Genomic DNA, 57,671 nt, shown 5'->3' with positions numbered 1-57,671 from the left:
ACTCCGCCCGGATAACGCGCCTGGGTTAGCTCATGCAATAAGGTAATTCCCTTGCCGTCCGGCAAGTAGTTATCGAGCAGAATCAAACCGGGCTTAAAACGCTCAATCATCATCCTCGCCTGCGCAAGATTACCCGCCAGCCAAATCTGGCTGAAGCCGGGTATATGGCGGATATATTCAGCATGCATTTCCGCCAGTAGCGTTTCATCCTCAACGATCAATAGCGTTAATGGTTCCGTCATTGTTTTTTTTCACTTTCGGAAGAAATAAAGAAAATAAGGTGCCGCAGGGGGAGTTATCTTCGAGCGTAATCACCCCGTCACAGCGCCTCACATAACTTGCAATAAGATACAAACCGATGCCATGTTCACCTGGTTCATCGGTACGGGTGCTCACACCCTGTTCAAATATTTTTTCACGCAATGCTTCCGGCACACCGCATCCCTGATCGGCAACTTCGATGATCACGTCATCCCCTTCATCGCTCAAATAGAGTTCGACGACCTTGTTGCCTTGCTGGGTGCGCAAGCTCGCTTCAAATGCATTATCAAGCAGATTGCCAACAATTGCTGCAAACTCTGTGCTATCCAGCCCCTCGGGGAGTTGATGCAGTTGGCTGCCCGGAACAATAGTCATGGTGAGACCCAGTTCCCGCGCGCGCTGCACCTTGCCAAACAACAGACCGGCTACCTGACGATCGGCAAACGCGCCGCGCAGGCTGTCAATCAGTTGCTGTTGCGCCTGGGATTCTCCCTGCACCATGGCCAGAACCTTGTCATACTCTTTCATTTGCAGCAGACCATTGATGGTCGACATCCAGTTCAGGTGCTCATGACGCAGCGTTCTCAGGCTCTCTACATACTGTTTGATCTGCGTTAACTGCGCATTAAGAGTAGCAATTTCATCTTTACTACGAAAACTGATGATTGCCCCAAGCAGTTCGTCACCGGAGCGAATCGCCTCACGGTTGGCGATAACGCTCAGTCCATTAAAGTTGACCATCGCATCCTGTCGTTTTTCCGCAATCTGTTGGGTGAAAAAGTCCGCTGGCTGAACCACCTCACTCACCGGTTTTCCAAGCCACTTTCTCCCAGGTGAAGACAGCCCCAGCATTTTCCTCGCACTGCGATTTATTGCGGTGATATATCCATCAGGATCCACGGCAATCAATCCTTCATATACCGAGCTAAACAACGCTTCCTGCTGACGTACCACCCGCGCAATTTGTTTCGGTTCCATACCCAACATCTGCCGACGAATATGGGCAGCGAAAAACCAGGAGAGCAGCATAAGTACCAGCAACAGCAGGATAAACACGCCGGCCATCGGAAGTAAGAAGTCCGATCGCCAGCTATCGATTTTGCTGATCAGATAACCAATTGAGACTACGCCAATGATTTTGCCATCGTCATCAAAGATGGGCGTTTTAGCGCGCATTGCCATCCCGATGGACCCTTTACCGGTAATAAAGTAGCTCTCCCCTTTTTCCAGCGCGCCGGGTTTGGTGAACTGCATCGGATAGCCAATCTTTTCCGGGTTCGGATGATATAGACGAATGGAGTTGGTATCCCCGATAACCACATAGTCGAAGTCAGTTCCGCTCTGCAGTTTGTCGGCAATCGTCGCCAGCCGCTTGTAATCACGATGCTTAACCGCCGTGATGATACTGTCGTTAGAGGCGATGATTTTGGCCTGATTCATTGCCATATCGCGGACATGCGTTGCCAGATAATCTTCAAAGCTGGCGGTAAAGTATTGTGCCAGGGCGGCAATGATAAAAACAGAAACGACCAGAATAAGCAGAAAGATACGTAAAGGAAACGCCAGACTGCGGAAAAAAGGAAACCGTGTTTTATTTTTCTGTTCTGTCATCACATTTTTCCTCACCGACGTTAACTAAAACTAATTTCTCATTGTAGTTGTAATTAAAATGTTCTATTTACACGTTATGGTATAAAACATGATCGTTGCAGACTCCCCACCTTAAATCAATTAAACAAATTAAAACCACACCTTATTTTAGGGTTAAATTAATTAAAAAACTTAAAACCATAAAACACATTAAAACCTTCTAACTTATTGTGAAATAAATCAAAAATTACCTCCAAAATACCCCTTACGATGTATGCAGCAGGGAAAAAAAGAAATACTCCGTAATAAAAAACCATTCCCTTCAATTGCAAACAAAACGTTATCAGGTTGCTAAACAGAGCAACAAAAACAGAAACCCAGTAACAAATATAGCATCGGGGCTCTATTCACTATGTTCGGTAATAATATATTCACGCAAGTTAAACGCTCAGAAAATAAAAAGATGGCGGCTATCGCGCAATTTCTGAAAGAGAATGATTTGAGCGTAGATACGACCGTCGAAGTATTTATCACCGTCACCCGTGACGACCGTCTGATTGCCTGCGGTGGTATCGCTGGGAATATTATTAAGTGTGTCGCAATCTGTGAATCTGTCCGCGGCGAGGGTTTAGCGCTAACGCTGGCGACCGAGTTAATCAACCTTGCCTATGAACGCCATTGTACGCACCTCTTCATCTATACCAAAACCGAGTACGAATCGCTGTTTAAACAGTGCGGTTTTTCTACGCTCACCAGCGTTCCCGGCATTATGGTATTGATGGAAAACAGCACCACACGTCTGAAACGCTACGCCGAATCACTGGCAAAACAGCGTCATGATGGGAAAAAAATTGGCTGTATCGTCATGAACGCCAACCCCTTCACCAACGGACACCGTTTTCTGATCCAACAGGCAGCCGCGCAATGTGACTGGCTGCATCTGTTTTTGGTGAAAGAAGATACCTCACGTTTTCCGTATGAAGACCGCCTGGATCTGGTGCTTAAAGGAACAAAAGACATTCCACGTTTAACCGTGCATCGCGGTTCGGAGTACATCATTTCCCGCGCCACGTTCCCGTGTTACTTCATCAAAGAGCAGAGCGTTATTAACCACTGCTACACCGAAATAGACCTGAAAATCTTCCGCCAGTATCTGGCTCCGGCTCTCGGCGTCACGCACCGCTTCGTCGGTACTGAGCCGTATTGCACTGTCACCTCCCAGTATAACAACGATATGCGTTACTGGCTGGAGACCCCAACGCTTCCCGCCCCGCCGATTGAACTGGTGGAAATTGAGCGGCTGTGTTTCCAGGAGATGCCGATTTCCGCCTCCTGGGTGCGCAAGCTGCTGGTTAAAAAAGATCTCACGGCTATCGCATCCCTGGTCCCTGACGCCACGCTGCAGTATCTGCAAAGCATGGTTGAACGAGCCTCATCGGGTGCGGCAGTCCGCCAAAATACCCCCGCATTAGCAACAGGTGAAAAATGAAAATAAACCAGGCAGCCGTCGCAGGCACACTCGAGTCCGGTGATGTGATGATTCGCATCGCCCCACTCGATTCGCAGGATATTGACCTGCAGGTTAACAGTAGCGTCGAAAAGCAGTTCGGTGATGCCATACGGGCCACCATTCTGGACGTTCTGTCCCGCTACAACGTACGCGGCGTGCAATTGAATGTTGATGATAAAGGCGCACTGGACTGCATTTTACGTGCGCGACTGGAAGCACTACTGGCCCGCGCTGGCGGTATTCCGGCACTGCCATGGGAGGATTGCCAGTGATTTCCGAATCTTTGCAACAACGTAAAACCCGTACTCGCCGCAGCATGTTGTTCGTACCGGGCGCCAATGCCGCCATGGTCAGCAACTCGTTCATCTACCCGGCAGATGCGCTGATGTTCGACCTGGAAGACTCTGTCGCGTTGCGTGAAAAAGATACCGCTCGCCGCATGGTGTACCACGCGCTGCAGCATCCGCTGTATCACGACGTTGAAACCATCGTGCGTGTAAACGCACTCGACTCCGAATGGGGAATCAACGACCTTGAAGCTGTGGTACGCTGCGGTGCTGACATCGTACGTTTACCGAAGACCGATACCGCGCAGGATGTCATCGACATCGAAAGCGAAATTCTGCGTATCGAAAACGCCTGTGGCCGTGAGCCAGGCAGCACCGGTCTGTTAGCCGCCATCGAATCGCCGTTAGGCATTACCCGCGCGGTAGAAATTGCCCATGCTTCCGAACGTCTGATCGGTATTGCCCTGGGTGCGGAAGACTATGTACGTAACCTGCGCACTGAGCGCTCACCGGAAGGTACTGAACTGCTGTTTGCCCGCTGCTCTATTTTGCAGGCTGCACGTTCTGCCGGTATTCAGGCGTTCGACACCGTGTATTCCGATGCCAACAACGAAGCGGGTTTCCTGCACGAAGCCGCACACATCAAGCAGTTGGGTTTTGACGGCAAATCGCTCATCAACCCGCGCCAGATCGAACTCCTGCATAACCTGTACGCCCCAACGCGCAAAGAGCTGGCTCACGCCCGTCTGGTTGTGGAAGCCGCTGAAGCCGCTGCTCGCGAAGGTCGTGGCGTAGTTTCCCTGAACGGCAAAATGGTCGACAGCCCGGTTATCGAGCGCGCCCTTCTGGTTATCTCCCGTGCAGAACTTTCCGGCATTCGCGAAGAATAAGGCAAAAAAATGACGCAGAAAATCGAACAGTCTCAACGCCAGGATCGCGTGGCGACCTGGAGCCGTCATGCAGAAAGTGAGCTTTCCGCTTATCAGAGCACCGCAAAAGTAGAATTGCAGGCGCAAAAACCGCGCGACAAAAAGCTGTGCACTAACCTGGAAGACGCTATTCGTCGTTCAGGTTTACAGGATGGTATGACTATCTCTTTCCACCACGCTTTTCGTGGTGGCGATCTGACGATTAACCTGGTGATGGACGCCATCGCCAATATGGGCTTTAAAAATCTGACGCTGGCCTCCAGCTCTCTGAGCGACTGCCATGCTCCGCTGGTTGAGCACATCCGTCAGGGCGTGGTTAGCCGCATTTATACCTCCGGTCTGCGTGGCCCGCTGGCGGAAGAAATCTCACGTGGCCTGTTGGCCGAACCGGTACAAATTCACTCCCACGGTGGCCGTGTGCACCTGGTGCAAAGTGGCGAGCTCAGCATTGATGTGGCGTTCCTCGGCGTGCCGTCCTGCGACCAGTTTGGCAACGCCAACGGTTATACCGGTAAAGCGTGCTGCGGCTCACTGGGCTATGCCCGCGTAGACGCCGAAAACGCGAAACAGGTTGTCCTGCTGACTGAACAGCTGCTGACCTATCCGCATAACCCGGCCAGCATTACGCAGGATCAGGTAGATCTGATCGTGCAGATCGATCAGGTCGGCGATGCGGACAAAATTGGTGCCGATGCGACCCGCATGACCACCAACCCGCGTGAACTGTTAATCGCCCGTAGCGCGGCTGAGGTCATTGCTAATTCCGGCTACTTCAACGAAGGCTTCTCACTGCAGACAGGAACCGGCGGCGCCTCTCTGGCCGTTACGCGTTTCCTGGAAGACAAAATGCGCAGCCGCGATATCCGTGCCGACTTCGCGCTGGGCGGCATTACCGCTACCATCGTTGACCTGCACGAAAAAGGCCTGATTCGCAAACTGCTGGACGTTCAGAGTTTTGACCGTAACGCCGCAGAATCGCTGGCCCGCAATCCAAACCACATTGAGATCAGTGCCAACCAGTATGCCAACTGGGGCTCAAAAGGCGCATCCGTCGATCGTCTGGACGTCGTGGTGCTCAGCGCGCTGGAAGTTGATACCAGCTTCAACGTCAACGTACTGACCGGTTCTGACGGCGTACTGCGCGGCGCATCCGGTGGTCACTGCGATACCGCGGTTGCCGCTGCGCTGTCTATCATCGTCGCGCCGCTGGTTCGCGGACGCATCCCGACCCTGGTTGATAACGTGCTGACCTGCGTAACCCCAGGCTCCAGCGTTGACATTCTGGTCACTGACCACGGTATCGCCGTCAACCCTGCACGTCCGGAACTGGCAGAACGTCTGAAAGAAGCCGGTATGAAAGTGGTGTCCATTGAATGGCTGCGCGAACGTGCACAGCAGCTCACCGGTCAGCCACGCGCTATCGAATTCACTGACCGCGTGATTGCCGTTGTGCGTTACCGCGATGGTTCAGTGATTGACGTTGTGCATCAGGTGAAGGAATAAACCATGCACCTGCTCCCTGAATACGCCACCCAACACGCGGTTTCCATTCCCGAGCTGCTAGCCAGCCGCGATGAGAGACAGGCAAGGCAACAGGAGTGGCTGACACGCCACTCTGCGCCGCTGGTCTCGTTTACCGTCGTCGCACCGGGACCGATTAAAGACAGCGAATTAACCCGTCGTATCTTTAATCACGGCGTAACCGCCTTGCTCGCGTTGGCGGAACAATCCACCTGGATTGTCAGGGAGCAAACAGCGCTGGTTTCTGCCAGCGGTCCAGAAGGTCTTTTGTCTATTGAGGCTCCAGCCCACGACCTCAAGCTCGCCACAATTGAACTTGAGCATTCACACCCGCTGGGACGGCTATGGGACATCGATGTCCTGACCCCTGAAGGGGAAATTCTGTCCCGGCGTCATTTCGCACTCCCTGCCCGCCGCTGTCTGCTGTGCGAGCAAAGTGCTGCCGACTGTGCGCGGGGTAAAACCCACGCGCTTTCCGACTTACTCACTCAGATGGAGGCACTGCTGCATGATGCCGATTCCCGCAACATCAACCAATAACGCAGTCCTTCCTCTGGATCTGCCTGATGCTTACGCAACGCTTGCGTGGCGCGCCATGTTGACTGAAGTCAACCTGTCGCCCAAACCCGGTCTGGTAGATCGTATTAACAACGGCGCGCATAAAGATATGGCGCTGGAAGATTTTCATCGCAGCGCTGAAGCGATTCAGTCATGGCTGCCACGTTTTATTGAATATGGGGCGTTTAGCGCACAGCTGTCGCCTGAAGATGTATTGAAAGGACTGCGCCCGCTGGGCATGGTCTGCGAAGCCGATATGTTCCGCGCCACCGCCGGGGTGAACACCCATAAAGGGAGCATCTTTTCACTGGGACTGCTGTGCGCCGCCATTGGCCGCCTGCACCAGCTCCAACTCACTGTTACCGCTGAAACCATTTGCTCTACGGCAGCAACATTTTGCCGTGGCCTGACCGAGCGCGAACTGCGCCAGAAAAATCAACAACTCACGGCTGGCCAACGTCTTTATCAGCAATTGGGATTAACCGGCGCACGGGGCGAAGCCGAAGCGGGATATCCGCTAGTCATCCAGCATGCCCTGCCGCACTACCGCGCACTGCTGACTCAGGGCCGCGACCCTGAACTGGCGTTACTCGACACATTATTGCTGCTGATGTCTATCAACGGCGACACCAACGTGGCTTCACGTGGCGGCGCAGAAGGTCTGCGTTGGCTACAGCAGCAGGCCACCGCCCTGATGCAGCAAGGGGGGATTCGTACCCCTGCCGATCTCGAATATCTACACCAGTTCGACCAACAGTGCATTGAACGCAACCTCAGTCCCGGAGGCTGCGCCGATCTGCTGATCGTCACCTGGTTCTTAGCTCAGATTTCACAAGTTCATCATTATCACAATTAAAGATCCTTTCCGGAGAATCACACACATGTCTTTAGCAAAAGATAAAATATGGAAGTTACTGGCCCCATTGGTCGTCATGGGTGTCATGTTTCTTATCCCCGTCCCTGATGGAATGCCTCCACAGGCCTGGCACTACTTTGCCGTATTCGTGGCAATGATTGTCGGTATGATCCTTGAGCCAATCCCGGCAACAGCGATCAGCTTTATCGCCGTAACGATCTGCGTTATCGGCAGCAACTATCTGCTGTTTGATGCTTCAGAACTGGCCGACCCGGCGTTTAAAGCGGGCAAGCAAGCGCTGAAATGGGGTCTGGCTGGCTTCTCCAGCACCACCGTGTGGTTGGTGTTTGGTGCGTTTATCTTCGCACTGGGTTATGAAGTCACCGGTCTGGGCCGTCGTATCGCGCTGTTCCTGGTGAAATTCATGGGTAAACGTACCCTGACGCTTGGCTATGCGATTGTTATCATCGACATTCTGCTGGCACCGTTTACTCCATCTAACACCGCGCGTACCGGTGGCACCGTATTCCCGGTAATCAAAAACCTGCCGCCGTTGTTTAAATCATTCCCGAACGATCCTTCCGCGCGCCGTATCGGTGGATATTTGATGTGGATGATGGTCATCAGTACCAGCCTGAGCTCCTCGATGTTCGTGACCGGCGCTGCACCTAACGTACTGGGTCTGGAATTCGTCAACAAAATTGCCGGTATTCAAATCAGCTGGTTGCAGTGGTTCCTCAGCTTCCTGCCGGTCGGTATTATTTTGCTGATCGTTGCCCCGTGGCTGTCATACGTTCTGTACAAACCAGAAGTTACTCACAGTGCTGAAGTTGCCGCTTGGGCCGGTGATGAACTGAAAGGCATGGGTAAACTTACCCGTAAAGAGATAACGCTGATCGGTCTGGTACTGCTCAGCCTGGGCCTGTGGGTCTTCGGTGGTAAACTGATTGATGCAACCGCAGTGGGCCTGCTGGCTGTCTCCCTGATGCTGGCGCTGCACGTTGTACCGTGGAAAGACATTACCCGTTATAACAGCGCATGGAACACTCTGGTTAACCTCGCCACGCTGGTCGTTATGGCGAATGGATTAACCCGTTCAGGCTTCATCGACTGGTTCGCCAACACTATGAGCACGCACCTGGAAGGCTTCTCGCCTAACGCGACCGTGATCGTTCTGGTACTGGTGTTCTACTTTGCTCACTACCTGTTTGCCAGCCTTTCCGCTCACACCGCCACCATGCTGCCGGTTATTCTGGCCGTCGGTAAAGGTATCCCGGGCGTCCCGATGGAACACCTGTGTATCCTGCTGGTACTGTCCATCGGTATCATGGGCTGTCTGACTCCATATGCAACAGGCCCTGGCGTTATCATCTACGGCTGTGGTTATGTGAAGTCAAAAGACTACTGGCGTCTGGGTGCTATCTTCGGCGTTATCTACATCGCTATGCTTCTGCTGGTCGGCTGGCCGATTCTGGCAATGTGGAGCTAATCATCCCTGTTCACGCCTGATGAAAATGATGCCAGTCAGCTAAACCTGACTGGCATTTTTTATGATTAAATAGATGATATTCAGAATTTATATAAGTGTTCGAAATCATCATGACATCAACATGGCGTTATTCTTCGTTGCTGGCAGCACTCCTGCTGCCAGTTTCTGCAACTCAGGCCGATGAACTTCAGGCAAAACAGTACGCTGATTTTGACAGCTACGTGCTGGCTCTCTCCTGGCAAACCGGATTTTGTCAGAGCCAACACGAGCGTAATCGTCAGGAGCCTGACGAATGTCGTTTGCAAAAAGAGAGCGCAGACAAAGCTGATTTCCTGACCGTTCACGGTTTATGGCCCAGCCTGCCTAAATCCATTGCTGCCCGTGGAGTAGACAATCGCCGTTGGATGCGTTTTGGCTGCGCGACTCGCCCTATTCCCAACCTGCCTGAAGCCCGCGCCAGCCGTAAATGCGCGGCCCCCGAAACCGGGCTGTCGCTGGAAAGCGCGGCAAAACTCAGCGCCGTAATGCCCGGAGCTGGAGGAAGATCCTGTCTGGAACGTTACGAGTATGCCAAACATGGCGCGTGTTTCGGTTTTGATCCCGACGCGTACTTCGGCACGATGGTGCGGCTGAATAATGAGGTAAAGAACAGCGAGGTGGGCAAATTCCTGGCGGAAAACTACGGCAAAACCGTCAGCCGTAACGCATTTGACGCCGCCGTTGCCAAAAGCTGGGGCAAAGAAAACGTCAAAGCTGTGAAGCTAAGCTGCCACGGCAATCCAGCGTATCTCACTGAGATCCAGTTATCCCTGAAAGCCGACAACATCAACCAGACGTTATCTGCCCAGTCATTCTTACCGCAACCGCATCCGGGTAACTGCGGTAAACAGTTTATTATCGACAAAGTGGGATACTGAAACTTGCGACCGACGCTGCGAGCTGGCGTCGGTCCGTAAACTTAGCGTTTTGCACGGGCGTCCGGGCGAACTAAATCAAAACGGTGTGTTTCACTGATCGAATAATACGCCGTTGGCCCACCTGCACGCAGCACCGGCTTCGCTTTCGCCGTCTGATAGATGCCGTCTTCCAGGAGCGTTTCATCTATGTGAATGCCTACCACTTCCCCCAACACCAGCCAGGTATCAACCGGTGAGCCATCAGCAGTAGTTAGTTGCAGAGTTTGCGATAAACGACACTCAAAATTGACCGGGCTTTGCGCCACGCGCGGCACGTTGACTATCCGGCTATCTGCCTTGCTAAGCCCGGCGGCAAAAAACTCGTCCTCACCGTGCGGCAAGCTGGCTGACGTTTCGTTCATCGCAGTGGCCAGCTCAAGAGTCGTCAGGTTCCAGACAAATTCACCGGTTTCGATAATATTCTGCACGCTGTCTTTCCAGCCGCTGCTGGCGAAACCGATAATCGGCGGGTGATAGTTGAAACAGTTAAAGAAACTGTATGGTGCCAGATTGTGCCGACCGTTGCTGTCACGCGACGCAATCCAGCCAATCGGGCGCGGTCCAATGATGGCATTTAGCGGATCATGCGGTAAGCCGTGTCCCTGTGACGGTTGATAGAAATACATAGCGTTCCCTGTTGAAGTTAACGTCAGCGCAGCACAAATTATGCTTCGCTCATCCCCCTGGAAAAAGAAGATCAGCGTAGAACAATCTGCCAACGATTACGACTGAATAAAGTTGAGCAGGTCACCGTTGATCTGTTGCTTATGGGTGGTGCAAATGCCATGCGAGCCGCCGACATATACCTTCAATTGCGAGTCCGGCAGTATTTCCGCCGCGACCTTTCCGCAGGTTTCAAACGGGACAATCTGATCGTCATCACCGTGGATCACCAGCGTCGGGATGGTCATCTTTTTGAGGTCTTCACGCAGATCTGTTTCCGAAAACGCGTGTATACAGTCGTACAATGCTTTGATGGAACCTTGTAAACCTTGTTCAACAAAGCTTTCGCGAACGGCTTTCGACTCTTTTGCGCCAGGACGATTGTAGCCATAGAATGCAGCGGTCAGCTCATAGAAAAAGGCGGCGCGATCGTTCACAACCCCCTCACGGATGCCATCGAATACCTCTTTCGGCACGCCATTTGGGTTAAAGTCAGTCTTGATCATGATGGGCGTCACTGCGCCAATTAACACCGCTTTTGCCACCCGCTGCGTCCCATGCCGGCCAATATAACGAGCCACTTCCCCACCGCCGGTAGAGTGTCCAACATGTACGGCATCTTTAAGATTGAGATGCGCGGTAAGTTCAGCCAGGTCATCAGCATACTGATCCATATGATGACCATCCCAGGGTTGGGCCGAACGCCCATGTCCACGCCTGTCATGGGCGATCACACGAAATCCTTTCGATCCAAGGAACAGCATCTGATCTTCAAACGCGTCTGCCGTCAGCGGCCAACCGTGACTGAACACAATAGGTTGTCCACTTCCCCAGTCTTTAAAATGCAAATAGCTGCCGTCTTTCAAGGTAAGTTTGTCGTACTGGCTCATGAGATCTCCTGTCGCGGAACACTGAGTTGTTTGACGCGCCCGCAGCGAGCGCTTAAAAAGCATAATGCAAATTGGAGAACGGTCACGTTTTTCGGCTAAAATCACACCATATACGACAATATTGATGATTTACCTGAATGTGAACTAAATCACTTCAAACATGGGGTAAGTCTCAGTATCATCATAAAAGCTAAACCCTTGCCGCCTGACGGTGAGGGTTTTCTTTTGGGATTATTTACCTGCGCACCCGCAGTATCGACGACATGGAGTAATAAATGTCCAGACCAACTATCATCATTAACGACCTCGATGCGGAACGCATTGACCGCCTGTTGGAGCAACCTGCGTTTGCTGGTTTACCGATTGCCGACGCCCTTAACGCCGAGCTGGATCGTGCCCAAATGTGTTCTCCAGAAACCATGCCGCACGACGTCGTGACCATGAACAGCCGCGTGAAATTCCGCAATCTGAGTGATGGCGAAGTCCGTGTGCGTACCCTGGTGTATCCGGCCACTATGACTGACAGCAACACACAGCTTTCGGTAATGGCACCTGTCGGCGCTGCACTTCTGGGGCTGCGCGTTGGTGATACCATTCACTGGGAACTGCCAGGCGGGACCTCAACGCACCTCGAAGTTATCGAGCTTGAGTACCAGCCTGAAGCTGCAGGCGACTACCTGCGCTAACTCTGTCTTATCAAAGCCACTCGCTTTATCTTACAGGGGATGCATCCGCATCCTCTTTCCGGTTAGATCTCCCTGCTCCTCGCTTTCTTTCCTGTTCGCAAAACATAAATCTGTGTCGTGACTGACAGAATCATTTTTAATACTATGCTGTTATGTGTTCATGTAATGACAAGGAGAATGTTTATGTACAACACAATCATAATGCCTGTTGATGTATTCGAAATGGAACTGAGCGACAAGGCTATTCGCCATGCAGAATTTCTGGCCCAGGATAAAGGGGTTATCCATCTGCTGCATGTGCTGCCAGGCTCAGCGAGCTTAAGCCTGCACCGCTTTGCAGCCGATGTCCGTCGTTTTGAAGAACATCTGCAACACGAAGCGGAAACCCGTCTGCAAACGATGGTCGGTCACTTCAGCATCGATCCTTCCCGTATTAAACAACATGTCCGCTTTGGCAGCGTACGTGACGTGGTCAACGAGTTGGGTGAAGAGTTGAATGCGGATGTCGTTGTCATTGGATCGCGTAACCCATCAATCAGCACCCATCTACTCGGCTCAAACGCTTCCAGCGTTGTCCGTCACGCGACTTTGCCAGTGCTGGTTGTTCGTTAACAGCCACTGATTTGATAAAGAAAACCCCTGCCAGGTTAACGCCTGACAGGGGTTTTTATAGTGCAGGTGAGTCTTACTTTTTTTATGCTACTGTCGTGCGAATCAGATAATCAAACGAACTTAACGAGGCCTTCGCACCTTCACCTGTCGCGATGATAATCTGCTTATACGGTACGGTTGTGCAGTCGCCGGCAGCGAAAACGCCTTTCACGCTGGTTTCGCACTTGGCATCGATGATGATTTCACCCATACGGTTACGTTCAACGGCACCTTCCAGCCAGTTGGTGTTCGGCAGCAGACCAATCTGAACAAAGATACCTGCCAGTTCCACATTGTGAACATCGCCGCTCACACGGTCACGATACTCCAGGCCAGTAACTTTGCTGCCATCGCCTTTCACTTCTGTCGTTTGCGCATTCAGAATGATGTCGACGTTTTTCAGACTGCGAAGCTTATTTTGCAGCACCTGGTCGGCCTTCATTTCAGGAGCAAATTCCAGCAGCGTCACATGTTCAACAATACCTGCCAGGTCGATAGCCGCTTCAACGCCGGAGTTACCGCCGCCAATCACCGCAACACGCTTGCCTTTAAACAGCGGACCATCACAGTGCGGGCAGTAGGTTACGCCTTTGGTGCGATACTGATCTTCGCCCGGAACGTTCATGTTGCGCCATTTCGCGCCGGTGGCGATGATAATGCTGCGTGCTTTCAGCACCGCGCCGGAGGCCGTTTCAATCTGATGTAGACCGCCTTCCTGCGCTGCCGGGACCAGTTTGCTTGCGCTCTGGCTGTCGATCACATCAACATCATAATCATCAACGTGTGCTTTCAGCGCGCCTGCCAGTTTCTGACCTTCGGTTTTCGGCACCGAGATGTAGTTTTCAATATCTACAGTATCAAGAACCTGACCGCCAAAACGCTCGCCCATCAGACCGGTGCGAATGCCTTTACGTGCAGAGTACACCGCTGCCGCCGCACCTGCAGGACCAGAGCCGACAATCAACACGTCATAAGCATCGCGCTTATTCAGCTCTTCAGCCGCACGTTTTTCTGCGCCAGTATCCACTTTCGCCACGATCTCAGTCAGCGTCATACGTCCCTGACCGAACTCTTTGCCGTTCATAAATACCGCCGGAACGCCCATCACGTTACGATCGGTGATTTCGTTCTGGAATGTACCGCCGTCAATCGCCGTATGCTTGATACGTGGGTTCAGCACCGCCATCAGGTTCAGCGCCTGCACCACATCCGGGCAGTTATGGCAGGAAAGCGAATAATAGGTTTCAAATTCAAAATCACCGTCGAGATCGCGGATCTGCTCCAGCAACGTCTGCGCCTCTTTTGAGGGATGGCCGCCAGTCCACAACAGCGCCAGCACCAGAGAGGTAAACTCATGTCCCAGCGGAGAACCGGCAAAACGCGGTCCCTGGTGAGAACCGGGATTGGTAATAAGGAACGATGGCTTACGCACCGCCAGAGTATTGTCTTCTTTGAAGGTGACTTTTTCTGACAGTTCAGCAATTTCAGTCAGCAGTTCCTTAATTTCTGCCGATTTAGCGCTGTCATCCAGCGTCGCAATCAGCTCAACAGGTTTGGTCAGTTTCTCAAGGTAAGCCCTGAGCTGGGTTTTCATATTTGTGTCGAGCATTCTTCTTCCCTCTCTGAAAACATCATCATGCAAGCCGATTTTGCGGGACTGCATTAATGCAACTTGCGTCATGGTGCTGGAATGAAACAGGCGCAAATTTGCGCCTGTGGAATGCCGGATGCACTACGTTTATCCGGCCTACAAACTATGCGACTTAGATTTTACCAACCAGGTCCAGAGATGGCGCTAAGGTTGCTTCACCTTCTTTCCATTTCGCCGGGCAAACTTCACCTGGGTGGGAAGCGACGTACTGTGCGGCTTTGATTTTACGCAGCAGGTCAGACGCATCACGGCCGATACCTTCAGCAGTAACTTCGATTGCCTGGATGATACCCTGCGGGTCAACAACGAAGGTTGCGCGGTCAGCCAGACCTTCATCTTCACGCATGTTGTCGAAGTTACGGGTCAGGGCGCCAGTCGGGTCGCCGATCATCGCGTATTTGATTTTTGCGATGGTTTCAGAGCTGCTGTGCCATGCTTTGTGGGTGAAGTGGGTGTCGGTAGAAACGGAATACACATCTACGCCCAGTTTCTGCAGTTCTTCGTAATGGTCTGCAACGTCACCCAGCTCGGTCGGGCATACGAAAGTAAAGTCAGCCGGGTAGAAGAAGAAGACGCTCCAGCGACCTTCGGTATCTTTCTCGGTTACTTCGATGAACTCACCGTTTTTGAACGCCTGGTTTTTGAAAGGTTTAATTTTGTTATTAATCAAAGACATCTGTACTTCCTCCGTGTTTTCGTTGAGAGATAAGTTAACGAAAATCTCTTCGCAGGGCTAATGCGTTTCCTTTATCAAATCAATAAGCGTTAACTAACAACCCACTCAAACTCATGTTGTGAACCTAAAGATAAAAGTAAAAAAGGCCCCCTTTGCAGGGAGCCTCATTACCCGAGCTACCCGCAGGTAACGTCAGTGCCAGCAGAGCTGGCTATGTGTTGCGCTCTACATTACCTTAACAAAGGTCGTAACAGCGATGGGGATTACATCACCCAACTAAAGAAAGGGCAATCGACAGACCGTCGATCTTACCTATGGCTGTGATAGGTTTTGCAATTAAGCCCACTTTCCTGCTGATTTTATAAGGAAAATCAATGTTTAAACGCACCTTACTCGTAACTCTTCTCCCCGCTATCGTGCACGCAGAGGAGCTCCCTGCCCCTGTTAAAGCCATTGAGAAACAGGGAATTACCATCCTGAAGCCCTTCGACGCACCGGGTGGAATGAAAGGCTATCTGGGAAAATACCAGGACATGGGGGTCACTATCTATGTCACGCCTGACGGTAAACATGCCATCTCCGGCTACATGTATAATGAAAAAGGCGAAAACCTCAGTAATGCGCTCATAGAAAAAGAGATCTATGCCCCTGCCGGACGTGAGATGTGGCAGCGAATGGAAAAAGCGTCGTGGATTCTGGACGGGAAAAAAGAGGCCCCGGTCATCGTCTACGTGTTTGCTGATCCCTTCTGTCCTTATTGCAAACAGTTCTGGCAGCAGGCGCGCCCATGGGTAGATTCCGGTAAAGTTCAGTTGCGTACATTACTGGTTGGCGTCATAAAACCCGAAAGCCCGGCCACCGCTGCGGCAATTCTGGCAACCAAAGATCCGGCTAAAACCTGGCATGACTATGAAGCCTCCGGCGGGAAAATGAAGCTGGAAATCCCGACTTCGGTCCATCCTGAACAGATGAAGGTACTGAATATCAACCAAAAACTCATGGATGATTTAGGTGCTAATGTGACGCCCGCGATCTACTACATGAGCAAAGACGATACGTTACAACAGGAAGTGGGATTACCCGATAAGGAAAAATTAAATATTATTATGGGGAATAAATAAAGGTTACAGAATGAGTGATTGTTATCGTTCTCATTTCAATCACTCTTTAAAATGTATTTTTATCGTAACCATCAAGCAATCTGTGTTATTTTAGTTTAAGTTAATTATTCATTAAGCCATAAACATAAATTCTAAGAATGATTAGAATTTAAATTATTCAACAATTGAATTATCCTATACATTACCATCACAGGAAGGTATGCATGGCTAACCTCTATGACCTCAAAAAATTCGATCTTAACCTGTTGGTAATTTTTGAATGTATTTATCAACATTTGAGCATCAGTAAAGCTGCGGCAACACTGTATATCACGCCTTCAGCCGTCAGCCAGTCATTACAGCGACTGCGTACGCAATTTAACGACCCTCTGTTTATTCGCTCAGGTAAAGGCATCACGCCTACCGTAACCGGGATCAACCTTCATCATCACCTTGAGCAGAATCTGAATACGCTGGAACAAACCATTAATATTATGCACGGTTCCAGCCTGAAGAAGAAATTTGTCATTTACAGTCCGCAAATTACTATTAACTTAGGGGTAATTGAGTTAATCAATACGCTAAGGCAAAATTCAAATGTCGAAGTTGAACATCACGACATAATAATGACTGCCGATACTGCAGAGAACATCCTCGCATACAGGAAAGCAGATTTAATCATCACTACCGCTCCCGTATATAACAGGTCTATTGTATGTACGCTATTTAAAACTATTGAGTGTGTTTTAACATGTAGCAGTAATCACCCCAGAATGAATGAATCTGCTACCCTTACACAAATATTGGAGGAACAATTTACTTTGTATCTTACAGAGGAAGAGGGTATTAAAGAGTATCAAGCACAAGCCAACGCCTTACTAACTAATCGTAAAACTGGCTTTAGTAGCGACTCTATGACGTCAATTATTAATGTAATTTCCAGTACAGATATTATTGGTATAATCCCAAAACTTAGTTATGAATTCCATGCTGCCAGACTTAATTTAAAAGAAATCAATATAGATTTCAAAATCCCATCAATCAGATTATACTTAATGTACAACCGTGCCTCACTTAGTAATAAAAAATTCGCAGAATATATCAATACAATAACATCTGAAAATCAACAACCCACATCATCAACAGTATGACAAATCCATTTTTGGAATATAAAACGCAAACACATTCACATTACAAATATTTCTTTAAGCGTTGCTTATTTTAAAGATTGGCATACTTTATTGCAGGCATTTATTTTAGTATAAAATAAAATTCGGATATGGATGTGATATGTCTGTTTATAAAATACCGTTAAACCAGAATGTTCTTGAAGCCGCTCAGGAACGCATTACCTGGACGCTTGAGAATCTACCGCGTGTCTGCGTTTCTTTCTCTGGAGGTAAAGATTCGGGGTTGATGTTACATCTGACCGCTGCCATTGCCCGCCAGTTACAGAAAAAAATAAACGTCTTATTTATCGACTGGGAGGCTCAGTTTTCCTGCACTATCGACTATGTCCACGCGCTACGCGAGAATTATTCCGATGTCATCGAAGAATTTTATTGGGTTGCATTGCCGCTGACGACGCAAAATTCACTGTCACAATTTCAGCCTGAATGGCAATGCTGGGAACCAGGCACTCAATGGGTGCGCCAACCGCCCGCAGATGCCATAACCGATCCCGAATATTTCTCTTTCTACCAACCCGGTATGACTTTCGAGCAATTTGTTCGTGAGTTCGCTGACTGGTTTTCGCAGAAACGACCGGCAGCCATGATGGTCGGGATCCGCGCCGACGAGTCATATAATCGCTTCGTCGCCATTGCGAACTCGAAAAAACAGCGTTTTGCCGATGATAAACCCTGGACCACCAGCGCCCCCGGCGGGCATACCTGGTATATTTATCCCATTTATGACTGGAAAACCGCCGACATCTGGACGTGGTTTGCGAAATCAAGACTCCCTTGTAACCCCCTGTACAACCTGATGTATCAGGCGGGGGTTCCCACTCGATACATGCGTATCTGCGAACCGTTTGGGCCAGAACAACGCCAGGGCCTGTGGCTTTACCATGTTATTGAGCCTGAACGCTGGGCAATGATGTGCTCCCGCGTCAGCGGGGTAAAAAGTGGCGGGATATATGCTGGTCAGGACAACCATTTCTACGGTCACCGCAAAATATTAAAACCCGAACATTTAAGCTGGCAGGAATACGCCATGCTGTTATTGAAGAGTATGCCGGAAACGACCGCTGAACATTACCGCAATAAAATCGCCGTCTATTTACAGTGGTATAAGAAAAAAGGCATGGAGAATATCCCACAAACCCAGGAAAGAGATATTGGTTCAGTGGATATTCCGTCGTGGCGGCGTATCTGCAAGGTCCTGCTGAATAACGACTATTGGTGCCGGGCTCTCTCATTTAGTCCAACGAAACCCAAAAACTATCAACGTTACAATCAGCGCATGAAAACAAAACGCCAGGAATGGGGACTCTTATGCAACAACGATTAACTCAGGAACTCCTCGGCTTTCTTTCTTGTTTATCAGAACCAGAGAGAATTGAAGCCATAAATGAATTCAGAAAAGCAATACACAGCGTCAGTCCCTTCCGCGAGGAGCCCGTAGATTGCGTACTTTGGGTTAAAAATGATCATATTTCACCCAATGACTACAACCCCAATAACGTTGCGCCACCGGAGAAAAAGCTGCTGCTGAAGTCCCTCGAGGCTGACGGGTTTACGCAGCCCATTGTAGTGGTTCACTCAACGGCTGAAGAATACGAAATTGTCGACGGTTTCCACCGCCACGAGTTAGGTAAAGCCAAAGCCTCACTAAGGCCCAGGCTGAAAGGATATCTGCCGGTTGCCTGTTTAGAACGCGAACGCCATGAGCGAATGGCGGCAACCATTCGCCACAACCGCGCTCGCGGGCGTCATCAAATCCACGCCATGTCCGAGATTGTCCGCGAGCTATCGCAACTGGGATGGAGTGAAGAAAGAATTGGCAAGGATCTTGGTATGGACAGCGACGAGGTGTTACGCCTGAAGCAAATCAACGGCCTGCAAGCGTTGTTTGCCGACCGTCGATTCTCCAAAGCCTGGACCGTGAAATAGCTACAGCGAAACCAGACGCTCGGCTGCCGCTAACAGCGTCGATTCTTGCTTGGCAAAACAGAGGCGAATCAGTTTATGCGGGAAAGGATCGGCGCAGAACACCGACAGCGGGATTGCCGCAACGCCCACTTCAGTGGTCAGCCACTGGCAAAACTCCACGTCGTTAAGCGAGGAAACGGCGCTGTAATCGACCAGTAAAAAGTACGTGCCTTCACACGGCAGAATTTCCAGTCGGCTGTCACGCAACGCGTTCACCAACACGTCGCGTTTTTTTTGATAAAACGCGGGCAGTTCGCGATAGTGTGCCGGATCGTCTCGTAGCATATCCGCCAGTGCGAGCTGAGCCGGCGTGTTAACGGAAAACGTCAGATACTGGTGCACTTTTCGTAGCTCAGCGCTAATGGCGGCTGGCGCAACGCAGTATCCGACCTTCCAGCCGGTCATGTGGTAGGTCTTACCAAACGATGAAACAGCAATAGCGCGTTCCCGCAGCTCTGAATGTGCCAGCACGCTGGCATGCCCCTGTTTGGCGAAACAGATATGCTCATAAACTTCGTCGCTGATGACAAAGATCTCGCGTTCTTTAATCGCCTGCCATAGCGCGTCGAAATCGGCGTGATGCCACACAGTGGCAGAAGGGTTATGCGGCGTGTTCAGGATAACCAATCGGGTACGGTCGCTGAGTAAGGCACCAAACGCCTGCCAGTCGACGCGAAAAGACGGTGGTTGCAGGGCGATACGTTTAACCACACCGCCGGATAATTCAACCGCAGGCGCATAGCTGTCGTAGCTCGGGTCAAAACAAATCACCTCATCACCAGGGCGCACCAGCGCAGTGATCGCGGCATACAATGCTTCTGTGGCTCCCGCCGTGATGGTCACTTCACTATTCGCGTCAGGTTTATAGCCGTACAGGTCTGCCGTTTTATCCGCGATAGCTTCGCGCAGCGGCTGCACGCCCGTCATCGGCGCATACTGGTTTGCGCCATGCGCGACGTGATACGCCAGACGCTCTTGCAAAAAGAGCGGACCGTCAAAATCAGGAAACCCCTGCGAGAGGTTAATGGCCTGATGCTGCTGCGCCAGCGCACTCATTTGCGTGAAGATAGTAGTGCCCAGATTAGGCAGTTTGCTTTGCGGAATCAGCGGGTTATTACTCATTATTGTTATCCCAGCGTGTGATGTTGTGGTTGAAGCCACTATAGCACGATGCTAGTATTTGGCAATCAAGACGTTCAGACGTCTATATAAAAATAACCTGCCTGGACAGGACAGCCAAAAGGACAACACAACATGAGTAATACCGAAATTCGCGTCGTCACCGGCCCGGCCAACTATTTTTCCCATCCCGGCAGCCTGTTAAGACTCAACGATTTTTTCTCTGCCGACCAACTTTCACGCGCCGTGTGGGTTTATGGTGAACGCGCCATCGATGCAGCCCGCCCTTACCTGCCAGAGGCTTTTCATCTTGCCGAGGCTAAACGCCTGCTGTTTACGGGACATTGCAGCGAAACCGATGTTGCTCAACTGGCAAAAGAGTCGGGAGAGGATCGCAGTGTGGTGATTGGCGTGGGAGGCGGTACATTGCTCGACACCGCTAAAGCGTTGGCCCGTCGTCTGGATCTGCCGTTTGTCGGTATTCCTACTATCGCGGCGACCTGCGCTGCCTGGACGCCACTCTCCGTCTGGTATAACGATGCGGGCCAGGCTCTACATTTCGAAATTTTCGCTGACGCGAATTTCCTCGTGCTGGTCGAACCCGAGATCGTTCTCAATGCGCCAGAAGAATACTTACTGGCGGGGATCGGCGACACGCTGGCAAAGTGGTATGAAGCCGTCGTGCTCGCACCTCAGCCGGAAACACTACCATTGACAGTACGTCTGGGTATTCAAGCCGCGCAAACCATCCGCGATGTCCTGCTGGAAAGCAGCGAGCAGGCGCTGGCAGACAAACAACAAGGCACGCTAAGCCGCACGTTTTGCGATGTGGTGGATGCGATTATTGCCGGAGGCGGCATGGTTGGTGGTCTGGGCGAGCGCTACACCCGCGTGGCGGCGGCGCATTCTGTTCACAATGGCCTGACCGTCCTTCCACAAACTGAGAAGTTTTTACACGGCACCAAAGTGGCGTACGGCATCCTGGTGCAGAGCGCGCTGCTGGGACAAGATGATGTGCTGGCGCAGTTAATTACCGCTTATCAGCGATTCAACCTGCCAACCCGATTAGCTCAACTGGAAGTGGACATCAATAACCGCGCCGAAATCGACAAAGTGATTGCGCACACTCTGCGCCCGGTGGAGTCCATTCACGCCCTGCCGGTAACGTTAACGCCGGAGACACTGCGCGCAGCATTCGAAAAGGTAGAGTCGTTTACGGTGTGATTATGGTGCGGGTTGCCTGATGACGGCTTCGCCTTACCAGGCCTACGACGACAAATTACGCCAATACGATGTTGTAGGCCGGATAAGCGTCAGCGCCATCCGGCAAAAAATCAACAGCACTTCGCGCCACCTTTCCCGCCATATCGTGCATCCTGGCGCTCACGGAAAAATTCTTCGTAGGTCATTGGCGTCTGGTCCGGATGCGTGACGCGCATATGTTCAACATAGTTGTCGTAATCCGGCACACCTATCATTAATCGGGCGGTTTGACCTAAATACTTCCCGGCTTTGGCGAGTGTTTCAAACATAGTTTTTCCCTGTCGTACAAACGCCCTCCCCGTTCAGGAGAGGGCTGGTTGGTTAAGAGAATATTAGTGCGCACCTTTCGCCTGCGCCACGATCTCTTCGACATTCTCAGGCATCGGCTCGTACGGTGTCTCTTTCGAAGTTGGTTTGTCCTCTTTCAATGCTGCCAGCGCAGTTTTGATGGAGAACAGACCCAACACCACAACGACGACCATGAAGAAGATGGTGAGACCCGCATCCAGGCGGTTGTTAAACACCAGTTGCGTCAACTGCGACTGGGTGTACTGCGCCGGAATGTTACCGCTGTCGATCATCGCCTGGAACTTGTTGGCGATAGCCAGGAAGCCGATTTTCGCATCCGGGCTAAACGCTTTCTGCCAGCCAGCGGTCAGGGTACAAATCAGCAGCCAGGCCGTTGGCACTAGCGCCACCCATGCGTAGCGCTGGCGTTTCATCTTGAACAGCACCACAGCACAGAGCATCAACGCCATACCGGCCAGCATCTGGTTAGCGATACCAAACAGCGGCCACAGGGTATTGATACCGCCCAGAGGATCCACCACGCCCTGGTGTAAGAAGTAACCCCAGGCCAGCACACACAGCGCTGTAGCCAGCAGGTTTGCAGGCAGCGAATCGGTACGTTTCAGGCTCGGTGATACCACGCCCAGCAAGTCCTGCAGCATAAAGCGCGCGGCGCGTGTACCGGCATCTACCGCCGTCAGAATAAACAACGCTTCAAACAGAATGGCGAAGTGATACCAGAACGCCACATCCATCATGCCGCCCAGCGCGCCGTGCAGAATGTACGCCATCCCGACGGCCAGCGTAGGCGCACCACCTGCGCGAGAGATGATGGATTGCTCACCCACTTCATTGGCGATTTGATGCAGGGTGTCTGGCGTAATGGCAAAGCCCCAACTGCTGACTACCTGTGCCGCAGAAGCCACTACGTCCACCGTCCCCGCAGGAGCCAGCACCGCCATCGGGCTGTTCATCGCAAAGTACACGCCCGGATCGATGATGCACGCGGAAACCAGCGCCATAATGGCGACAAAGGATTCCATCAGCATTCCGCCGTAGCCGATAAAGCAGGCCTGCCCTTCATTCGCCAGCATCTTCGGCGTGGTACCGGAGGAGATCAGCGCATGGAAGCCAGATACCGCACCACAGGCAATGGTAATAAACAGGAACGGGAACAAGTTACCGGTCCAGACCGGGCCAGTACCGTCAACAAACTTGGTCAGCGCAGGCATGGTCAGCGTCGGACGCATGATCAAAATCCCTACCGCCAGACCAACAATGGTGCCGATTTTCAGAAAGGTAGAGAGGTAATCACGCGGGGCCAGCAGCAGCCACACCGGCAGGACGGCGGCAACAAAACCGTAGCCCACCAGCATCCACGTCAGCTGTACGCCGGTAAAGTCAAAGTACGGTGCCCAGGTCGGGCTTTCAGCCACCCAGCCGCCGGAAATAATGGCAAACACCAGGAACACCAGACCGATGACCGACACTTCGCCAATGCGGCCCGGGCGCAGATAGCGCAGATAAATCCCCATGAAGATCGCCAGCGGGATGGTGAACGCCACGGTGTAGGTTCCCCACGGACTGTGGGTCAGCGCTTTCACGACGATCATCGCCAGTACCGCGAGAATAATCACCATGATCATAAAACAGGCCACCAGCGCAATAACGCCCGCCGTTGGGCCCATCTCTTCTTTCACCAGTTCGCCAAGGGAACGACCATCGCGACGGGTAGAAACAAACAGCACCATGAAGTCCTGCACCGCACCCGCCAGTACCACCCCGGCGAGCAGCCAGATCATCCCCGGCAGATAGCCCATTTGCGCCGCCAGCACCGGTCCAACTAACGGACCCGCTCCGGCAATTGCCGCAAAATGGTGACCAAACAGCACTTTTTTATCGGTGGGAACATAATCCAGACCGTCGTTATGGCGCACGGCTGGCGTCATACGCGTCGGGTCAAGCGCCAGTACATTTTTCGCGATGTACAGGCCGTAGAAACGATAAGCGATAAGGTAGACACAGACCGACGCCACGACTATCCACAACGCGTTGATCTGTTCACCACGATTTAATGCGATATAGCCGAGGGCAAATGCTCCCATAACGGAGAGCACTGTCCAGACGAGGTACTTCCCTGATTTGTTCATAGTTGTTATCCGTTGTCCGATCCAGAGAGATGTTACATTTTGTTTCTATAACATCTTTTCTGAATTTAACAACCTGACAACCATGCAAACCCGAACTTTCACTGAGTATTTACATTGTATTGTTAACTTGATCACTTTCAACGCAGCGACAACTGAAACAATTGCGCGCTACGTGCCAACCTCTCTATGTTTTGTTCAGATCCCCCCCGGCATGATGCCGATCTTGTCGCTTAATATTCTTTATTATTAATAATGGAATTTACTAAAAATATACCTCTGACTTTCTCAGCTAATACGGTTATTAAACTTAGGACTTCAGATTATCCTGACTTTTTATGCAGTTAGTGCTTTATTTTATTTTAATCACAAAGTTCAAAGTAAAGAATATATCCACACCTCCAGTTTTAATGACAAAATCCCCACATAAAAACGAAATTAATTCAGCAGAAATTTATCAGCGCCAGATTGTTCAGGATGGCCATATACGGAAATAAATTATGAATAAATGCTATCGCATCGTCTGGAATGTCGCCAAAAATATGTTTGTAGTGACTTCCGAACTCTCACAGGGCGATCATCGGGTTCGCGCAACCGTTGCGGGCCTGGTGTTATCGGCTATTGGACTAACGGCAAACTGCGTACATGCCAGTGATTACGGCCCGCTTAGCGGTGAAACCATCAACTTAAATGATGGCGATACAGTGACGTCTGTCGATGGCACCACCGGTATCGAAAGCCTGTCCTCAGGTGGGCAAGGCGTACAGATTAATGGTAAAGCCACCATTCACGTTACCGGTGATAGCGGTTCTATTGGCGTGAAGCTTGATAACAGCGCCAGTAATAATTTAGGTAACGGTACACAGATTAACGTTACGGATACAGGAACTGCAAAATCAGCATCAACCGCGGGTCTATATATTAACAACACCAGTCCAGATACAAATATAAACGCAGAGAATATATCAATTAACACCATCAGTAAAAAAGATGCTTACGGAATTAACGTTCATACAAAAAATGCCACTCTGAACTTCGGCAGCAATAGTAACATCATTACCGATTCCCAGAATGGTAATGCGACTGGTGTCTATTTTTATGATGACAATAATACGTTAACCATGGATGGTGGATTAGTTAAAGTCATCAGCGGCGCCACAGGTAAAGCTATTGGTATCGACACATACTGGACAAGCGGTACAACGCTCAATTTGGGTGATGACACCCGCATTGAATTAGTAAGCGGAACAGCTGGTGGAAGTGCGCTCTATCTCGGGGAAAACACCTTACTCAACGCGAACGGGCTAAACGTTGATTTCACCGCCTCAGAGGCAGGAACAGGTACCATTATCTATGGTATCCAGACGGGACAAAACAGCCAGATTAACCTGGGCGAGAATAGCGCAATTTCACTCTCATCCTCTGGAGGTACGGTATATGGGCTCCTTTCTGGTGCACAAAGTCATTTTACGGCAGATAGCCTTGATATCACCCTTACCACAACCTCTACCGAGCGCGCAAAAGGGACGGGCGCGGACATCAGCGGCAATGTGGATTTTGGCAATGATTCCACCATTACCGTGCACGGTTTCTCCGAAGGGTACGGGATGGTTGTTGAGGATTATTCGGCAACCACCAAAGATGATGCCATCGGAACAGTGAAGGCCAACAATCTCACCATTGACGTCACAGGCCAGAAGACGGAAGGGCTTCGAATAGAAGGTGGTGTGGTTGATTTAGGATCAGACAGCTCCATCAGCGCAAACGGGACTGCATCAACAATTTACCTGACCGGCCGAGGATACGGTGAATTCAATGCCAATAATCTGACCGTCACGACCGCGCAGTCCACTGCCCTTACACTAATCAGCAGCATGCATGCCACCTTCGCCAATATTGGCGAAGGCAGCACCATTGATGGAAGAAATACTACAAGCCACACGACCAACGGTATTGTGGCCAACACGCCCCACAACGCCCCGACAACCATAAATGTCAACGGTTCCGCAGAGCAGCGTAACACTATCTACGCGGTGAACGGCTACGGAGCTTCAGCCCAGTATAGCGGCGCGACCATCAATTTATCCAATACCGATATCATCATGAGCGGTAGTAATCCCTACGGCCTTTGGGCTATTGGCAGCGGAGATTTCACTCACGCCGGCATAATCAATGCTGAAAATCTGACGATTGATATGAGCGGCGCTAACGGCAGTGGTTACGGTGTGGTAGTGCAACAAGGCGGAATTGTGAATCTGACGGGCGATACCACCATCATCGCCAACGGCGGCGTTGCCATCTGGAATCCGAAAGTCACCTCGGGCGGGTATGTTCTACCTGGCGGGACGGTAAATGGCTCAGGGAAAATGACAATTACCGGCGACATCATTAACAGCGGTTGGGGATATATCAACCTCAGCATGGACGCGGGTTCTTATTTCTCCGGGGCAACCTCGGTTAATGAAAGCTTCAACGATCAGGGTATTGATTCCATCCTCAATCTTAACCTTGCGGACCAGAGCCAGTGGCGGGTAACAGATGACTCCACCCTCACGACACTGACCAACGCCGGAACCCTTGAGCTGGCGGCAGACCACACAGCCGGAACTTACAGCACCTTGCATGCTGACGAGGTCACGCTGAAAGAAAGCAGTATTCTCAGCATCGATTTAAGCGCCGCGGCGCTGGCCAGTCGGTCCGCTAACCCGCTAATTACCGGCGGACAGGTTAATCCTGGCGGCGATCTACACGTTAGCAATTCGGGTAATACGCTGGATCTCAACGCGCTGACCTCAGACAATCAACTGGCAGACATCGACAAGGTTACGCTAATTGATGCCGACTCCGCAATCGTGAGCGATTTCGCTTCGATCTCAACCGATCCGGATACCCTGCCCGACTATATCGCGATTTCTGGTCAGGTTAACGCCCTTGATAATACCCAATATGAATTGGGCGTGGGGCTCAGTTGGTACGCCGGAGACTCCGCCGCGGCTTCTACGCCTGCACACGGTACGTTCACCCTGGACGCGGGCCAGACATTTACCGTCAATAGGTTACTGGAAGATACCTCATCCAACGCTACCACAGGATGGGACGGTAAAAGTTTGACCAAAAAAGGAGATGGTACGCTCACCCTTACCGCAAAGAATACCTGGAGCGGAACCACAGACATTCAGCAGGGAACGCTGTGGTTAACTGAATCGGGCGTTATCGGCGCTGAAGGCAGCAAGCAGAGCGTCAATGTCAAAGCCGGAGCCACCCTCGGCGGCAACGGGGTAATCAACGGCGCGGTGAACAACATCGGCCTGCTAAGTTTTGGTGATAGCACAACGCCAGACAGCCAGTTTATCGTTAATGGTAACGTAACCAATCAAGGTGTAATCCGCAGCAGTAGCACGACTCCCGGGAACGCATTAATCATCAACGGCGACTACACGGGTAACGGCGGTCAGCTCTCACTTAACGCCAGTTTAGGCGATGATAATTCACCAACCGACCAGCTCATTGTCTCAGGTAATGTTAACGGCAGCACCACGCTCTACATCAATAATGTGGATGGCGTGGGTGCATATACCGATCAAGGTATCGAGATTGTTGACGTCGGTGGGGTGTCATCAGATAACGCGTTTTATCTTGGCAATCAGATTCAAATCGGGCTGTATGAGTATCGTCTGTATGAAGATAACGAAAGCTGGTATTTGCGTTCCAAAGCAGAAACGCCTGACAACCCGGATGATGACGTTACACCAGTCGATCCTGACGACGGCGGCAGCGACGTGACGCCAGTCGACCCTGACGATGACGGCAGCGACGTGACGCCAGTCGACCCTGACGATGGCGGCAGCGATGTGACGCCAGTCGACCCTGACGATGGCGGCAGCGATGTGACGCCAGTCGACCCAGACGACGGCGGCAGCGATGTGACGCCAGTCGATCCTGACGACGGCGGCAGCGACGTAACGCCAGTTGATCCTGACGACGGCGGCAGCGACGTGACGCCAGTTGATCCTGATGACGGCAGTAGCGACGTTACCCCATCAAATCCACAATATCGCGCCGATATAGGCGCTTATCTGGGCAACCAGTGGCTGGCGCGTAGCCTGCAGATGCAAACGCTGTTCGATCGTGAAGGGAGCCAGTACCGCTCGGCCGAAGGAAGCGTCTGGGCGCGAATGAAAGGCGGAAAAACGGACACATCTGCGGTAAACGGCAATATCGGCATGGACAGCGATTACACCCAGTTTCAGCTTGGCAGCGACATTGCGACCTGGCGCGATGATCAGCAAAGCATCACGTTTGGCCTGATGGCCAGTTACCTTGACGGCAGTACCGACAGCACCGGAAATCGCGGCGCGGATGGCAGTCAGTTTACAGCCACAGGCGATATCGACGGTTACAATCTTGGCGCGTATGCCACCTGGTTCTCTGATGCCCGGCAACATCGCGGCTGGTATGTTGATACGTGGTATCAGTATGGTTTCTACAATAACAGCGTCGAGAATGGCAATGTCGGTTCAACGCATTACGACTCCCTGGCTCACGCGATTTCGCTGGAAAGCGGTTATCGCTACGACATTAATATGAGCAGCGCTAACACAGTAAGCCTCACGCCTCAGGCGCAGGTTATCTGGCAACGCTACCAGGCAGATAGCGTTGAGACAAACGGTACACACATAGATGGACAAAACGGTGATAGTTGGACCACACGTCTTGGTCTGCGGATTGATAGCCAGCTTTCGTTCGATGATGCTACCGTCCGACCATTCGCTGAGATTAACTGGCTGCACACCTCTGACAATCTGGCCGTATCATTTGATAACGCAACGGTAAAACAGGATCTACCAGCGGATCGCAGCGAACTAAAAGTAGGGATTCAGGCTAATCTCAATAGTCAATGGAGTATCAGCGCCCAGGCCGCAGGTCAGATAGGGAACAATGATTATCAGGACCTCAATGGTAGTCTTAATCTGCGCTATAGCTGGTAAGTGAGTAACGAAGCGCGCCTGAATGGCGCGCTTAACTTTCACCCCATCACCGCAGTGCCTAAGCGGCAGGTGCAACAGCGTCGCCCCTGCTCATCAAAGATAACAATTTCCCAGCTTTGATTTTGACGCCCAAGGTGCAACGGCTGACAAACGCCGCGCACTTTCCCCTGCGATACCGCCCGATGATGCGTGGCGTTGAGTTCCGTCCCCACCACGCACTGCCCGTCGCGGGTCATCAGATAACCCGCCATCGAACCCAGCGTTTCCGCCAGGGCCGCGGATGCGCCGCCGTGCAGCAGGCCAAATGGCTGATGCGTGCGGCTATCCACCGGCATTTCGGCTTCCAGCACATCATCCCCCAGCCGGGTGTAGACCATGCCTAAATGCGCCACCAACGTGTTCTGACTGGTGGCATTGAGTTCATCCAGCGTTAAATGACGCTTCCAGATCATCGTCATGCCCCCAGCGTGGAACCGCCGTCCACCACGATATCCTGTAACGTAATGTGGCTGGCCAGATCGGAGGCGAGGAATAAAATAGTGTTGGTGATCTCTTGCGGCCGGGCGATTTTCCCCAGCGGAATCCCGAGCTTAAACTGCTCGCCAAATCCACGAATACGCTGTTGCTCCGCGTCATCGCTAACCCACAGCGTGCGCTGCATATCGGTGTCGGTCGAGCCTGGCGACACCACATTACAGCGCACACCGCTACCCGCCAATTCAAGTCCGACGGTCAGCGCCAGACTTTTCAACGCGGCCTTTGACGCACCGTAAGCACTCATGCCGATACGCGGCGTGTGCGCAGCATCCGACGCGACGGTCACGATCGCCCCGCCCTGCTGGCGACGAAACTGCGCCATCGTCTGCTGAAACAGATTGAACGCCCCACCAACGTTAACCGCAAACGTCTGCTGCCACTCCTCAACGCTCAACGCATCGGTGGCCCCCATACGCAAAATACCTGCGGCATTGACCAACACATCCAAACGCTCGCGCGCTTTGAGGACGCGCTGGCACACTTCAGCTACCTGTCCGGCATTCGCCACATCCAGCACTTCGGTCGCAAACGGGTAGTTATCCTGAGGAAATTCGCGATCGAATCCTGTCACCTCAGCGCCAGCATTCGCAAACGCCAGCGCCGTGGTGTAGCCAATCCCTTTACCCGCGCCGGTTACCCAGACGGTTTTCCCGGCAAAATCAAATCCAGCCATTACTTCACCTCGCGGGAGAGCAGCGCCCACCATGCGTCAATGGTCGGTTTTTTCGCCAGCATCACGAAATCAATGTCACCATGAACCTTACGCCAGCGCGCCGCCAGCGCCATCATGCGCACGGAATCCAGCCCGTAGTCGATCAGGTTTTCGTCATCCATCGGCTCTTCAGACTCATCCAGCAACGGCAGAATAACGCTGCGCAACGCATCTTTACTGGTCGGGACCGGTGTCGGCAATAATTCCTGGGTCATTACCACACGCCCGGAACGTCCCGCCACGTATTTCAGCGACATCAGGTGTTCGTCACGGCTAAAGTCCGCCAGCGCATCGGCAACCATAAACGGCTTGATGTCACGCATGAAGGCGTCCGTTGCGGTGGTCATACAGCCGATATGCGCATACACCCCGGTAATGATCAGTTGATTACGCCCGGTTTCCTTGAGCATCTGTTCCAGCGGGGAACGATGAAATGCGCTATAACGCCATTTCACCAGAATAGTATCCGCTTCATCCGGCGCCAGCGCCTCAACGATCTTTTGTTGTTCCGGGGAACGCGTCAGGCCCGGTCCCCACATATCATTGAGCAGAGCGCGGTCTTCATCACTCTGTTCTTTCGGCTGAGCGGTGTAATACACCGGAATGTTATGCTCTTTGCAGTACTGGCGCAGCGCGGCGATGTTCGCGACGACCTGCTCCATCATCGGGCAGTTATCGCCCCAAAAGCCGATAAAATAATCCTGCATGTCGTGGATCAGCAGCGCGGCGCGTTCAGGGTCAAATGCCCAGTCGACTTTGTTCACCGGAACATCGAGCGCCGTTGGTAGCGCATAAGCCTGCAGTTTAGGAATTGCCATTTCTATTTCTCCTTCAGGCCAGTGAACGTGATGCCAGCCACTGACGTAATTGTTTTTTATCTACCTTCCCCACTGGAGTCAGCGGTAATGACTCAACGCACTCAACACGATCGGGTAATTTGAATTCCGCTATGCCCTGTTCGCGTAGAAAACGGCGCACCTGCACCGCGCGCAGCGGCTCTTTCACCACCAGCCAGGCACAGCTTTTCTCGCCCATCAGTTCGTCATCCATACTGACCAGCGCGGCATGGATCACCATTGGATGGCGCAGTAGCAGGTTTTCAATCTCTTCAGCGGCGATCTTCTCCCCGCCGCGATTGATCTGATCCTTTTCACGCCCCTGAACGGTGATGTAACCATCCGGATCGATAGCGATCAGATCGCCGGAACAGTAAAAGCCGTTGGCGTCAAAGGCGCTGGCATTATGCTCAGGACTTTTGAAATAACCGCGGAAGGTGTACGGACCACGCGTCATCAGGCGTCCGGTCTCTCCCTGGGCTAAGGGGTTGCCGTCAGCGTCTGCTACCCAGACTTCATCATCGGGACACATCGGGCGACCCTGGGTATTGATGATGCGCTCAGGACTGTCGTCCAGACGGGTGTAGTTCACCAGCCCTTCCGCCATGCCGAAGACCTGCTGCAACTGGCAGCCAATCTCGGCTGGAATACGTGCCGCAAGCGTGGCGGAAAGTCTCGCGCCACCGACCTGAAGCAGTTTCAGCGAAGCCAGTTGCGCATTGCTGCCCCACTCCGCAATCGCCTGCAACCACAGGCTCACCGCAGGTGGCACCAGCGCCGTGACGTTAACCTGATGCTGTTCAATCAGCGGGAAACACAGAGTGGTACTCGGGTCAGCCGCCAGCACTACAGTGCCACCGGCCAGGAATACGCCCAGCGCGCCTGGCGAACTCATGGCGTAGTTATGCGCCGCCGGGATTGCGCATAAATAACGCGTTTCCCCGGTGAAGCGGCAAATCTCATTGCTGCGACGCACGCTGTAGTAGTAATCGTTATGAGTGCGAGGAATCAGCTTTGGCGTCCCGGTCGTCCCCCCAGAAAGCTGGAAGTACGCCACCTCATCAGCAGGCGATGGCGTGGCGCTAAAATCAGTCGCAGGCTGGTTTATCGCCGTTTGCAGATTGTGTTCACCTTCATCGTTGCGCAGTTGCACCACGCGCACAGAATTGTGTTCGGCCACAAAAGCGTTAAGAAAATCGTCCCCGCTAAACAGCGTATGCTGGCGATCGGCAATCAGCAGTGCCGGCTCAATCTGTTTGGCATAGGCGTTAAGTTCGTTACGCTGATGGCTGAACAGCGCCAGCACCGGAGCTACGCCCAGCTTGAGCAGCGCAAAGAAGGTGATATACAGCTCAGCCACATTGCCCAGTTGTACTAGCGCGGTTTCGCCGGGTTTGATCCCCTGGCGACGCAAACTGCAGGCAAGATTGTCAGCGGCCTGATTCAGTTGGCGATAGCTCAGATGGCGTTCACCATCAATTACCGCCGTATGCTCGCTGTCGGCGTGACGGGTCAGAATGTCGGTCAGCGGCAAATCCTGCCAGTAACCTTTTTCACGATAGCGGCGGGCAAACACTTCCGGCCAGCGGGTGAAAGGAATACTCATTATTGCTCCTTAAAACCAGTCCACAAGGCTCTTAGTGCAGTCCAAAAACATTCAACATCGTGGAGAGCTTAGCCCCCGTTTCGCGCCATTCCGCAACCGGGGAAGAGGCTGGAACAATTCCTGCTCCGGCAAAGAAACGTACCTGATTGCGCAGCAGCTTCGCACAGCGGATCGTCACTACCCACTCACCGTTACCTTCGGCATCACACCAGCCAACAATGCCACCGAACAATTCGCGATCGAACGGCTCCAGCTCGGCGATAAGCTTGCGCGCAACCTGATGTGGGAAGCCGCTCAGCGCAGGCGTCGGATGCAGTAGGCACGCCAGCGTCAGGGCGTTTTCCTGCGGGTTAGCTTTACCTTCAAACGGCGTGCCGAGGTGCCAGAGCGTCGGCGTGGTAACCAGCTGCGGAGAAGAAGGCAGTTGCAGTTCACGGCTGCGATCGCGCAATACCGTTTTCATCGCTTGCGTCACCAGTTCGTGCTCATGGCGGTCCTTCTCAGACGCCAGCAGGCGGATCCCTGCTTCGCGATCCAGCACATCATCAGGCTGACGACGTGCAGAGCCCGCCAGCGGCAGAGAACTGAAACGATCGCCTTCTTTGCGCAGTAACAGTTCCGGGCTGGCACCAATCAATACGCCGCCGTCTTCAATCGGTACATGGAAGTTGTAGCTCGCCGGGTTTTGCGCCACCAGACGCTCCAGCAGCGCACCGCTGTCAATGTTGGCATCGGCGGTGATATCGATCAGGCGTGACAACACCACTTTGTCGACTTCCGGAGTGGACGTCAGCGCAGCCGCCCGGGCGACCATATCTTCAAAAAAGTCCTGTTCCGGGATCGATTTACGTTCAACGACGTTCAGCGACTGATGCGCGGTAAAGTAACGTGATGATTGCTGCTTCGCCGTACGAGAAAAGCTCTGCCACGATTGGGGAATAAACAGCGATGATGGCTGGCGGGTATCAAAGGGAATAGCCCCGACCATGACAGGGTTCGTGATGCCCTGCGATTTGGCATCAGCAAACAGTGCGTTCATTTTTTGTTGGAAAGGGCTGTCTGGCGAATCGCCATCAATTGCCGGTTCCGCATAGCGGGCGAAGCATCCTGACGTCGTAAAACTACGGTACGGCGACATAAAGAAAAAACTGTCGGGAGCGAGCGTCGGCATAGTCTGCGTTTTTTCCTCGGCCAGTGACGTATCCATATCATCCTCCAAAAATGATAAAGGCTCTAATAATGATTATCATTTATATTTTCGGTCGCTAACCTAAAAGTAAAGCGGCGGTATGTCAACTCTTGTGGTAGCACAATGTGCGACTTTGGCTTGCATCCTTGCTCGCTAACAATGAAAATGAGAAGCATTACTCATACAGATAACAGGAAGCCGATTCGTGAGTCTCCCCTCTTTTTGCCGCACCGTGTTCTTACTGGCAGGTTTATCTCTTTCAGGAATTTCTTCAGGTCACGCCGCCGACTGGCCGCGTCAGGTTACTGACAGCCGCGGCACGCATACGCTGGAACATAAACCACAGCGAATTGTCTCCACCAGCGTGACCCTCACCGGCTCGCTGCTGGCGATTGATGCCCCGGTCATTGCCAGCGGTGCCACTACGCCGAACAATCGCATCGGCGATGCGCAGGGCTTTTTACGCCAGTGGAGCGAAGTGGCAAAAGAACGCAAACTGAGCCGCCTGTATATCGGCGAACCGAGCGCCGAAGCCGTCGCAGCTCAAATGCCGGATCTGATTCTGGTAAGTGCTACCGGGGGAGATTCTGCCCTCGCGCTATACGATCAGCTGTCCACCATTGCGCCAACGCTCATCATTAATTACGACGATAAAAGCTGGCAGTCGCTGCTGACCCAGTTAGGTGAAATTACCGGTCAGGAGCAACAGGCAGCTGCGCGAATTGCCGAGTTTGATAAGCAACTTCAGGCGGTTAAGCAACATATTCCCCTGCCACCACAGCCGGTCAGCGCGCTGGTATATACCGCCGCGGCGCACAGCGCCAACCTGTGGACGCCTGAGTCAGCGCAAGGCAAGCTGATGGAGCAGTTAGGGTTCACGCTGGCAACGCTGCCTGCCAACTTGCACACCAGCCAGAGTCAGGGCAAACGCCACGATATCATCCAGCTTGGCGGTGAGAACCTGGCGGCAGGCCTGAACGGTGAAGCGCTGTTCCTGTTTGCTGGCGACAGCAAAGATGCCGACGCTATTTACGCCAATCCGCTTCTGGCGCATCTGCCAGCCGTGCAAAATAAACGTGTTTACGCCCTGGGTACGGAAACCTTCCGTCTCGACTACTACAGCGCCACGCTGCTGCTGCATCGTCTGTCGGCTCTGTTTTAATGTTCAGCGCCGGATGCGGCTCACGCCTTATCCGGCCTACAACCTTAGAGCACAACGCGATCAGACATTCACGGGGACCTGCCGGAATCGGCGTACTTCTCCCAACAACAGCAGCAGTAGCAGACCGACAATCACCAGCCCGAATCCACTCACGCTTGCCGAAGCAACCGGCGTCATCATCGCGCCCAGACCACCTAACAACGCCGCGCCAATCGCATCGCCGGTGACGTTTTGCGCCGTCCACAAACCGTTAATTCGTCCGAGCATCGCTTCCGGCGTCTGCGTCTGTAACAGGGTGTACTGCAACAAAGAGCTGACCGCGCTCAACCAGCCAAACAGCGCCAGACAAACCACACCAAGCTGCCAGACGGGCATCAAGCCAAACAGGCCGATAGCCAGAAATGAAGCCACGGTCGATGCCAGCATAATCAGTCCCGGGCGAACGCTGTGCGCCAGTTGTCCGCTGGTCAATGCGCCCACGGCTGCCCCTAGCGGAATAGCCGCATACAACAGGCCAATTTGCGCACTCGACATGTGCCAGTTAATCGCCAACGCCGGATACAGCACACGCACGGCGCTCGCCATGGTTAACAGACCTCCGAGCAGCGCAATGCCGCCAATCAGCGGGCTGGCAAGCAGAAAGCGGAATGCCGCCAGCAGCGATTTCAGCGGATGCTCGCGCGGCTGCGGCGGAGGCGGCAACGCAGGAAGGCTCAGCAACGGTAGTAAGGTAATGAAGGTTCCCGCCGCCGCCAGTCCGTAGTTCCAGGCCACGCCGCCAGTCGCGAGCAGCACCCCGCCAAGCATCGGTGAAATTACCGATCCCAGACGCACCGTCAGCATGGTAATCGCCCCAGCCTGCATCAAATTCTCGCGCCCAACCAGCGCTGGCGTCGCAGCCAGCAATGCGGTCACGCCCAGAGAGGCAAAGAAACCGTCCCATAAGCCAAGCAGATAAATCGCCAGCAACGACGGTTCGGGCAGCAGCGCATTCAGACACAGGCCAATAAAGCCAATACCACAGGTTCCACGCGCCAGCAGGATCACTTTTTTACGCTCATAGCGGTCGGCCAGCACTCCGCCCACCATCAGGCCAATAAACATTGCGCTACCGGTCAACGTCACCGACAACCCCACCTGCCAGGTCGACTGGGTCATCATCTGGATCTGTACCGGAACCGCCACGCCGAGTAGCCCCAGAGAGACAATGGAAATAAAACGGGCGAGGAAGACAGCGCGAAATGCTGGGTGGGTCTTTAACAGGCTGAGATTGAGCAGCCAGGATTGTCGATTCATTACAGAGCCTTACCAGGTACTTTTTCAATATCCATTCGATGGCTGCACATGCTAACATATCCAAATAAGATCGATAACGATAATTACTATCATTATCAGGGAAGTTGATATGTCATGCTCTGTTTCCGCGACACGTGCCTTCGCCGTGCCCGGACTATTGTTATTACTTGTTCTCACCACGGTATTAAGTCTGGTTATTGGCGCCAAGTCGCTACCTGCCTCCGTGGTGCTGGATGCGCTCACCGGCAGTTGTCAAAGTGCTGATTGCACCATCGTGCTGGACGCGCGCCTGCCGCGCACGCTGGCGGGGCTGCTCGCCGGTGGCGCGCTGGGCCTGGCTGGCGCACTTATGCAAACGCTCACGCGTAACCCTCTCGCCGATCCCGGCATTCTGGGTGTCAACTCCGGCGCCAGCTTCGCTATTGTGCTGGGGGCAGCGCTGTTCGGCTTTTCCTCTGCGCAAGAGCAGCTGCTGATGGCCTTTTGCGGTGCGCTGGCTGCGTCGCTGATCGTAGCTTTTACCGGCAGTCAGGGCGGCGGGCAGTTAAGCCCGGTGCGTCTGACGCTGGCGGGCGTTGCGCTGGGCGCGGTGCTGGAAGGATTATCCACCGGCATCGCCTTGCTCAACCCGGACGTTTACGATCAGCTGCGTTTCTGGCAGGCCGGTTCACTGGATATCCGCAGCCTGCAAACGCTGAAGGTTGTGCTGGTACCGGTACTGATTGCCGCGGCTGTCGCACTGTTCCTCAGTCGCGCCCTGAATAGCTTGAGCCTCGGCAGCGACACCGCTACCGCGCTTGGCAGTAAAGTCGCTCGCACGCAGTTTATTGGCCTGCTGGTTATTACCGTACTGTGCGGCAGTGCGACCGCGATTGTCGGTCCTATCGCCTTTATCGGCCTGATGATGCCGCACATGGCACGCTGGCTGGTGGGGGCGGATCACCGCTGGTCACTGCCCGTAACCCTACTGGCAACGCCTTCTCTGTTACTGATTGCCGATATAATCGGTCGCCTGATTGTCCCCGGCGAGCTGCGCGTGTCGGTAGTCAGTGCGTTTATCGGTGCACCGGTGCTTATCTTTCTGGTACGCCGTAAATCGCGCGGAGGTGGCGCATGATGCACCTCTCCCGCCGCCTGATAATCAGCAGCCTGCTGCTGATTGCAGGTTGTCTCGTCATGGGTTTGTGGAGCCTGCGTAGCGGCGTTGTTACGCTGGAAACCCAGCAAATTATTGCCGCCCTGCTCGGCGATGCGCCGCGCAGTATTACGCTGGTGGTGACCGAATGGCGTTTGCCACGCGTGCTCATGGCGCTATTGATTGGCGCAGCGCTCGGCGTGAGCGGCGCAATATTCCAGTCGCTGATGCGCAACCCGCTGGGCAGCCCGGATGTGATGGGTTTCAACACCGGGGCCTGGAGCGGTGTGCTGGTGGCAATGGTGCTGTTCGGACAGCATCTCACCGCTATCGCGCTGGCGGCCATGCTGGGTGGGATTCTGACCTCTCTGGTGGTCTGGGCGCTCGCCTGGCGCAATGGGATCGACACCTTCCGGCTGATTATTATTGGTATCGGCATTCGCGCCATGCTGGTGGCGTTCAACACCTGGCTACTGCTGAAAGCATCATTAGAAACCGCGCTGACGGCTGGGCTGTGGAACGCCGGATCGCTCAATGGCCTGACCTGGGCCAAAACCTGGCCTTCTGCTCCGCTGATTATCATCATGCTGGTGTGCGCCGCGCTGCTGGTACGCCGGATGCGTTTACTGGAAATGGGTGATGACAGCGCCTGTGCGCTTGGCGTCAGCGTTGAGCGTTCACGTCTGATGATGATGCTGGTTGCGGTGGTACTGACCGCTGCCGCCACCGCGCTGGCCGGTCCTATCTCGTTTATTGCTCTAGTCGCGCCGCATATCGCGCGACGTATAAGCGGTACATCGCGCTGGGGATTAACCCTGTCGGCGCTGTGCGGCGCGTTGCTGTTGCTGATGGCGGATTTATGCGCCCAACAGCTGTTTATGCCTTATCAGCTTCCGGTGGGCGTTGTCACCGTAAGCCTCGGCGGTATTTATCTTATCGTCTTGTTAATTCAGGAGTCCCGCAAAAAATGATCGAATCAGTAGCCCGTTTGCGTGGCGACCAGTTAACGCTGGGTTATGGCAAGTTTACCGTGGCGGAAAACCTCAATGTATCGATTCCCGACGGCCATTTCACCGCGATTATCGGGCCAAACGGCTGCGGGAAATCAACGCTACTGCGCACGCTGAGTCGTCTGATGACGCCCGCGCACGGCAAGGTCTGGCTCGATGGCGAGCATATACAGCACTATGCCAGCAAAGAAGTCGCCCGCAGAATAGGTTTGCTGGCGCAAAACGCCACCACGCCGGGAGATATTACGGTACAGGAGCTGGTTGCCCGCGGACGCTACCCGCACCAGCCGCTGTTTACCCGCTGGCGGAAAGAGGATGAAACTGCGGTCTCAAACGCCATGCAGGCGACGGGTATCACCCATCTGGCATCACAAAGTGTGGATACCCTTTCCGGCGGACAACGTCAGCGTGCATGGATTGCGATGGTGCTGGCGCAGGAAACGTCGATTATGCTGCTCGATGAACCCACCACCTGGCTGGATATCAGTCATCAGATCGATCTGCTGGAACTGTTGAGTGAGCTAAATCGGGAAAAAGGTTATACGCTGGCCGCCGTTTTGCACGACCTGAATCAGGCCTGTCGCTATGCAACACATCTGATCGCGCTGCGTGACGGAAAAATAATTGCCGAGGGTGCACCGAAGGAGATCGTCACCGCGCAGCTTATTGAAAAAATCTATGGACTGCGCTGTATGATTATCGACGATCCGGTTGCCGGAACGCCGTTAGTGGTGCCGCTTGGACGCAACAAATAACACGCGTTACAGTATGGCGGCCAGCTTGCCGCCATACGACAATTCATCACACCAGTTGCTGATCAATAAACGTCATTTTTTGCTTACGCGACACCATGGCATAGTTCAGCAGAACGCCACCACACGCCACTATTCCCCCCAGTAATGCGGCCAGAATAACGATCATTGATTTAGCCGGACCGTCTTTTTTAACCGGCAGCGAAGGTGAGAGTTGATATTTAAACGGCGTAAATGTTACGTCACCCACATTCATCGCTAACAGTTGCTCAACGTGATACTGGCGATTACGTAATTCACCGTTAATTTCAGCAACATCCGTTACTGATTTTTCTATTTCTAATTTACGTTCGATGCCGTCAGCACCCAGTGAAATAGAGAAATCGGGGTCATCCTTCACGGCCTGGCCATTACTGTAGACCGGCTTTTTAATCCCGGCGGCATTGGCGATCTCCAGCGAGTAGTTCAGTCGCTGGATATTTGCTTCCAGCTGGTTTTTGAGCCTGACGCGATCCATCTCCAGTCTCTCTTTTTCATAACTGGTTTTGATGGACAATTTATTGCGAATATCTTCCAGCGTTTCTTTCACCACAAGGGCAGAAATATACTGGATATATCCCTTCAGCACTGACTGGGCTTCTTCGGCCTGAGGTGCGGTAAAACTCAGCGTCCATGAGGTATACAGCGAAGTTTCGTTCTTCTTACCCAGGTTAGTATCAACCGCTTTCATTTTCTCACTGAGCCTGACAATTGCCTGATGCAACTCCATTTCGTCGATATCAGCACCTTTCAATTGATCCATTACGTAAGGCGAAGAGCGCAGATATTCTTCTAACAATGAAGGCGACTGGAATTTTTTGATAAACAGGTTAAACACATCACCACTGCTAACGCTAATATCCATATCCAGCACGCGCAATTTGGTCAGCGTATTCTCTAATCCCTGCCATTGAACCGCTTCCGCTGGCGTCACGATGGCCTGACTGGTCCATTTTTGTGGCAGCAGAAAAGAGACCAGAATACCCACACAAGCAAAGGCGAAAACGGTCGCTATAATTTTCGTTCTTGCGCGCCATAAGATTTCGATTAGATTCACTAAATCGATTTCATTTGCGTTTGCCGTTGGCTGAGGATACCCAGTAAATTCCGAAACGTTATCTTGCTTTATATTTAATGATGACATGTTGCGTGACCTGAAAACTTTCCTAAAAGAAAAACATTCCTGTGGGAGAAGTCTACCAGTTAGTCAGAATTATCCGAAACATTCTTTGTGCTTGTTGCCCTACCAAAAATTATATTCGGAATTTATTCACCCCTTTCATCACCTTGCACCGCACAAAAAAGAACAATTCCATAACATATTTTTTACATTATGGAATTGTTCGATCACCGCGATAGCAATATTCGTCTTGTTACACAGATTTATTAATCAGTGTATTTATTACAGGTCCTATCACCTCAAATGCGGTGGGGGAAATAATATCAACATGCGCGCAATCCTGGCGGTAAACATCCAGACTGGATATCCACGGCGACCAACTGCGCTCAGGACTCACACCCGGTACTAACGTGCGCTCAGCGACGAAAAGCGTGGCGTGACCTGCAAACGGCACGCTGTGCGCCGTGGTAAGCAGGCGAACCGCATCGGCGTAGTTGCCTTCGATTGCGTTAAATAAAGCCTCTGACGCATTCCCCTGCTGCGCCGCCAGAAACGCTTCGCGTTCACGCTCGATCTCCGCCAGTACAGCTGGATCCAACCCATTAGCCTCTTTTTCTTGCCAGTTTTGCGTTTCCGGCGGCCAGGTATCCAACAGCCCGAGGAATGCAACCGTCTCTCCTCTGGCATGTAAGCGCGCGGCGATCCCCTGTGCCAGCGTGCCGCCCAGCGAATAACCTAATAAATAGTAAGGTCCGTGAGGCTGTTGACTGAGCAACGTTGCCAGATGATGTTCGCATACCGCGTCGAGGTTTTCCGCCGTCTGCATAGGCCCATCCTGTCGTGGCGACTGAATACCTATAATCGACCACTGCGGGCTGAGATATCGCGACAGCACGCTAAACTGCCAGGCAAAACCCGACGCCGGATGGAAACAGAACAGCGTTGGGCCGTGACTTTCACGCAGCGGCAGCAGTGCCTCAAATCCCAGACGCTGTGACTGTTCATCATCAGTGCTCTCCAACAGAGCGCTCAGTTGTTCAACGGTAGAGGCCACCATAATCTGCCCCGGCGTCACCTGACGCTCAAAAACCCGGCTCAACTGTGCTGCCAACTTCATCGCCAGCAGCGAATGCCCGCCAAGCGCAAAGAAGTCCGCCGCCGCGTCATTAACCTCGCAACCCAGCAAGGCCGCAAAAGACTGCGCGATGGTCGTTTCAGTCCCTGCTCGCAGTGCGCGCCCGGAAACACGCGACGTCAACTGAGGCATCGGCAGCGCTTTACGATCCAGTTTACCGTTCGCGCTAAGCGGCAGCTCCGCCAGTTGCAACAATACTGTCGGCACCATATGCGCAGGCAGTTTTTCACGCAGCTTTTCCCGCAACGCTGACGTATCCAGCGGTAAACCCGATTGTGACACCAGATACCCCACCAGTTGACGCGCATCGCCGCCTGTCGCTGCCGCCTGGTTGAATACGCAGGCATGGGCAACGGCATGCTCGACATCAGGCAACTGCTGCATCACCCGGTCAATCTCACCGAGCTCAATGCGCTGTCCACGAATTTTTAGCTGGTCATCGCTGCGCCCGAGGTATTCCACCGCGCCATTTTCCAGCCAGCGCGCCACATCTCCGGTACGATACATACGTTCACCAACGTTAAACGGATCGGCGATAAAGCGGCTTGCGGTCAGATCCGGACGGCCCAGATAACCTTGCGCCAGTTGGATCCCCGTCAGGTATAAGTCACCAGCCACGCCGAAAGGCACCGGGCGCATCATGGCATCCAGAATACGTAAACCGGTATTCCATACCGGATAGCCAATCGGCACGCTGTTGCCGGTTACATCAGCAAGGTCTTCCCCCCAGGCCGGATACCAGCTCACATCAACCGCCGCTTCCGTTGGTCCGTACAAATTGTGCAGTGGCGCATGAGTTAACTGTTCCCACTCACGGCATAAATCTGCAGGCAAGGCTTCGCCGCTGCAAAATACCCGTTTCAGCGAGGCACAACTCTCCCGCGCGGTTTCCGGCGTCAGTGAAGCGACAAAAGCGGCCAACATAGAGGGAACAAAGTGCGTGGTCGTCACCCCATATTGGGCAAAGAACTGCTGCATCGCCAGCGGGTCGCGGTGCGCCTCAGGCTCGGCCATTACCAGCTTTGCCCCGGCAATAAACGGCCAGAAAAACTCCCATACCGAGACGTCAAAACTGCACGGTGTTTTTTGCGCCACCACATCATCCGCGGTCAGCGGATAGTGATTTTGCATCCACAGCAGACGGTTAACGATGGCGGTTTGCCCAACCATCACCCCTTTTGGTCTACCGGTAGAACCGGAAGTAAAAATGATATAGGCAGTATGAATGGGCTGAGATAGTGCCAGCGGAGCAGCATCTTCTGCTGGCAGGGGTGAGTCATAGCACAGACTTTCCAGCCCAGGAATATCGCTAAAGCGCGCCAGTTGCTCATTGGTCGCGATCAACAATTTTGGCTTCGCGTCTTCGAGCATCATCCGCAGGCGATCGTCCGGGTATCCGGTATCCAACGGCAGCCAGGCTGCACCGGCTTCAACAATACCGTGCAGCGCCAGCGTCAGGAACACGGAACGCGGTAATGCCACGGCGACGCTGTCGCCAGGCTTGACGCCGCGTGCACGCAAAAGGCTCGCCAGCGCCACGACCTGCTGGTGCATTTCGCGATAGCTAAACTGATAGCGGGCATCGGCCAACGCCGGGGCATCCGGCGTTTTATCGGCCTGCTGTGCCACCAGCGCGCTCAGCGTAGTGGACGGGATCTCGACGATCGTGTCGTTAATCTTCGCCAGCCGCTCATGTTCTGTTGGCAACAGCATCCCGGCGTCGCCGCAGCATAGCGCCGGATTGTCGGCAAACTGCTCGATAAGCCCGATTAAACGCGAGGCATGCTGCGCCAGCATTTCTGCATCGTAGCGCTGTTTATTGGCCAGAATTTCAATACTCAGCCCACCGTTTTCATCCGGGAATAACGCCAGCTCAAGATCGTTCACCGGCCCTGTCGCCAGCGTGTGGGTTTGTGCCTGAACGCCGGGAATATTCAGCTGATAGTCGAATATTTTCACGTTCAGCACCGGGCCAAACAGCGGCTCGGCACCGGCTGCACGCCCGCTGTCGCGAACGATTTGTTCGGCATCATAACGTTGATGCCGACGCATTTTCTTCAACTGTCCGGCCAGTCGTTGTGCAAGTGCAGGCAAGCTTTCTGCCGCATCCAGCCTCACACCAAATGGCAGTACGTTTAAAACCGGTCCAGTGGAGGTCAACGCCGCCGACCCCATACGCCGCATAAAGATAAACCCGGCGGCATAATCCATTCGGCTGCATAAACGTCCCAGCCACAATGCCACCAGCGCGAGGGCCAGATCCGCACGCTGAACGTCAGGCATACGTGCCGCAAGCCGACGAAACGCCCCTTCAGGCGCGGTTAACTTCATACGAATAATATCCGCGCTGGCCGATCGTCCCGGCAACGGATTGTTCGACAGCGAGACAGGAGGCGGGAGTTGCTTTCGCTGCTCGCGCCAGAAAGCGCCGTCGCGTTGCCAGGCATCGCTTTGACGGTACTGTTGATACTCTTCCACCACCTCGGCGAACGGCGTAAAAGGCGAGTCTGGCGTAGGCTCGCTGTGTAGCCATGCGCGATAAATTGCGGCTATCTGGCGGGTAATGGCTGGAAAACTGAAGCCATCGACCAGCAAATGATGGTAACGCTGATACCAATACCAACGCTTTTCTCCCACCTGTATAAGCAGGTGAAAAACCAGCGGCTTATTGCCATCAGCACGTATGTCCTGCTGCAGGTCTGCCTGCATCAACGCACGCGCCGCCTCATGTGGATTGGCTTTTTCGCGCAGGTCGATAATTTCAGGTTGCGCAAAGGCGAGCGCAGAATCCACCCATTGCCAGATCTCACCGTTATCTTCGCTAAACCGCATCCGCAGGGTATCGGCCTGCTCCAGGCCCGCCACAACGGCTTTCGCCAGCAACGACGCGTCCAGTTCGCCAGTTAATTCTACGTAGTGCGCCACGCTCCACGCCGAGGGCAATGTGGAGAGTTTTTCCGCCATCCAGATCCCCGGCTGAGCCGCCACTAACGGTAAACGCTGAGTCATAGAGCCTCCTGCACATCGACGTAGTTCGTTGGCGTCAGCGTGGTCCAGTTTGCATCCAGCCATTGCTGGCAGGCTTCCTGGGATTGAGGTTCGCAAGCAATTTGCCAGCCAGCAGGAAGCGAGCACTGCTGCGGCCAAAGGCTAAACTGACGTTGGGGATTTTGCAGAATGTAAAACTGGCCCTGCGGATTATCGAAGGGGTTACTGAATTCCATACTCAACTCCTGTCGTGGAACATCGTCCGGTTAAATCGTGTCGGTAAGCGGTTGCCAGAGCGTCATTAGCCCTTGCATCAGACCGCCGCGCCAGCAAAGCGCATCGTGTCCGCCATCAACCTGACGCCAGAAAATAGACTGTGGTGCAGAAGGTAACTGGGCATATAACGCCTGATTAGCGCGATAAATAATGGGCTCGCGGATCCCCGCTTCCAGGACAATACGCAGCCCCTGAGCGCTGACGGTCCCGGTCTTCAGTTGCTCGACGATCGCCCCGTCCTGATAACCACCACGATGCGGCCACCAGTAAGAGCCCGACTGGCTAAGCACACAGCCAAAGCGCGCGGGCCAGTTCAGCCCGGCATACAGCGATGACAACCCGCCAAAACTTTGCCCAGCCACCACGGTGCGCTGCGGATCGTCACTAAACGCGGTCGTTGTCTTCACCAGTGGTAATAGCTCCTCCTGCACCGCCAACCAAAAATCCGCATTACACGGTAGCTCATGGCTGCGGTGAGCCGTATCAATGGCATCAATCAGAATATAAACGGCAGAAGGAAGGTGTCCGCGATGCGTGAGTGAAGTCAACGCAGGCCAGACCGGCATACTCTGTGCCCAAAACTGCCCATCCAGCAGGATAGCCAACGGACGCGTTTCGGGTTGAGCATCACCGGTGGTAAACACCCATACGCGACGCGTATTGCCGAGCCTGGCGCTATGCCATTGCAGGCAAACTGTGGGTGAATCTGGGTTTTCAGGTCGATCCCATCCTGGCTGTACGGGTGCCTCCGGCATTTCCAGCGCAGACACCGCGTGGCCACGACCGCCCCGCCAGCTCTGCGGATTAAGGGGATCGGCAATGGCCTGCGGCAGCAATTGCCGCCAGCCTTCACGCAGGATGCTTCGGTCAGGCGCAGCGTCCGCCGCCAGCGAGGAGAAGATATCGTTTCGTGCTGTTGGGATAAAACAGTAGCTGCCACGCCAGTTGGCGCTGAGGGAAACACTCCAGCACCAAACATTTGTTCCATCAATGCGTCGCATCGACTGAGGGATGGCATTTTGATGGTGGTCGGTGACGCCGGTGATATAAACCCAAACGCGATGAATGGCTGACTCTTTTTCCGTTCCCCGTGGGTCACGCCACCAGAAGGTTACCCGATAATTTCCGTTGTCTTCACGCTCCCACTCCGGGCCTTTTTTCGACTGCCACCACGCCTCGCTTCCCATCTTTAACGTCGTCACAGCCATAACCCCATGTTTATTGTGAAATTTTATGATCTAGCGTGAAATATATTGATAATATTATTGATAACTATTTGCATTTGCAATAGCGTATTGTCGCGCTGTGGGAAGCGCGTACAGTTTTTCACCACTTATAAACCGACCTGGCGCTGCGTACTTTTTCTGGAATGGATAGTTTACGCAGATGCGGGCGACATCAGGCCAAATGCCGCACCACGGCACATTGGTACTCGTGGCTAAAAGAACAGCAGGACATACAATGAACAACAAGATTCATTCACTGGCCTTATTGGTCAATTTAGGGATTTACGGGGTAGCCCTGCCAGCAATGGCAGAAGATCAAACCGATAGCGTCGCTGTCTCTCATGAAGACACCATCGTCGTTACCGCCGCCCAGCAGAACCTGCAGGCGCCGGGTGTTTCAACCATTACCGCTGATGAAATTCGTAAGAACCCTCCCGCTCGCGATGTGTCGGAAATCATCCGTACCATGCCTGGCGTTAACCTGACCGGCAACTCAACCAGCGGTCAGCGCGGCAACAACCGCCAGATCGATATTCGCGGCATGGGGCCAGAAAACACCCTAATTTTGATCGACGGTAAACCGGTTACCAGCCGTAACTCCGTACGCCAGGGCTGGCGCGGCGAGCGTGATACCCGCGGCGATACCGCCTGGGTTGCTCCGGAAATGATTGAACGTATTGAAGTGCTGCGCGGTCCTGCCGCAGCACGCTATGGCAATGGCGCAGCTGGCGGTGTGGTGAATATCATCACCAAGAAAGGCGGCGATGAGTGGCATGGTTCCTGGAATACCTATTTCAACGCCCCGGAACACAAAGAGGAAGGTTCAACCAAGCGTACCAACTTTAGTCTGAATGGACCGCTGGGCGGAGATTTCAGCTTCCGCCTGAACGGTAACCTCGACAAAACCCAGGCCGATGCCTGGGACATTAACGACGGTCACCAGTCAGCACGTACAGGGTCATATGCCGATACGATGCCTGCGGGTCGTGAAGGGGTAAAAAACAAAGATATCAACGGCCTGCTGCGTTGGGATTTTGCCCCAATGCAATCGCTGGAGTTTGAAGCTGGCTACAGCCGTCAGGGCAACCTGTATGCGGGTGACACTCAAAACACCAACAACGATAACAAAACTAACGGGCTGGTAAAAAAATACTACGGTAAAGAAACCAACCGTATGTACCGCCAGAACTATGCGCTGACGTGGAACGGCGGCTGGGACAACGGCATTACCACCAGCAACTGGGCGCAATACGAACACACCCGTAACTCCCGTTTGGGTGAAGGTCTGGCAGGTGGCCTTGAAGGGTTATTTAACAGTAATCAATTTACCGACACTGACCTGGCGGATGTCACCCTGCACAGCGAAATTAGCATTCCATTCGACCTGTTAGTTAACCAGAACCTGACGCTCGGTACCGAATGGAACCAGCAGCGTATGAAAGACATGAGTTCCAATACCCAGACCTTTATGGGCGGGAACATACCTGGTGCCAGCAGCACCGATCGTAGCCCATATTCACAGGCTGAAATTTTCTCCCTGTTTGCTGAAAATAACATGGAGCTGACCGACAGCACCATGTTGACGCCGGGTCTGCGCTTCGACCACCACAGCGTCGTTGGCGACAACTGGAGCCCGTCCCTGAACCTGTCCCAAGGTCTGGGCGACGACTTTACGCTGAAAATGGGTATCGCACGGGCCTATAAAGCACCTAGCCTGTACCAGACTAACCCGAACTATATTCTGTACAGCAAAGGCCAGGGATGCTATGCCACCGGATCTGCGACGGGCATTGGTTGCTACATGATGGGCAACGATGACCTGAAGGCCGAAACCAGTATCAACAAAGAGATTGGTCTGGAGTTCAAACGTGACGGTTGGCTGGCCGGCGTCACCTGGTTCCGCAACGATTACCGTAACAAGATCGAAGCGGGGACTGTACCGCTAAGCAGAACGTCAATTACCCAGAAAAACCCGACTACGGGTAAAGAAACAACAACCTACACCGATATCTATCAGTGGGAAAACGTACCTAAAGCGGTGGTGGAAGGCCTGGAAGGGACGTTGAACGTACCGGTTAGCGAAACCGTTACCTGGACCAACAACATCACTTACATGCTGCAAAGTAAGAATAAAGAGACCGGCGAACGCTTGTCGATTATTCCTGAATACACGCTGAACTCAACGCTGAGCTGGCAGGCGCGTGAGGATTTGTCACTGCAATCCACCTTTACCTGGTACGGCAAACAGCAGCCGAAGAAATATGATTACCAGGGTAAGCCAGTGACCGGCAGTTCAGCCCAGGAAGTGAGTCCGTACAGCATCGTCGGCCTGAGCGCGACCTGGGATGTGACGAAAAACGTCAGCCTGACCGGCGGCGTGGATAACGTCTTCGACAAACGTCTGTGGCGTGAAGGTAATGCCCAAACCACCAGCGATATCAAAACTGGCGACTATATGGCGGGCGCTGGCGCGTACACCTATAACGAACCGGGTCGTACGTGGTATATGAGCGTTAACACCCACTTCTGATAGCGTTGTTCCCTCTCCTCGCGACGGGGAGAGGGAAACGATACACAACCATGCGTACAACACACACATCGCTTCCCTTCGCCGACCACGCGCTGCATTTTGTCGAGTTTGATCCCGCCAGCTGCCATGACCACGATCTGCTCTGGCTCCCCCACCACGCCCAGCTTCTGTCCAGCGGACGCAAGCGTAAAGCTGAACACTTAGCAGGGCGGATCGCCGCAGTACACGCTTTGCGCGAATTTGGCCTTAAAACGGTACCCGGCATCGGTACACAACGCCAACCGGTATGGCCGCAGGGGCTGTTTGGCAGTATCAGCCATAGCGCATCAACTGCGCTGGCGGTGGTATCAAGACAGCCGGTGGGTATTGACATAGAAGCCATTTTTACGCCACAAACGGCAACCGAACTGGCAAGTAGCATTGTCACTCATGCTGAGAAAGAATTGTTGGCAAACAGCGGCTTGTCTATTGAACAGGCGCTCACCCTGGCGTTTTCCGCCAAAGAGAGCGCTTTTAAAGCAACCCGGACATCAAGACAAGCAGACGCCGGGTTTACGCAATATCAAATCGTGGTGTTACAGCATAACCAGATGATCCTCCGCGCGCACCACCAAACGTATCGTGTGCAATGGCGTTTTTCGGACAACGCTGTAATCACACTGGCAACAGTATAGAATTCAAAGCAGTTCGCGGGCCAGAGCCGCGATGGCTGCGGCGTCAAAGCCATGGTGCTGGCGTAACCAGCCTCGATCCGCCGCCGCCGCGTACTCCCCATCCGGGATGCCTAAACGCTTCAAAATTGCCCCCATTCCGGCCTCTGCCAGCACTTCGGCCACCAGGCTTCCCAACCCGCCATTAATATTATGCTCTTCCACGGTAATCACCGCTTTACAGCCTTGTAACGCAGATAACAGGGCTTTGGTATCGCAGGGGCGAATTGAAGGCACACTGACCACCTTCGCCTGAATTCCCGCGTCAGCCAACAGCGCGGCGGCATCAACAATTTCATGAACTGTCGAGCCCGTTGCCACCAGCGCCACATGCTCCCCCTCACGCAGCGTCAACACCGCCCCCGGAACAAAACGGTAACTCTCGTCATGAAGTTCCGGCAGAGCTTTTCCATCAAGACGAATATATACCGGTCCCTGATAGCCAATCGCATAATCGATAATCTGTCGGCACTCTCGTGGCGAAGATGGGGCGAAAATCTGGATATTGCCGAAGCCTCGTATAATGGCAATATCATCGATCGAATGGTGAGTGCTCGCCAGCGGGCCATAGCTGGCACCAGCATTAAGACCGAATAGCTTCACATTGGTATTGTTGTAGCAAACATCGACTTTAATTTGCTCATTGGCACGGGAGATAAGAAATGGCGCAGCGTTACAGGTGACGGCGACCTTACCGCCAAGTGCAAGTCCTGCCGCCGTTCCAACCATGCTTTGTTCGGCAATACCTACGTTGACCAGGCGACCGGGAAACTGCTTTATAAAAGGAGCAATTTTCGCGGTTGATGTCGAGTCCGCTACGACCGGCACCAGGTCAACACCTTGTTCCACTGCATCAATGAACGCCTGAACCATGACGTTCGCGAGGTGTTCTGCATTACTCATCTTTTAATTCCTCCAGAGCCAGTTCGATCTCTTCACCTTTTGGCACCCGATGGTGCCATTCAGGGCGCCCCTGGATAAAAGATATACCCGCGCCTTTCGTGGTATTGGCAATGATGACGTTAGGTTTGCCATCCTGCTTAAGTCCTTCCAGCGTGGCGACAACCGACGCCATATCATTCCCCTGACACTCAGTCACCGTCATACCAAATGCCTGCCATTTTGCGGCAAGCGGATCGGTATTCATGATTTCGCGAGTCGGTCCGGCTAATTGAAGATTGTTCTTGTCATTAATAATGATCAGGTTATCGAGGCCATAATGAGCAGCAGCCAGCGCCGCTTCCCAGTTACTTCCTTCGGCCAGTTCGCCATCGCCTGTGATTAAAAAGATGCGGCGTGAACTGTTACTTTTCTTCGCAGCCAGAGCCAGTCCCACCGCAACAGGTAAACCGTGGCCCAGAGCACCGGTATTCAGCTCAATACCCGGCGTTTTCTGGCGCACCGGGTGTCCGGGAAGATGGGAATTGGCATGTTGATAGGTTTCCAGCCAGTCAACGGGAAAAAAACCCGCCTCCGCCAGAACGCAGTAGTAACAGCCTACCGCGTGACCTTTAGACTGGATGTAGATATCCCGAGCCTCATCAGCGATACGCTCCGGAGCGACATTGAGTATACGAAAATAGAGTGCCGTCAACAGCTCAACTTGAGACAAGTCCGCACCAGTATGCCCACCCGCAGGGCTGTTAGCATTTAATCTAACAATGTGACGGCGAACCGCCCGCGCTTTGCGCTCAAGAGTCTGGATATCATAGTTCCAGGGATTCATTTAGCACCTCTGAATTTATTTTCAATATGGAATATTTATTCCGAATGGGACTAAAAAAACCAGAATTTCCCATACGTCACATCTTCAGGCTTACGCCGTTGTATCATACTCAGGAACATTCTGCCTCCTTACCGCGACCACACTGACACTGGTAATAATAAGTTGACCTGTAACCACCATGAATATATATTCACAAATGATTCTTTATTCAATTATGCAACCTAATTTTCGTATTTGTCCATAGCTGTTTTGGAGGATTGGTTAAAGTTAGAGCTTTATCACACTTACCTGTCTTCAATTTTCGCGTATGATAAAACGCATTAAGATAATGGCGGTACGTAAATGATTTTCGAGGAAATATATGGCTAAGCAGGACGAACAACGGCTATTGGTTAAAATCGCTACCCTTTACTATCTTGAAGGACGCAAACAGTCCGATATTGCTCAACTTCTCTCGCTTTCTCAGTCGTTTATCTCCCGCGCCATCACCCGCTGTCAGAAAGAAGGGGTGGTGAAAATCAGCGTTGTCCAGCCCTCAAATATCTTCCTGAATCTTGAAAAAGGGATCGAGGAACGTTACGGCATTAAGCAGGCCATTGTGGTTGATACCGAAGAGGATGCCAGCGACCACACCATCAAACGCGCCATTGGTTCTGCCGCAGCCCACTATCTGGAAACCAGGCTGCGCCCCAAAGATCTGGTGGGCGTTTCCTCATGGAGTTCGACTATCCGAGCGATGGTGGATGAAGTCCATACGCAGAACCTGAAGGCCGGCGGCGTAATTCAATTGTTGGGCGGCGTGGGTCCCAACGGCAACGTACAGGCCACAATTCTGACGCAGACGCTGGCACAACATCTGAATTGTGAAGCCTGGCTGCTTCCTTCGCAGAGTATCGAAGGCTCGGTTGAAGAGAAAAACCGTCTCGTTGCCAGCAAAGATGTCGCCGATGTGATTTCACGCTTTGATAATGTAGACATCGCCATTGTTGGCGTCGGGATCCTCGAACCGTCCCAATTGCTGAAAACATCAGGCAACTACTACCACGAAGATATGTTGCAGGTACTGGCAGATCGCGGCGCGGTCGGAGACATTTGCCTGCATTACTACGACAACAAGGGCCAGCCGGTATTGCAAGATGACGAAGATCCAGTGATTGGCATGGCCCTGGACAAGGTAAAAAAATGCCCGAATGTCGTGGCGCTTGCTGGCGGTACAGACAAAGTCGCGGCAATTAAAGGGGCGTTGAACGGAGGTTATATCGACGTGCTCATTACCGACTATCCTACGGCCCGCATGCTGGTCACCTCCTGATCCTCAATTCGCTGATAGCCTTTGCACGAAAGATAAAAAGCAAAGGCTGTGACTAAAATCCATATATTTCAATAGACTGAATGGTTTCACCTCGCCTTAATTTACTCTTCTTTCTGTTATTGTCCCGTCTGTGTAAGTGTGATTCTCAGCACAATTGATGATTTTTTCTGTAGCCCAACGGAAAGATTGTGGCTAAGGTATTAAATAAATAATCACTATCGAATATATATTCAATAATTGAAAAACGATGTCACAGCCAGGCCTGATGTAGTAATGACGCGACAATGAGGGGGCTTTATCCTCCAAACCGGGACGCAATGTGACTCAGGAGATAATCTATGTGTGCAGCGAAGAAAGAGTTCATCATTGCGCTGGATGAAGGCACAACTAACGCCAAAGCGGTTGCGCTTGATGCACAGGGCAATGTGGTGGCAAAGTTTTCTCAGCCACTGGCGATTCAGACCCCTCGGGATGGCTGGGTTGAACAATCTGGCGAGGTGTTGATTGATGCTTCTATTGGTGTCATTGCCAAAGCTGCGAATCATGTTGGTACTGAAAACGTCGCAGCACTGGCTATCAGTAATCAGCGTGAAACCGCCATAGGCTGGTATCGCCAGACTGGCAGACCGCTAAATTCCGCAATCACCTGGCAATGTACGCGCAGTGCGGCTTACTGCGAGGAACTGCGGCATGAAAATAAAGAACAACTAATAAAATCAACCACTGGTCTGCCAATCGCACCACTTTTCTCCGCATCAAAAATGCGCTGGCTACTGGAATCCGTGACCGATGGCCCACAGCTGGCTGCGCAGGGACAAATTTGCCTGGGAACGATCGACAGTTGGTTGCTATGGAATTTAACCGCTGGTGAAGCCTTCTGCTGTGACTATTCCAATGCCGCCCGCACACAGTTGCTAAACCTGCACTCTGGAGAGTGGGATGAAGCCATGCTGGCACTCTTCCACATTCCGCGCGCCGCCTTACCGGAAATAAAACCCTCCAGTGGATTATTTGGTCATACTCGTGGACTCAATGGCATCCCAGACGGCATTCCTGTGATGTCGATGGTGGGTGACTCACATGCCGCTCTGTTTGGCCATGCTCTTGGCGAAATGGGATGCGTTAAAGCAACTTACGGTACCGGGTCATCGGTGATGGCGCCGGTCAAATCAGCCCAATGTGATATTGACGCACTGGCTACCACCATCGCCTGGCACGATGGAAACAGCATCATATACGGACTGGAAGGCAATATCCCGCACACGGGTGATGCGGTGGCATGGATGGCAGACAGTACGGGTCTGAGCGAACTTTCGGATGCCGAACTGACCTACGAACTCAACACCCTTCCCGCCTCCGTTGATTCAACCCTCGGCGTTTATTTTGTGCCAGCACTGACCGGGCTTGGCGCACCATGGTGGGATGATAGTGCCCGTGGAGTCATCTGCGGACTCAGTCGGGGAGTTAAACGAGCACATCTCATTCGTGCCGCACTTGAGTCGATTACCTATCAAATCGCCGATGTTGTAGTTGCCATGCAGCAGCACGATGATTTCAAGTTAACTGCATTAATGGTTGACGGTGGCCCCACCCAAAACGACTGGCTAATGCAATATCAGGCAGACTTGCTTGGTTATCCGGTTATGCGTAGCGATGTGCCAGAACTTTCCGCCATTGGCGCGGCATTACTGGCGCGTAAAGCGCTTTACCCTGGCTCACTGACTGATTTAAAAGCTTTTTTAACCGTACATAGCACATTTCAACCCGACATGGATCGCCACCATCGGTTGCAAAAAAGATGGCAGGAATGGCGCCATGCGGTAAACAGAACATTATGGAAACCGGCCCCGTCCGCCTGATGCCTCACCTGGGAAAACGCGCGACGTTATTTACCACATATACAGGAGGACACCGGACCATAAGAAATTCAAGCTTTACGTTGTTTCACCGTACCCGACAATAACAACACAGAGAGAACATTGTCATGAAATTACGTTTAACGCTGTTAACTGCTGCAACCCTGACTGCTTTGTCTTTTACTGCTCATGCAGCGGAAAAAGGGACAATCATGATTATGGTGAATTCACTGGATAACCCGTATTACGCCTCAGAAGCAAAAGGTGCCAGTGAAAAAGCCAAGGAACTGGGCTACAAAACCACAATTTTGTCGCACAGTGAAGATGTGAAAAAACAGAATGAATTGATTGATACGGCAATCGGCAAAAAAGTCCAGGGTATCGTTCTGGATAATGCAGATTCAACGGCCAGCGTCGCGGCAATTGAAAAAGCGAAAAAAGCTGGAATTCCCGTCATATTAATCAACCGTGAAATTCCCGTTGATGATGTTGCACTGGTGCAAATTACCCACAATAACTTCCAGGCGGGTTCCGAAGTTGCAAATATTTTCGTCGAGAAGATGGGCGAAAAAGGTAAATATGCTGAACTGACGTGTAACCTTGCGGATAATAATTGTGTTACGCGCTCCAAATCCTTCCACCAGGTTATTGATCAGTTCCCGGATATGGTTAGTGTCGCCAGACAGGATGCCAAAGGTACGCTTATCGACGGTAAACGTATTATGGACAGCATCCTACAGGCCTACCCGGACGTGAAAGGTATCATCTGCGGTAACGGTCCTGTTGCACTGGGCGCTATTGCTGCATTAAAAGCGGCGAACCGCAGCGACGTGGTAGTGGTCGGTATCGACGGCAGCAACGACGAACGTGATGCGGTGAAAGCAGGCACTCTACAGGCAACCGTCATGCTCCAGGCTCAGGCTATCGCAGCACAAGGGGTTACCGATCTGGATAACTACCTGCAAAAAGGCATAAAACCCGAAAAGCAACGCGTCATGTTCCGCGGAATTCTTATCACTAAAGAAAACGCAGATAAAGTGCAGGATTTCAATATCAAGTCCTGATCCCGGGTTGTTGCGCCTCTCAGGAGGCGCAGAGGAGAACATTATGTCTAAAAAAGCCTGGCTTGCGCTGGCCTTGTTGACCGTGGGCGGATGCCGCATCGTCTCGCAGCAGGAACTTGCGGACCTCAAGTCGCCACCGAATCCACACATGGCCAATATTGATCAAACGTGGCAAAACAAAATTGTTCCGCAAATTGTCGGGCAGGCTCGTCCGGTGGCCGATTTATTAATGGCCTTGCATGCTGAAAAAGATTTTGATAGCGCCTGTAAAAATCTCGGCTACCGTTCTCAGGAAGAGAATCCCTGCATCTTTTACGTACAAGTAGAAGGAAAAATTAGCAATCTTGATACCGCCTCTCGTAGTGGAAAAATGACTATCGCCGATAAAAGCGGCAACAGCATTATTGTGCAGATTGGTCCGACGCTGCGCGGCACACAATTACGCGATGCCTTTAAAGGCACAAGTTATAGTGATTTCAATGACCAGGTATTATTTGGTGAATATGGTCGAGGAATTAACGAACAAGCAATAAAGATGATCCAATCTGCGCAGCTTAAAACCGGAGAATCAGTACACGTTTATGGTGTTTTTTCTGAGTGGGAGATACCAAAATCCATCCCGGTTATTACACCAGCGAAAATTGAATCTGTAGGAGGACAATAACATGCAGCAGCAAGATATCGTCACTCCTCATTCCGTCGAATCTGAAGTTATTATCGAAACACACGATTTATCGCGTGTTTACCCTGGGGTAGTGGCATTAGATAGCGTCAACTACCGGGTATATCGGAATAAAGTAAACGTGCTGATCGGAGAAAATGGTGCGGGTAAGTCCACCATGATGAAAATGCTTGCTGGTGTCGAAAGTCCCTCTTCCGGACAAATTATTATGGATGGCATACCCGTCACATTAAATTCGACCCATCAGGCCGAAAAACTGGGTATCAGCATTATTTTTCAGGAGTTGAATTTATTCCCAAACATGAATGTCATGGATAATATTTTCATGGCTAACGAGTTCTTTCAAAAAGGGAAAATCAACGAAAAATACCAATACGCACTAAATAGCTGCGCGGAATAGTAGATCACTGAAAGGGAACTCAGCCCGGATTGTGCGATCTGATCAATCGCCAAACCAACCAAAATCACCAACCGGACTGAGCGATGCCGATCATAGTACCAATACCCCGTGGCGAACGACGCCTGATGCAGAAAGCTATTCATAAAACGCGTGATAAAAATCATGCCCGCAGACTCACGGCCATGCTGATGCTTCATCGGGGTGAACGGGTCAGCGATGTTGCCAGAACTCTCTGTTGTGCCCGTTCATCCGTTGGTCGCTGGATTAACTGGTTTACGCACTCAGGTATTGAAGGCCTGAAATCCTTACCCGCAGGGCGCTCCCGACGCTGGCCTTTTGAACATATCTGCACCCTGTTACGTGAGCTGATAAAGCATTCTCCCGGCGATTTTGGTTATCAACGTTCACGCTGGAGCACCGAATTACTGGCAATAAAAATCAATGAGATAACCGGTTGCCAGTTACATGCAGGAACCGTTCGCCGCTGGTTGCCATCTGCGGGGCTTGTATGGCGCAGGGCCGCGCCAACTCTGCGTATCCGTGACCCACATAAAGATGAAAAGATGGCGGTAATCCACAAAGCGCTGGATGAATGCAGCGCAGAGCATCCGGTATTTTATGAAGATGAAGTGGATATCCACCTTAATCCTAAAATCGGTGCGGACTGGCAGTTGCGCGGACAGCAGAAACGGGTAGTGACGCCGGGGCAGAACGAAAAATACTATTTGGCCGGCGCACTGCACAGTGGCACGGGTAAAGTCAGCTACGTGGGCGGCAACAGCAAAAGTTCAGCGCTGTTTATCGCTCTGCTGAAGCACCTGAAAGCCACTTACCGGCGGGCGAAAACAATCACGCTGATCGTTGATAACTACATTATCCATAAAAGCCGCGAAACACAGCGCTGGTTGAAAGCAAATCCCAAGTTCAGGGTAATTTACCAGCCGGTTTACTCGCCGTGGGTGAATCATGTGGAACGGCTATGGCAGGCACTTCATGACACGATAACCCGTAATCATCAGTGCCGCTCAATGTGGCAGTTACTGAAAAAGGTCCGCCATTTTATGGAAACCGCCAGCCCATTCCCCGGAGGAAAACATGGTCAGGCAAAAGTGTAGCGGTATTAGGCGCAGCTATTTAG

The 57,671-nt window shown here is 52.5% G+C and carries 48 protein-coding genes and 1 pseudogene (1 of these 49 running past the window's edge); 28 read left to right on the top strand and 21 right to left on the bottom strand.

Annotated features, from left to right (window positions below; all coding sequences use genetic code 11):
* Positions 1 to 242 carry the beginning of a two-component response regulator DpiA gene (gene dpiA, locus OGX92_RS13670; RefSeq protein WP_003831279.1) on the bottom strand. It extends 439 nt beyond the left edge of the window, so the window shows 242 of its 681 coding nt (coding positions 1-242); its start codon is at positions 240 to 242; its stop codon lies beyond the left edge, outside the window.
* Positions 211 to 1,872, bottom strand: coding sequence for a sensor histidine kinase DpiB (dpiB, locus tag OGX92_RS13665; RefSeq protein ID WP_126318852.1), 1,662 nt, complete (start codon positions 1,870 to 1,872; stop codon positions 211 to 213). The genes dpiA and dpiB overlap by 32 nt, the downstream gene beginning before the upstream one ends.
* 391 nt (positions 1,873 to 2,263) lie before the next feature.
* Between dpiB and citC the strand changes: the two genes are divergently transcribed.
* From citC to rna, 8 genes are all read left to right on the top strand, one after another.
* Entirely contained in the window at positions 2,264 to 3,340 is a 1,077-nt protein-coding gene (citC, locus tag OGX92_RS13660; RefSeq protein ID WP_003831277.1) for a [citrate (pro-3S)-lyase] ligase, read from the top strand.
* Positions 3,337 to 3,633: a citrate lyase acyl carrier protein gene (gene citD / locus OGX92_RS13655; protein ID WP_003831276.1), complete on the top strand. Its 297-nt coding sequence runs from the start codon at positions 3,337 to 3,339 to the stop codon at positions 3,631 to 3,633. The genes citC and citD overlap by 4 nt, the downstream gene beginning before the upstream one ends.
* Entirely contained in the window at positions 3,630 to 4,538 is a 909-nt protein-coding gene (locus OGX92_RS13650; RefSeq protein ID WP_286586661.1) for an aldolase/citrate lyase family protein, read from the top strand. The genes citD and OGX92_RS13650 overlap by 4 nt, the downstream gene beginning before the upstream one ends.
* A 9-nt stretch (positions 4,539 to 4,547) precedes the next feature.
* Positions 4,548 to 6,080 (top strand): citrate lyase subunit alpha, encoded by a 1,533-nt coding sequence (gene citF / locus OGX92_RS13645; protein ID WP_003831274.1) that lies wholly within the window; start codon positions 4,548 to 4,550, stop codon positions 6,078 to 6,080.
* Between the two features lie 3 nt (positions 6,081 to 6,083).
* On the top strand, positions 6,084 to 6,638 hold the full coding sequence (gene citX / locus OGX92_RS13640; protein ID WP_071445765.1) for a citrate lyase holo-[acyl-carrier protein] synthase: 555 nt from the start codon (positions 6,084 to 6,086) through the stop codon (positions 6,636 to 6,638).
* Entirely contained in the window at positions 6,607 to 7,512 is a 906-nt protein-coding gene (citG, locus tag OGX92_RS13635; RefSeq protein ID WP_286586658.1) for a triphosphoribosyl-dephospho-CoA synthase CitG, read from the top strand. The genes citX and citG overlap by 32 nt, the downstream gene beginning before the upstream one ends.
* A gap of 25 nt (positions 7,513 to 7,537) precedes the next feature.
* Positions 7,538 to 9,001, top strand: a complete 1,464-nt coding sequence (citT, locus tag OGX92_RS13630; RefSeq protein WP_003831271.1) for a citrate/succinate antiporter CitT — start codon at positions 7,538 to 7,540, stop codon at positions 8,999 to 9,001.
* Between the two features lie 110 nt (positions 9,002 to 9,111).
* Positions 9,112 to 9,918, top strand: a complete 807-nt coding sequence (gene rna, locus OGX92_RS13625; RefSeq protein WP_063940750.1) for a ribonuclease I — start codon at positions 9,112 to 9,114, stop codon at positions 9,916 to 9,918.
* Between the two features lie 41 nt (positions 9,919 to 9,959).
* Here rna and OGX92_RS13620 read toward each other — a convergent pair whose 3' ends face one another.
* Both OGX92_RS13620 and OGX92_RS13615 read right to left on the bottom strand, forming a co-directional pair.
* Positions 9,960 to 10,583: a flavin reductase family protein gene (locus tag OGX92_RS13620; protein WP_063940716.1), complete on the bottom strand. Its 624-nt coding sequence runs from the start codon at positions 10,581 to 10,583 to the stop codon at positions 9,960 to 9,962.
* A gap of 96 nt (positions 10,584 to 10,679) precedes the next feature.
* A complete protein-coding gene (locus tag OGX92_RS13615) occupies positions 10,680 to 11,510 on the bottom strand; it encodes an alpha/beta fold hydrolase (RefSeq protein WP_003831266.1) in 831 nt (276 codons plus the stop codon).
* 275 nt (positions 11,511 to 11,785) lie between these two features.
* Here OGX92_RS13615 and rnk point away from each other — a divergent pair, with 275 nt between their 5' ends.
* Positions 11,786 to 12,196, top strand: coding sequence for a nucleoside diphosphate kinase regulator (rnk, locus tag OGX92_RS13610; RefSeq protein ID WP_003831264.1), 411 nt, complete (start codon positions 11,786 to 11,788; stop codon positions 12,194 to 12,196).
* Positions 12,197 to 12,379: 183 nt separating this feature from the next.
* On the top strand, positions 12,380 to 12,808 hold the full coding sequence (uspG, locus tag OGX92_RS13605) for a universal stress protein UspG (RefSeq protein ID WP_003022101.1): 429 nt from the start codon (positions 12,380 to 12,382) through the stop codon (positions 12,806 to 12,808).
* Positions 12,809 to 12,890: 82 nt separating this feature from the next.
* Here uspG and ahpF read toward each other — a convergent pair whose 3' ends face one another.
* Together ahpF and ahpC are read right to left on the bottom strand one after the other, a co-directional pair.
* Positions 12,891 to 14,456, bottom strand: a complete 1,566-nt coding sequence (gene ahpF, locus OGX92_RS13600) for an alkyl hydroperoxide reductase subunit F (RefSeq protein WP_003831260.1) — start codon at positions 14,454 to 14,456, stop codon at positions 12,891 to 12,893.
* A gap of 154 nt (positions 14,457 to 14,610) precedes the next feature.
* Positions 14,611 to 15,174, bottom strand: coding sequence for an alkyl hydroperoxide reductase subunit C (gene ahpC / locus OGX92_RS13595; RefSeq protein WP_286586657.1), 564 nt, complete (start codon positions 15,172 to 15,174; stop codon positions 14,611 to 14,613).
* Between the two features lie 374 nt (positions 15,175 to 15,548).
* On the opposite strand from ahpC, the gene dsbG reads away from it, so the two are divergent.
* The 4 genes from dsbG to OGX92_RS13575 all read left to right on the top strand — a co-directional run bounded on the left by dsbG (position 15,549) and on the right by OGX92_RS13575 (position 19,390).
* The gene (gene dsbG / locus OGX92_RS13590) at positions 15,549 to 16,295 is read left to right on the top strand and encodes a thiol:disulfide interchange protein DsbG (protein WP_126955864.1); all 747 of its coding nucleotides are present in this window, start codon (positions 15,549 to 15,551) and stop codon (positions 16,293 to 16,295) included.
* A gap of 203 nt (positions 16,296 to 16,498) precedes the next feature.
* Positions 16,499 to 17,425, top strand: coding sequence for a DNA-binding transcriptional repressor CitR (citR, locus tag OGX92_RS13585; protein WP_003831212.1), 927 nt, complete (start codon positions 16,499 to 16,501; stop codon positions 17,423 to 17,425).
* Between the two features lie 139 nt (positions 17,426 to 17,564).
* Positions 17,565 to 18,788 carry a phosphoadenosine phosphosulfate reductase gene (locus OGX92_RS13580; RefSeq protein ID WP_286586655.1) on the top strand — a complete coding sequence of 408 codons (1,224 nt, stop codon included), beginning with the start codon at positions 17,565 to 17,567 and terminating at the stop codon, positions 18,786 to 18,788.
* Positions 18,773 to 19,390 carry an IbrB-like domain-containing protein gene (locus OGX92_RS13575; protein WP_003831207.1) on the top strand — a complete coding sequence of 206 codons (618 nt, stop codon included), beginning with the start codon at positions 18,773 to 18,775 and terminating at the stop codon, positions 19,388 to 19,390. The genes OGX92_RS13580 and OGX92_RS13575 overlap by 16 nt, the downstream gene beginning before the upstream one ends.
* Here OGX92_RS13575 and OGX92_RS13570 read toward each other — a convergent pair whose 3' ends face one another.
* On the bottom strand, positions 19,391 to 20,551 hold the full coding sequence (locus tag OGX92_RS13570; protein WP_126955866.1) for a pyridoxal phosphate-dependent aminotransferase: 1,161 nt from the start codon (positions 20,549 to 20,551) through the stop codon (positions 19,391 to 19,393).
* A 132-nt stretch (positions 20,552 to 20,683) separates the two neighbouring features.
* Here OGX92_RS13570 and OGX92_RS13565 point away from each other — a divergent pair, with 132 nt between their 5' ends.
* Positions 20,684 to 21,772 (top strand): oxidoreductase, encoded by a 1,089-nt coding sequence (locus OGX92_RS13565; RefSeq protein WP_003831202.1) that lies wholly within the window; start codon positions 20,684 to 20,686, stop codon positions 21,770 to 21,772.
* Between the two features lie 110 nt (positions 21,773 to 21,882).
* Here OGX92_RS13565 and OGX92_RS13560 read toward each other — a convergent pair whose 3' ends face one another.
* The gene (locus tag OGX92_RS13560; protein WP_003022064.1) at positions 21,883 to 22,080 is read right to left on the bottom strand and encodes a YbdD/YjiX family protein; all 198 of its coding nucleotides are present in this window, start codon (positions 22,078 to 22,080) and stop codon (positions 21,883 to 21,885) included.
* 63 nt (positions 22,081 to 22,143) lie between these two features.
* Positions 22,144 to 24,249 carry a pyruvate/proton symporter CstA gene (gene cstA / locus OGX92_RS13555; protein ID WP_008784063.1) on the bottom strand — a complete coding sequence of 702 codons (2,106 nt, stop codon included), beginning with the start codon at positions 24,247 to 24,249 and terminating at the stop codon, positions 22,144 to 22,146.
* 497 nt (positions 24,250 to 24,746) lie between these two features.
* Here cstA and OGX92_RS13550 point away from each other — a divergent pair, with 497 nt between their 5' ends.
* Positions 24,747 to 29,234 carry an autotransporter outer membrane beta-barrel domain-containing protein gene (locus OGX92_RS13550; protein WP_286586653.1) on the top strand — a complete coding sequence of 1,496 codons (4,488 nt, stop codon included), beginning with the start codon at positions 24,747 to 24,749 and terminating at the stop codon, positions 29,232 to 29,234.
* Between the two features lie 38 nt (positions 29,235 to 29,272).
* Here the strand turns inward: OGX92_RS13550 and entH are convergent, their stop codons facing one another.
* The 5 genes from entH to entC are packed head-to-tail and all read right to left on the bottom strand — an operon-like array spanning position 29,273 to position 34,132.
* Positions 29,273 to 29,686 (bottom strand): proofreading thioesterase EntH, encoded by a 414-nt coding sequence (entH, locus tag OGX92_RS13545; protein ID WP_032934545.1) that lies wholly within the window; start codon positions 29,684 to 29,686, stop codon positions 29,273 to 29,275.
* 2 nt (positions 29,687 to 29,688) lie between these two features.
* The gene (gene entA, locus OGX92_RS13540) at positions 29,689 to 30,444 is read right to left on the bottom strand and encodes a 2,3-dihydro-2,3-dihydroxybenzoate dehydrogenase EntA (protein ID WP_063940724.1); all 756 of its coding nucleotides are present in this window, start codon (positions 30,442 to 30,444) and stop codon (positions 29,689 to 29,691) included.
* A complete protein-coding gene (locus OGX92_RS13535; protein WP_003831197.1) occupies positions 30,444 to 31,301 on the bottom strand; it encodes an isochorismatase in 858 nt (285 codons plus the stop codon). The genes entA and OGX92_RS13535 overlap by 1 nt, the downstream gene beginning before the upstream one ends.
* A 13-nt stretch (positions 31,302 to 31,314) precedes the next feature.
* Positions 31,315 to 32,925, bottom strand: a complete 1,611-nt coding sequence (entE, locus tag OGX92_RS13530; RefSeq protein WP_286586652.1) for a (2,3-dihydroxybenzoyl)adenylate synthase EntE — start codon at positions 32,923 to 32,925, stop codon at positions 31,315 to 31,317.
* A 31-nt stretch (positions 32,926 to 32,956) separates the two neighbouring features.
* The gene (entC, locus tag OGX92_RS13525) at positions 32,957 to 34,132 is read right to left on the bottom strand and encodes an isochorismate synthase EntC (RefSeq protein ID WP_003831195.1); all 1,176 of its coding nucleotides are present in this window, start codon (positions 34,130 to 34,132) and stop codon (positions 32,957 to 32,959) included.
* 187 nt (positions 34,133 to 34,319) lie between these two features.
* On the opposite strand from entC, the gene fepB reads away from it, so the two are divergent.
* On the top strand, positions 34,320 to 35,276 hold the full coding sequence (gene fepB / locus OGX92_RS13520) for a Fe2+-enterobactin ABC transporter substrate-binding protein (RefSeq protein WP_286586650.1): 957 nt from the start codon (positions 34,320 to 34,322) through the stop codon (positions 35,274 to 35,276).
* A 60-nt stretch (positions 35,277 to 35,336) separates the two neighbouring features.
* On the opposite strand, the gene entS is transcribed toward fepB, so the two are convergent.
* A complete protein-coding gene (entS, locus tag OGX92_RS13515) occupies positions 35,337 to 36,572 on the bottom strand; it encodes an enterobactin transporter EntS (protein WP_003831193.1) in 1,236 nt (411 codons plus the stop codon).
* Between the two features lie 109 nt (positions 36,573 to 36,681).
* Between entS and fepD the strand changes: the two genes are divergently transcribed.
* The 3 genes from fepD to fepC are packed head-to-tail and all read left to right on the top strand — an operon-like array spanning position 36,682 to position 39,472.
* Positions 36,682 to 37,689, top strand: a complete 1,008-nt coding sequence (fepD, locus tag OGX92_RS13510) for a Fe(3+)-siderophore ABC transporter permease (RefSeq protein WP_003831192.1) — start codon at positions 36,682 to 36,684, stop codon at positions 37,687 to 37,689.
* Positions 37,686 to 38,678, top strand: a complete 993-nt coding sequence (fepG, locus tag OGX92_RS13505; RefSeq protein ID WP_003831191.1) for an iron-enterobactin ABC transporter permease — start codon at positions 37,686 to 37,688, stop codon at positions 38,676 to 38,678. Before fepD ends, fepG begins: the two co-directional genes overlap by 4 nt.
* Positions 38,675 to 39,472, top strand: a complete 798-nt coding sequence (gene fepC / locus OGX92_RS13500) for an iron-enterobactin ABC transporter ATP-binding protein (RefSeq protein ID WP_032942652.1) — start codon at positions 38,675 to 38,677, stop codon at positions 39,470 to 39,472. The genes fepG and fepC overlap by 4 nt, the downstream gene beginning before the upstream one ends.
* A 46-nt stretch (positions 39,473 to 39,518) precedes the next feature.
* Here the strand turns inward: fepC and wzz(fepE) are convergent, their stop codons facing one another.
* The 4 genes from wzz(fepE) to fes form a co-directional block, all read right to left on the bottom strand.
* Complete coding sequence (wzz(fepE), locus tag OGX92_RS13495) at positions 39,519 to 40,652, bottom strand: LPS O-antigen length regulator Wzz(fepE) (protein WP_286586648.1); 1,134 nt, start codon at positions 40,650 to 40,652, stop codon at positions 39,519 to 39,521.
* Positions 40,653 to 40,881: 229 nt separating this feature from the next.
* The gene (gene entF, locus OGX92_RS13490) at positions 40,882 to 44,772 is read right to left on the bottom strand and encodes an enterobactin non-ribosomal peptide synthetase EntF (protein WP_286586646.1); all 3,891 of its coding nucleotides are present in this window, start codon (positions 44,770 to 44,772) and stop codon (positions 40,882 to 40,884) included.
* Positions 44,769 to 44,987, bottom strand: coding sequence for an MbtH family protein (locus tag OGX92_RS13485; protein WP_126955871.1), 219 nt, complete (start codon positions 44,985 to 44,987; stop codon positions 44,769 to 44,771). Before OGX92_RS13485 ends, entF begins: the two co-directional genes overlap by 4 nt.
* A 30-nt stretch (positions 44,988 to 45,017) precedes the next feature.
* On the bottom strand, positions 45,018 to 46,235 hold the full coding sequence (gene fes / locus OGX92_RS13480) for an enterochelin esterase (protein ID WP_003831183.1): 1,218 nt from the start codon (positions 46,233 to 46,235) through the stop codon (positions 45,018 to 45,020).
* A 253-nt stretch (positions 46,236 to 46,488) separates the two neighbouring features.
* Between fes and OGX92_RS13475 the strand changes: the two genes are divergently transcribed.
* Positions 46,489 to 48,783: a TonB-dependent siderophore receptor gene (locus OGX92_RS13475; protein WP_003831180.1), complete on the top strand. Its 2,295-nt coding sequence runs from the start codon at positions 46,489 to 46,491 to the stop codon at positions 48,781 to 48,783.
* Between the two features lie 50 nt (positions 48,784 to 48,833).
* On the top strand, positions 48,834 to 49,457 hold the full coding sequence (gene entD / locus OGX92_RS13470; RefSeq protein ID WP_126955872.1) for an enterobactin synthase subunit EntD: 624 nt from the start codon (positions 48,834 to 48,836) through the stop codon (positions 49,455 to 49,457).
* 3 nt (positions 49,458 to 49,460) lie between these two features.
* On the opposite strand, the gene OGX92_RS13465 is transcribed toward entD, so the two are convergent.
* Positions 49,461 to 50,396: a transketolase family protein gene (locus OGX92_RS13465; protein ID WP_286586644.1), complete on the bottom strand. Its 936-nt coding sequence runs from the start codon at positions 50,394 to 50,396 to the stop codon at positions 49,461 to 49,463.
* Positions 50,389 to 51,219, bottom strand: a complete 831-nt coding sequence (locus tag OGX92_RS13460; RefSeq protein WP_003831177.1) for a transketolase — start codon at positions 51,217 to 51,219, stop codon at positions 50,389 to 50,391. Before OGX92_RS13460 ends, OGX92_RS13465 begins: the two co-directional genes overlap by 8 nt.
* A 361-nt stretch (positions 51,220 to 51,580) precedes the next feature.
* Between OGX92_RS13460 and OGX92_RS13455 the strand changes: the two genes are divergently transcribed.
* The 6 genes and pseudogenes from OGX92_RS13455 (at position 51,581) to OGX92_RS13430 (ending at position 57,648) form a co-directional block, all read left to right on the top strand.
* The gene (locus tag OGX92_RS13455; protein ID WP_003831176.1) at positions 51,581 to 52,531 is read left to right on the top strand and encodes a sugar-binding transcriptional regulator; all 951 of its coding nucleotides are present in this window, start codon (positions 51,581 to 51,583) and stop codon (positions 52,529 to 52,531) included.
* A 338-nt stretch (positions 52,532 to 52,869) separates the two neighbouring features.
* On the top strand, positions 52,870 to 54,390 hold the full coding sequence (locus OGX92_RS13450; RefSeq protein ID WP_286586643.1) for an FGGY family carbohydrate kinase: 1,521 nt from the start codon (positions 52,870 to 52,872) through the stop codon (positions 54,388 to 54,390).
* Positions 54,391 to 54,515: 125 nt separating this feature from the next.
* Positions 54,516 to 55,451: a D-ribose ABC transporter substrate-binding protein gene (locus OGX92_RS13445; protein WP_286586642.1), complete on the top strand. Its 936-nt coding sequence runs from the start codon at positions 54,516 to 54,518 to the stop codon at positions 55,449 to 55,451.
* A 43-nt stretch (positions 55,452 to 55,494) separates the two neighbouring features.
* The gene (locus tag OGX92_RS13440; protein ID WP_100272793.1) at positions 55,495 to 56,115 is read left to right on the top strand and encodes a DUF2291 family protein; all 621 of its coding nucleotides are present in this window, start codon (positions 55,495 to 55,497) and stop codon (positions 56,113 to 56,115) included.
* A gap of 1 nt (position 56,116) precedes the next feature.
* A pseudogene (locus OGX92_RS13435) lies at positions 56,117 to 56,515 on the top strand (ATP-binding cassette domain-containing protein); the annotation flags it as partial.
* A 101-nt stretch (positions 56,516 to 56,616) separates the two neighbouring features.
* Positions 56,617 to 57,648: an IS630-like element ISEc33 family transposase gene (locus tag OGX92_RS13430; protein WP_001395480.1), complete on the top strand. Its 1,032-nt coding sequence runs from the start codon at positions 56,617 to 56,619 to the stop codon at positions 57,646 to 57,648.
* Positions 57,649 to 57,671 lie beyond the last annotated feature (23 nt).

The organism is Citrobacter sp. Cpo089, from assembly GCF_030332695.1.
In the GTDB taxonomy this organism is placed as follows: domain Bacteria; phylum Pseudomonadota; class Gammaproteobacteria; order Enterobacterales; family Enterobacteriaceae; genus Citrobacter; species Citrobacter portucalensis.
The sequence above is the reverse complement of the archived record's forward strand: the minus strand, read 5'-3'. Positions and strand labels throughout refer to the sequence as shown.

Bases quoted from the DNA above. Each gene is read 5' to 3' on its own strand.
- dpiB (WP_126318852.1), bottom strand. From the start codon at position 1,872: ATGACAGAACAGAAAAATAAAACACGGTTTCCTTTTTTCCGCAGTCTG.
- citC (WP_003831277.1), top strand. From the start codon at position 2,264: ATGTTCGGTAATAATATATTCACGCAAGTTAAACGCTCAGAAAATAAA.
- citD (WP_003831276.1), top strand. From the start codon at position 3,337: ATGAAAATAAACCAGGCAGCCGTCGCAGGCACACTCGAGTCCGGTGAT.
- citF (WP_003831274.1), top strand. From the start codon at position 4,548: ATGACGCAGAAAATCGAACAGTCTCAACGCCAGGATCGCGTGGCGACC.
- citX (WP_071445765.1), top strand. From the start codon at position 6,084: ATGCACCTGCTCCCTGAATACGCCACCCAACACGCGGTTTCCATTCCC.
- citG (WP_286586658.1), top strand. From the start codon at position 6,607: ATGATGCCGATTCCCGCAACATCAACCAATAACGCAGTCCTTCCTCTG.
- citT (WP_003831271.1), top strand. From the start codon at position 7,538: ATGTCTTTAGCAAAAGATAAAATATGGAAGTTACTGGCCCCATTGGTC.
- rna (WP_063940750.1), top strand. From the start codon at position 9,112: ATGACATCAACATGGCGTTATTCTTCGTTGCTGGCAGCACTCCTGCTG.
- OGX92_RS13620 (WP_063940716.1), bottom strand. From the start codon at position 10,583: ATGTATTTCTATCAACCGTCACAGGGACACGGCTTACCGCATGATCCG.
- OGX92_RS13615 (WP_003831266.1), bottom strand. From the start codon at position 11,510: ATGAGCCAGTACGACAAACTTACCTTGAAAGACGGCAGCTATTTGCAT.
- rnk (WP_003831264.1), top strand. From the start codon at position 11,786: ATGTCCAGACCAACTATCATCATTAACGACCTCGATGCGGAACGCATT.
- uspG (WP_003022101.1), top strand. From the start codon at position 12,380: ATGTACAACACAATCATAATGCCTGTTGATGTATTCGAAATGGAACTG.
- ahpF (WP_003831260.1), bottom strand. From the start codon at position 14,456: ATGCTCGACACAAATATGAAAACCCAGCTCAGGGCTTACCTTGAGAAA.
- ahpC (WP_286586657.1), bottom strand. From the start codon at position 15,174: ATGTCTTTGATTAATAACAAAATTAAACCTTTCAAAAACCAGGCGTTC.
- dsbG (WP_126955864.1), top strand. From the start codon at position 15,549: ATGTTTAAACGCACCTTACTCGTAACTCTTCTCCCCGCTATCGTGCAC.
- citR (WP_003831212.1), top strand. From the start codon at position 16,499: ATGGCTAACCTCTATGACCTCAAAAAATTCGATCTTAACCTGTTGGTA.
- OGX92_RS13580 (WP_286586655.1), top strand. From the start codon at position 17,565: ATGTCTGTTTATAAAATACCGTTAAACCAGAATGTTCTTGAAGCCGCT.
- OGX92_RS13575 (WP_003831207.1), top strand. From the start codon at position 18,773: ATGCAACAACGATTAACTCAGGAACTCCTCGGCTTTCTTTCTTGTTTA.
- OGX92_RS13570 (WP_126955866.1), bottom strand. From the start codon at position 20,551: ATGAGTAATAACCCGCTGATTCCGCAAAGCAAACTGCCTAATCTGGGC.
- OGX92_RS13565 (WP_003831202.1), top strand. From the start codon at position 20,684: ATGAGTAATACCGAAATTCGCGTCGTCACCGGCCCGGCCAACTATTTT.
- OGX92_RS13560 (WP_003022064.1), bottom strand. From the start codon at position 22,080: ATGTTTGAAACACTCGCCAAAGCCGGGAAGTATTTAGGTCAAACCGCC.
- cstA (WP_008784063.1), bottom strand. From the start codon at position 24,249: ATGAACAAATCAGGGAAGTACCTCGTCTGGACAGTGCTCTCCGTTATG.
- OGX92_RS13550 (WP_286586653.1), top strand. From the start codon at position 24,747: ATGAATAAATGCTATCGCATCGTCTGGAATGTCGCCAAAAATATGTTT.
- entH (WP_032934545.1), bottom strand. From the start codon at position 29,686: ATGATCTGGAAGCGTCATTTAACGCTGGATGAACTCAATGCCACCAGT.
- entA (WP_063940724.1), bottom strand. From the start codon at position 30,444: ATGGCTGGATTTGATTTTGCCGGGAAAACCGTCTGGGTAACCGGCGCG.
- OGX92_RS13535 (WP_003831197.1), bottom strand. From the start codon at position 31,301: ATGGCAATTCCTAAACTGCAGGCTTATGCGCTACCAACGGCGCTCGAT.
- entE (WP_286586652.1), bottom strand. From the start codon at position 32,925: ATGAGTATTCCTTTCACCCGCTGGCCGGAAGTGTTTGCCCGCCGCTAT.
- entC (WP_003831195.1), bottom strand. From the start codon at position 34,132: ATGGATACGTCACTGGCCGAGGAAAAAACGCAGACTATGCCGACGCTC.
- entS (WP_003831193.1), bottom strand. From the start codon at position 36,572: ATGAATCGACAATCCTGGCTGCTCAATCTCAGCCTGTTAAAGACCCAC.
- fepD (WP_003831192.1), top strand. From the start codon at position 36,682: ATGTCATGCTCTGTTTCCGCGACACGTGCCTTCGCCGTGCCCGGACTA.
- fepG (WP_003831191.1), top strand. From the start codon at position 37,686: ATGATGCACCTCTCCCGCCGCCTGATAATCAGCAGCCTGCTGCTGATT.
- fepC (WP_032942652.1), top strand. From the start codon at position 38,675: ATGATCGAATCAGTAGCCCGTTTGCGTGGCGACCAGTTAACGCTGGGT.
- entF (WP_286586646.1), bottom strand. From the start codon at position 44,772: ATGACTCAGCGTTTACCGTTAGTGGCGGCTCAGCCGGGGATCTGGATG.
- OGX92_RS13485 (WP_126955871.1), bottom strand. From the start codon at position 44,987: ATGGAATTCAGTAACCCCTTCGATAATCCGCAGGGCCAGTTTTACATT.
- fes (WP_003831183.1), bottom strand. From the start codon at position 46,235: ATGGCTGTGACGACGTTAAAGATGGGAAGCGAGGCGTGGTGGCAGTCG.
- OGX92_RS13475 (WP_003831180.1), top strand. From the start codon at position 46,489: ATGAACAACAAGATTCATTCACTGGCCTTATTGGTCAATTTAGGGATT.
- entD (WP_126955872.1), top strand. From the start codon at position 48,834: ATGCGTACAACACACACATCGCTTCCCTTCGCCGACCACGCGCTGCAT.
- OGX92_RS13465 (WP_286586644.1), bottom strand. From the start codon at position 50,396: ATGAGTAATGCAGAACACCTCGCGAACGTCATGGTTCAGGCGTTCATT.
- OGX92_RS13460 (WP_003831177.1), bottom strand. From the start codon at position 51,219: ATGAATCCCTGGAACTATGATATCCAGACTCTTGAGCGCAAAGCGCGG.
- OGX92_RS13455 (WP_003831176.1), top strand. From the start codon at position 51,581: ATGGCTAAGCAGGACGAACAACGGCTATTGGTTAAAATCGCTACCCTT.
- OGX92_RS13450 (WP_286586643.1), top strand. From the start codon at position 52,870: ATGTGTGCAGCGAAGAAAGAGTTCATCATTGCGCTGGATGAAGGCACA.
- OGX92_RS13445 (WP_286586642.1), top strand. From the start codon at position 54,516: ATGAAATTACGTTTAACGCTGTTAACTGCTGCAACCCTGACTGCTTTG.
- OGX92_RS13440 (WP_100272793.1), top strand. From the start codon at position 55,495: ATGTCTAAAAAAGCCTGGCTTGCGCTGGCCTTGTTGACCGTGGGCGGA.
- OGX92_RS13430 (WP_001395480.1), top strand. From the start codon at position 56,617: ATGCCGATCATAGTACCAATACCCCGTGGCGAACGACGCCTGATGCAG.